The organism is Arthrospira sp. PCC 9901 (assembly GCF_059013425.1).
Genome location: NZ_CP102296.1, coordinates 3,537,784 through 3,594,432, shown reverse-complemented (window position 1 = coordinate 3,594,432; position 56,649 = coordinate 3,537,784). Strand labels below are relative to the sequence as shown.

General features: G+C 44.3%; 63 protein-coding genes and 1 pseudogene (2 of these 64 cut by a window edge). 37 read left to right on the top strand and 27 right to left on the bottom strand.

Annotated features, from left to right (window positions below; translation table 11 throughout):
• Both glgB and NLZ44_RS15780 read right to left on the bottom strand, forming a co-directional pair.
• A protein-coding gene (gene glgB / locus NLZ44_RS15785; RefSeq protein WP_493753011.1) for a 1,4-alpha-glucan branching enzyme crosses the window boundary here: on the bottom strand, positions 1–1,690 show its 5' portion. Its footprint begins 617 nt before the window's first position; only the first 1,690 of its 2,307 coding nucleotides appear in the window; the start codon lies at positions 1,688–1,690; the stop codon falls past the left edge of the window.
• 52 nt (positions 1,691–1,742) lie between these two features.
• Positions 1,743–2,139: pseudogene (locus NLZ44_RS15780) on the bottom strand (zinc ribbon domain-containing protein); the annotation flags it as partial.
• 654 nt (positions 2,140–2,793) lie between these two features.
• Between NLZ44_RS15780 and NLZ44_RS15775 the strand changes: the two are divergent.
• The 4 genes from NLZ44_RS15775 (at position 2,794) to nadB (ending at position 8,108) form a co-directional block, all read left to right on the top strand.
• Positions 2,794–3,372: a hypothetical protein gene (locus NLZ44_RS15775; protein WP_493750421.1), complete on the top strand. Its 579-nt coding sequence runs from the start codon at positions 2,794–2,796 to the stop codon at positions 3,370–3,372.
• 101 nt (positions 3,373–3,473) lie between these two features.
• Positions 3,474–5,411 carry a peptidoglycan D,D-transpeptidase FtsI family protein gene (locus NLZ44_RS15770; RefSeq protein WP_493750420.1) on the top strand — a complete coding sequence of 646 codons (1,938 nt, stop codon included), beginning with the start codon at positions 3,474–3,476 and terminating at the stop codon, positions 5,409–5,411.
• A 56-nt stretch (positions 5,412–5,467) separates the two neighbouring features.
• Positions 5,468–6,265 carry an MBL fold metallo-hydrolase gene (locus NLZ44_RS15765; RefSeq protein ID WP_493750419.1) on the top strand — a complete coding sequence of 266 codons (798 nt, stop codon included), beginning with the start codon at positions 5,468–5,470 and terminating at the stop codon, positions 6,263–6,265.
• A 67-nt stretch (positions 6,266–6,332) separates the two neighbouring features.
• Positions 6,333–8,108, top strand: a complete 1,776-nt coding sequence (nadB, locus tag NLZ44_RS15760; protein ID WP_493753010.1) for an L-aspartate oxidase — start codon at positions 6,333–6,335, stop codon at positions 8,106–8,108.
• 68 nt (positions 8,109–8,176) lie between these two features.
• On the opposite strand, the gene NLZ44_RS15755 is transcribed toward nadB, so the two are convergent.
• A complete protein-coding gene (locus NLZ44_RS15755; protein ID WP_493750418.1) occupies positions 8,177–8,446 on the bottom strand; it encodes an FmdB family zinc ribbon protein in 270 nt (89 codons plus the stop codon).
• Between the two features lie 209 nt (positions 8,447–8,655).
• Between NLZ44_RS15755 and NLZ44_RS15750 the strand changes: the two genes are divergently transcribed.
• Complete coding sequence (locus tag NLZ44_RS15750) at positions 8,656–9,267, top strand: hypothetical protein (RefSeq protein WP_493750417.1); 612 nt, start codon at positions 8,656–8,658, stop codon at positions 9,265–9,267.
• Between the two features lie 25 nt (positions 9,268–9,292).
• On the opposite strand, the gene NLZ44_RS15745 is transcribed toward NLZ44_RS15750, so the two are convergent.
• The gene (locus tag NLZ44_RS15745; RefSeq protein WP_111891707.1) at positions 9,293–9,754 is read right to left on the bottom strand and encodes a hypothetical protein; all 462 of its coding nucleotides are present in this window, start codon (positions 9,752–9,754) and stop codon (positions 9,293–9,295) included.
• Positions 9,755–9,895: 141 nt separating this feature from the next.
• On the opposite strand from NLZ44_RS15745, the gene NLZ44_RS15740 reads away from it, so the two are divergent.
• Together NLZ44_RS15740 and NLZ44_RS15735 are read left to right on the top strand one after the other, a co-directional pair.
• On the top strand, positions 9,896–10,486 hold the full coding sequence (locus tag NLZ44_RS15740; RefSeq protein ID WP_493750416.1) for an EndoU domain-containing protein: 591 nt from the start codon (positions 9,896–9,898) through the stop codon (positions 10,484–10,486).
• Positions 10,483–10,797 carry a hypothetical protein gene (locus tag NLZ44_RS15735; protein ID WP_493750415.1) on the top strand — a complete coding sequence of 105 codons (315 nt, stop codon included), beginning with the start codon at positions 10,483–10,485 and terminating at the stop codon, positions 10,795–10,797. Before NLZ44_RS15740 ends, NLZ44_RS15735 begins: the two co-directional genes overlap by 4 nt.
• Here the strand turns inward: NLZ44_RS15735 and NLZ44_RS15730 are convergent.
• The 6 genes from NLZ44_RS15730 to NLZ44_RS15705 form a co-directional block, all read right to left on the bottom strand.
• Positions 10,794–11,927 (bottom strand): glutathionylspermidine synthase family protein, encoded by a 1,134-nt coding sequence (locus NLZ44_RS15730; RefSeq protein WP_111891711.1) that lies wholly within the window; start codon positions 11,925–11,927, stop codon positions 10,794–10,796. The two genes, NLZ44_RS15735 and NLZ44_RS15730, sit on opposite strands and share 4 nt — an antisense overlap.
• Positions 11,928–12,026: 99 nt before the next feature.
• Positions 12,027–13,469: a hypothetical protein gene (locus NLZ44_RS15725; RefSeq protein ID WP_493750414.1), complete on the bottom strand. Its 1,443-nt coding sequence runs from the start codon at positions 13,467–13,469 to the stop codon at positions 12,027–12,029.
• A gap of 3 nt (positions 13,470–13,472) precedes the next feature.
• The gene (locus tag NLZ44_RS15720; protein ID WP_493750413.1) at positions 13,473–13,850 is read right to left on the bottom strand and encodes a hypothetical protein; all 378 of its coding nucleotides are present in this window, start codon (positions 13,848–13,850) and stop codon (positions 13,473–13,475) included.
• A gap of 96 nt (positions 13,851–13,946) precedes the next feature.
• Positions 13,947–15,788: a CHAT domain-containing protein gene (locus NLZ44_RS15715; protein WP_493750412.1), complete on the bottom strand. Its 1,842-nt coding sequence runs from the start codon at positions 15,786–15,788 to the stop codon at positions 13,947–13,949.
• Positions 15,789–15,947: 159 nt separating this feature from the next.
• A complete protein-coding gene (locus tag NLZ44_RS15710; RefSeq protein ID WP_493750411.1) occupies positions 15,948–16,199 on the bottom strand; it encodes a hypothetical protein in 252 nt (83 codons plus the stop codon).
• Positions 16,200–16,301: 102 nt separating this feature from the next.
• Positions 16,302–16,904, bottom strand: coding sequence for a CHAP domain-containing protein (locus tag NLZ44_RS15705; RefSeq protein WP_493750410.1), 603 nt, complete (start codon positions 16,902–16,904; stop codon positions 16,302–16,304).
• 390 nt (positions 16,905–17,294) lie between these two features.
• Here NLZ44_RS15705 and NLZ44_RS15700 point away from each other — a divergent pair, with 390 nt between their 5' ends.
• From NLZ44_RS15700 to NLZ44_RS15680, 5 genes are all read left to right on the top strand, one after another.
• The gene (locus NLZ44_RS15700) at positions 17,295–17,549 is read left to right on the top strand and encodes a pentapeptide repeat-containing protein (protein ID WP_111891445.1); all 255 of its coding nucleotides are present in this window, start codon (positions 17,295–17,297) and stop codon (positions 17,547–17,549) included.
• Between the two features lie 207 nt (positions 17,550–17,756).
• On the top strand, positions 17,757–18,956 hold the full coding sequence (corA, locus tag NLZ44_RS15695; RefSeq protein ID WP_493750409.1) for a magnesium/cobalt transporter CorA: 1,200 nt from the start codon (positions 17,757–17,759) through the stop codon (positions 18,954–18,956).
• 67 nt (positions 18,957–19,023) lie between these two features.
• Positions 19,024–20,793 (top strand): protein kinase domain-containing protein, encoded by a 1,770-nt coding sequence (locus NLZ44_RS15690; RefSeq protein ID WP_493750408.1) that lies wholly within the window; start codon positions 19,024–19,026, stop codon positions 20,791–20,793.
• 48 nt (positions 20,794–20,841) lie between these two features.
• A complete protein-coding gene (pgsA, locus tag NLZ44_RS15685; RefSeq protein WP_493750407.1) occupies positions 20,842–21,378 on the top strand; it encodes a CDP-diacylglycerol--glycerol-3-phosphate 3-phosphatidyltransferase in 537 nt (178 codons plus the stop codon).
• A 311-nt stretch (positions 21,379–21,689) separates the two neighbouring features.
• Positions 21,690–23,657 carry an ATP-binding protein gene (locus tag NLZ44_RS15680; RefSeq protein ID WP_493750406.1) on the top strand — a complete coding sequence of 656 codons (1,968 nt, stop codon included), beginning with the start codon at positions 21,690–21,692 and terminating at the stop codon, positions 23,655–23,657.
• Positions 23,658–23,669: 12 nt separating this feature from the next.
• Here NLZ44_RS15680 and NLZ44_RS15675 read toward each other — a convergent pair whose 3' ends face one another.
• Positions 23,670–23,792, bottom strand: a complete 123-nt coding sequence (locus NLZ44_RS15675; RefSeq protein WP_493750405.1) for a hypothetical protein — start codon at positions 23,790–23,792, stop codon at positions 23,670–23,672.
• Positions 23,793–23,837: 45 nt separating this feature from the next.
• Between NLZ44_RS15675 and NLZ44_RS15670 the strand changes: the two genes are divergently transcribed.
• From NLZ44_RS15670 to argJ, 6 genes are all read left to right on the top strand, one after another.
• Positions 23,838–25,430, top strand: coding sequence for a glycoside hydrolase family 57 protein (locus NLZ44_RS15670; protein ID WP_493750404.1), 1,593 nt, complete (start codon positions 23,838–23,840; stop codon positions 25,428–25,430).
• Positions 25,431–25,649: 219 nt separating this feature from the next.
• Positions 25,650–25,847 carry a glutamine synthetase inactivation factor IF7A gene (gene gifA, locus NLZ44_RS15665; RefSeq protein ID WP_493750403.1) on the top strand — a complete coding sequence of 66 codons (198 nt, stop codon included), beginning with the start codon at positions 25,650–25,652 and terminating at the stop codon, positions 25,845–25,847.
• Between the two features lie 54 nt (positions 25,848–25,901).
• The gene (gene gifA, locus NLZ44_RS15660; protein WP_493750402.1) at positions 25,902–26,099 is read left to right on the top strand and encodes a glutamine synthetase inactivation factor IF7A; all 198 of its coding nucleotides are present in this window, start codon (positions 25,902–25,904) and stop codon (positions 26,097–26,099) included.
• A gap of 73 nt (positions 26,100–26,172) precedes the next feature.
• Positions 26,173–26,370 (top strand): glutamine synthetase inactivation factor IF7A, encoded by a 198-nt coding sequence (gifA, locus tag NLZ44_RS15655; protein WP_493750401.1) that lies wholly within the window; start codon positions 26,173–26,175, stop codon positions 26,368–26,370.
• Positions 26,371–26,443: 73 nt separating this feature from the next.
• Positions 26,444–26,638, top strand: a complete 195-nt coding sequence (gene gifA, locus NLZ44_RS15650) for a glutamine synthetase inactivation factor IF7A (protein ID WP_493750400.1) — start codon at positions 26,444–26,446, stop codon at positions 26,636–26,638.
• A gap of 194 nt (positions 26,639–26,832) precedes the next feature.
• Entirely contained in the window at positions 26,833–28,074 is a 1,242-nt protein-coding gene (gene argJ / locus NLZ44_RS15645; RefSeq protein WP_493750399.1) for a bifunctional ornithine acetyltransferase/N-acetylglutamate synthase, read from the top strand.
• A 75-nt stretch (positions 28,075–28,149) separates the two neighbouring features.
• Here argJ and NLZ44_RS15640 read toward each other — a convergent pair whose 3' ends face one another.
• The 6 genes from NLZ44_RS15640 to NLZ44_RS15615 form a co-directional block, all read right to left on the bottom strand.
• Positions 28,150–28,872, bottom strand: coding sequence for a Uma2 family endonuclease (locus tag NLZ44_RS15640; RefSeq protein ID WP_493750398.1), 723 nt, complete (start codon positions 28,870–28,872; stop codon positions 28,150–28,152).
• A 118-nt stretch (positions 28,873–28,990) separates the two neighbouring features.
• The gene (locus NLZ44_RS15635; protein ID WP_493750397.1) at positions 28,991–29,629 is read right to left on the bottom strand and encodes a Uma2 family endonuclease; all 639 of its coding nucleotides are present in this window, start codon (positions 29,627–29,629) and stop codon (positions 28,991–28,993) included.
• Positions 29,630–29,747: 118 nt separating this feature from the next.
• Positions 29,748–30,428, bottom strand: a complete 681-nt coding sequence (locus tag NLZ44_RS15630) for a Uma2 family endonuclease (protein WP_493750396.1) — start codon at positions 30,426–30,428, stop codon at positions 29,748–29,750.
• A gap of 118 nt (positions 30,429–30,546) precedes the next feature.
• Complete coding sequence (locus NLZ44_RS15625; RefSeq protein ID WP_108615192.1) at positions 30,547–31,206, bottom strand: Uma2 family endonuclease; 660 nt, start codon at positions 31,204–31,206, stop codon at positions 30,547–30,549.
• A gap of 293 nt (positions 31,207–31,499) precedes the next feature.
• Complete coding sequence (locus NLZ44_RS15620; RefSeq protein WP_493750395.1) at positions 31,500–31,898, bottom strand: response regulator transcription factor; 399 nt, start codon at positions 31,896–31,898, stop codon at positions 31,500–31,502.
• Between the two features lie 64 nt (positions 31,899–31,962).
• Positions 31,963–32,088, bottom strand: coding sequence for a hypothetical protein (locus NLZ44_RS15615; protein ID WP_321201339.1), 126 nt, complete (start codon positions 32,086–32,088; stop codon positions 31,963–31,965).
• A 313-nt stretch (positions 32,089–32,401) separates the two neighbouring features.
• Between NLZ44_RS15615 and NLZ44_RS15610 the strand changes: the two genes are divergently transcribed.
• The 4 genes from NLZ44_RS15610 to NLZ44_RS15595 all read left to right on the top strand — a co-directional run bounded on the left by NLZ44_RS15610 (position 32,402) and on the right by NLZ44_RS15595 (position 36,553).
• Positions 32,402–33,076, top strand: a complete 675-nt coding sequence (locus NLZ44_RS15610; protein WP_008056100.1) for a lecithin retinol acyltransferase family protein — start codon at positions 32,402–32,404, stop codon at positions 33,074–33,076.
• A 22-nt stretch (positions 33,077–33,098) separates the two neighbouring features.
• The gene (locus NLZ44_RS15605) at positions 33,099–34,379 is read left to right on the top strand and encodes an ABC transporter substrate-binding protein (protein WP_006622847.1); all 1,281 of its coding nucleotides are present in this window, start codon (positions 33,099–33,101) and stop codon (positions 34,377–34,379) included.
• A gap of 81 nt (positions 34,380–34,460) precedes the next feature.
• Complete coding sequence (locus tag NLZ44_RS15600) at positions 34,461–36,179, top strand: GUN4 domain-containing protein (RefSeq protein ID WP_493750394.1); 1,719 nt, start codon at positions 34,461–34,463, stop codon at positions 36,177–36,179.
• 200 nt (positions 36,180–36,379) lie between these two features.
• Positions 36,380–36,553, top strand: a complete 174-nt coding sequence (locus NLZ44_RS15595) for a hypothetical protein (RefSeq protein WP_006622850.1) — start codon at positions 36,380–36,382, stop codon at positions 36,551–36,553.
• Between the two features lie 123 nt (positions 36,554–36,676).
• Here the strand turns inward: NLZ44_RS15595 and NLZ44_RS15590 are convergent, their stop codons facing one another.
• From NLZ44_RS15590 to NLZ44_RS15565, 6 genes are all read right to left on the bottom strand, one after another.
• Entirely contained in the window at positions 36,677–37,753 is a 1,077-nt protein-coding gene (locus NLZ44_RS15590; protein WP_493750393.1) for a D-alanine--D-alanine ligase family protein, read from the bottom strand.
• 193 nt (positions 37,754–37,946) lie between these two features.
• Positions 37,947–38,354 carry a DUF309 domain-containing protein gene (locus NLZ44_RS15585; protein WP_493750392.1) on the bottom strand — a complete coding sequence of 136 codons (408 nt, stop codon included), beginning with the start codon at positions 38,352–38,354 and terminating at the stop codon, positions 37,947–37,949.
• 139 nt (positions 38,355–38,493) lie between these two features.
• Positions 38,494–38,859 (bottom strand): ferredoxin thioredoxin reductase catalytic beta subunit, encoded by a 366-nt coding sequence (locus tag NLZ44_RS15580; protein ID WP_493750391.1) that lies wholly within the window; start codon positions 38,857–38,859, stop codon positions 38,494–38,496.
• Positions 38,860–38,973: 114 nt separating this feature from the next.
• Entirely contained in the window at positions 38,974–39,516 is a 543-nt protein-coding gene (locus NLZ44_RS15575) for a cyclic nucleotide-binding domain-containing protein (RefSeq protein WP_315638575.1), read from the bottom strand.
• A gap of 150 nt (positions 39,517–39,666) precedes the next feature.
• Positions 39,667–40,485 carry a tetratricopeptide repeat protein gene (locus NLZ44_RS15570; RefSeq protein WP_315638574.1) on the bottom strand — a complete coding sequence of 273 codons (819 nt, stop codon included), beginning with the start codon at positions 40,483–40,485 and terminating at the stop codon, positions 39,667–39,669.
• A gap of 53 nt (positions 40,486–40,538) precedes the next feature.
• Entirely contained in the window at positions 40,539–41,813 is a 1,275-nt protein-coding gene (locus NLZ44_RS15565; RefSeq protein ID WP_493750390.1) for a glycosyltransferase family protein, read from the bottom strand.
• 103 nt (positions 41,814–41,916) lie between these two features.
• Between NLZ44_RS15565 and NLZ44_RS15560 the strand changes: the two genes are divergently transcribed.
• From NLZ44_RS15560 to NLZ44_RS15535, 6 genes are all read left to right on the top strand, one after another.
• Entirely contained in the window at positions 41,917–43,152 is a 1,236-nt protein-coding gene (locus NLZ44_RS15560) for a DUF4336 domain-containing protein (protein ID WP_493750389.1), read from the top strand.
• 301 nt (positions 43,153–43,453) lie between these two features.
• Complete coding sequence (locus tag NLZ44_RS15555; protein WP_493750388.1) at positions 43,454–43,699, top strand: type II toxin-antitoxin system RelN family antitoxin; 246 nt, start codon at positions 43,454–43,456, stop codon at positions 43,697–43,699.
• A gap of 371 nt (positions 43,700–44,070) precedes the next feature.
• Entirely contained in the window at positions 44,071–44,517 is a 447-nt protein-coding gene (locus NLZ44_RS15550) for a PIN domain-containing protein (protein ID WP_493750387.1), read from the top strand.
• Positions 44,507–44,719 carry a hypothetical protein gene (locus tag NLZ44_RS15545; protein WP_493750386.1) on the top strand — a complete coding sequence of 71 codons (213 nt, stop codon included), beginning with the start codon at positions 44,507–44,509 and terminating at the stop codon, positions 44,717–44,719. Before NLZ44_RS15550 ends, NLZ44_RS15545 begins: the two co-directional genes overlap by 11 nt.
• Positions 44,720–45,014: 295 nt before the next feature.
• Positions 45,015–45,233 carry a DUF4926 domain-containing protein gene (locus NLZ44_RS15540; protein ID WP_493750385.1) on the top strand — a complete coding sequence of 73 codons (219 nt, stop codon included), beginning with the start codon at positions 45,015–45,017 and terminating at the stop codon, positions 45,231–45,233.
• Positions 45,234–45,463: 230 nt separating this feature from the next.
• Positions 45,464–45,634, top strand: coding sequence for a hypothetical protein (locus NLZ44_RS15535; protein ID WP_493750384.1), 171 nt, complete (start codon positions 45,464–45,466; stop codon positions 45,632–45,634).
• Here NLZ44_RS15535 and NLZ44_RS15530 read toward each other — a convergent pair.
• Complete coding sequence (locus tag NLZ44_RS15530) at positions 45,578–46,000, bottom strand: type II toxin-antitoxin system VapC family toxin (RefSeq protein ID WP_493750383.1); 423 nt, start codon at positions 45,998–46,000, stop codon at positions 45,578–45,580. The genes NLZ44_RS15535 and NLZ44_RS15530 overlap by 57 nt on opposite strands.
• Positions 45,990–46,238: a hypothetical protein gene (locus NLZ44_RS15525; RefSeq protein WP_493750382.1), complete on the bottom strand. Its 249-nt coding sequence runs from the start codon at positions 46,236–46,238 to the stop codon at positions 45,990–45,992. The genes NLZ44_RS15530 and NLZ44_RS15525 overlap by 11 nt, the downstream gene beginning before the upstream one ends.
• 90 nt (positions 46,239–46,328) lie before the next feature.
• Between NLZ44_RS15525 and NLZ44_RS15520 the strand changes: the two genes are divergently transcribed.
• The 4 genes from NLZ44_RS15520 (at position 46,329) to NLZ44_RS15505 (ending at position 47,651) form a co-directional block, all read left to right on the top strand.
• Positions 46,329–46,475: a hypothetical protein gene (locus NLZ44_RS15520; RefSeq protein ID WP_493750381.1), complete on the top strand. Its 147-nt coding sequence runs from the start codon at positions 46,329–46,331 to the stop codon at positions 46,473–46,475.
• 88 nt (positions 46,476–46,563) lie between these two features.
• Entirely contained in the window at positions 46,564–46,752 is a 189-nt protein-coding gene (locus tag NLZ44_RS15515) for a hypothetical protein (protein WP_493750380.1), read from the top strand.
• A gap of 289 nt (positions 46,753–47,041) precedes the next feature.
• Positions 47,042–47,335, top strand: coding sequence for a type II toxin-antitoxin system HigB family toxin (locus NLZ44_RS15510; protein ID WP_493750379.1), 294 nt, complete (start codon positions 47,042–47,044; stop codon positions 47,333–47,335).
• Between the two features lie 13 nt (positions 47,336–47,348).
• Entirely contained in the window at positions 47,349–47,651 is a 303-nt protein-coding gene (locus NLZ44_RS15505) for a helix-turn-helix domain-containing protein (RefSeq protein WP_493750378.1), read from the top strand.
• A gap of 113 nt (positions 47,652–47,764) precedes the next feature.
• Here NLZ44_RS15505 and NLZ44_RS15500 read toward each other — a convergent pair whose 3' ends face one another.
• Both NLZ44_RS15500 and NLZ44_RS15495 read right to left on the bottom strand, forming a co-directional pair.
• Positions 47,765–47,911 (bottom strand): hypothetical protein, encoded by a 147-nt coding sequence (locus tag NLZ44_RS15500; RefSeq protein ID WP_493750377.1) that lies wholly within the window; start codon positions 47,909–47,911, stop codon positions 47,765–47,767.
• On the bottom strand, positions 47,908–48,285 hold the full coding sequence (locus NLZ44_RS15495) for a hypothetical protein (protein WP_493750376.1): 378 nt from the start codon (positions 48,283–48,285) through the stop codon (positions 47,908–47,910). The genes NLZ44_RS15500 and NLZ44_RS15495 overlap by 4 nt, the downstream gene beginning before the upstream one ends.
• A gap of 69 nt (positions 48,286–48,354) precedes the next feature.
• On the opposite strand from NLZ44_RS15495, the gene NLZ44_RS15490 reads away from it, so the two are divergent.
• From NLZ44_RS15490 to NLZ44_RS15470, 5 genes are all read left to right on the top strand, one after another.
• On the top strand, positions 48,355–51,726 hold the full coding sequence (locus NLZ44_RS15490; protein ID WP_493750375.1) for a CHAT domain-containing protein: 3,372 nt from the start codon (positions 48,355–48,357) through the stop codon (positions 51,724–51,726).
• Positions 51,727–52,130: 404 nt separating this feature from the next.
• Positions 52,131–52,601 (top strand): J domain-containing protein, encoded by a 471-nt coding sequence (locus NLZ44_RS15485; RefSeq protein ID WP_493750374.1) that lies wholly within the window; start codon positions 52,131–52,133, stop codon positions 52,599–52,601.
• A 2-nt stretch (positions 52,602–52,603) separates the two neighbouring features.
• Entirely contained in the window at positions 52,604–53,689 is a 1,086-nt protein-coding gene (locus NLZ44_RS15480; protein WP_493750373.1) for a hypothetical protein, read from the top strand.
• Positions 53,690–54,691: 1,002 nt separating this feature from the next.
• Positions 54,692–55,138: a hypothetical protein gene (locus tag NLZ44_RS15475; protein WP_493750372.1), complete on the top strand. Its 447-nt coding sequence runs from the start codon at positions 54,692–54,694 to the stop codon at positions 55,136–55,138.
• Positions 55,135–56,649 carry the 5' portion of a hypothetical protein gene (locus tag NLZ44_RS15470; RefSeq protein ID WP_493750371.1) on the top strand. Its footprint extends 138 nt past the window's final position, so only the first 1,515 of its 1,653 coding nucleotides appear in the window; it begins with the start codon at positions 55,135–55,137; its stop codon lies off the right edge, out of view. The genes NLZ44_RS15475 and NLZ44_RS15470 overlap by 4 nt, the downstream gene beginning before the upstream one ends.

The following is a 56,649-nucleotide window of genomic DNA, read 5'->3' as shown; positions in this document are numbered from 1 at the left end:
TACCGAGAATATTGCTTTTACCATGTACGACCTCATCATGAGACAAAGCCAACATGAAATTCTCGCTGTGGTGATACCACATACTAAAGGTAATGTTATTTTGGTGGAACTGGCGGAACCAGGGGTCCATGTGGAAATAATCCAACATATCGTGCATCCAACCCATGTTCCACTTTAGGTTAAAGCCTAAACCACCGACATAGGTTGGCCAGGAAACCATTGGCCAGGAAGTGGATTCTTCAGCAATGGAGAGGATACCAGGGAAGTAGCTAAAAATGACATGGTTAGTCTGGCGAATGAAGTCAGCAGCTTCGATATTTTCACACCCGCCATAATCGTTAGCGACCCATTCCCCATCTTCCCGACAATAGTTGAGGTAAAGCATGGAAGCGACAGCATCAACCCGAATACCATCGATGTGATACTTCTCAAACCAAAACAGAGCATTAGCTACCAGGAAGTTACGGACTTCATTACGCGAGTAATTAAATACAAGGGTTCCCCATCCTTTGTGTTCACCTTTGCGGGGGTCTCCGTGTTCGTAAAGGTGGGTTCCGTCAAAGAATGCCAACCCGTGACCGTCTTTGGGGAAGTGACCAGGTACCCAGTCCACAATTATCCCAATACCGTTTTGGTGACACTTATCTACGAAGTACATAAAATCTTCGGGAGTGCCAAACCGGGAAGTGGGAGCATAGTAGCCTGTAACCTGATAACCCCAGGACCCATCAAAGGGGTGTTCGGCAACGGGTAGAATTTCGATATGGGTAAAACCTAGTTCTTTGACGTAGGGAATCATTTGATCGGCCATTTCCCGATAGGTAAAGAACCGACTACCGGGATCCAGTTCTACGGCCTGTACAGGAGGCTCAACGGTTCCATCGGGTAATGTGTGGGGTTCAGAAAAGGGAGCGCGATTCCAAGAACCTAGGTGACATTCATAAACAGAGACGGGGTGTTCGAGAGGGTCGGTATTCCGCCGCTTCTCCATCCATTCGTCATCGTTCCACTTGTAGTTATTTAACTCAGCTACAATTGAGGCGGTTTTGGGTCGGACTTCCTGTTGGAAACCGTAGGGGTCGGATTTTTCGTAAATGTGACCCTCGAAGTTTTTGATTTCGTATTTGTAGGCTTCTCCTACACCAATTTCAGGAATAAAGAGTTCCCAGACTCCGTTACCAAATTTCCGCATTTGGTGTTTGCGACCATCCCAGTGGTTAAAGTTCCCCAGAATTGAGACGTTGCGAGCGTTGGGAGCCCAAACGGCAAAGTAGACCCCATCCACGCCATTTAAGTTCATGGGGTGAGCGCCGAGTTTTTCGTAAATACGATGGTGATTACCTTCGGTGAATAGGTGAATATCAAAATCGGTTAATTTGGGGGAACGGAAAGCATAGGGGTCGTGGGTGACGCGCTCGTGTTCCCCTTCCTTGAAGCGCAGTTTATAGTTTTTCAGTTCGGGAATATCAATAACACACTCGAAGAAGTGGGGGTTATGAACGGAGTACATGGGGTACTCTTTCCGTTCTTCGGGTAGTACAACCCATGCTGCATCAGCGGTGGGGAGATAGGCTCGCACGGCCCATAGGCTTTTTCCATCTTTCTCAATTTGATGGGGGCCTAGGACTTCAAAGGGGTCGTGGTGATGGTTCCAAACAATCTTGTCAATCTGATCTAATGCTATGGTCATGGATATCAAACGCTCTACAACAAAAAGATTACTAGAGTTAACACTGATACATTTACGCGACATTTTTCCGGTTGTTCCCGGACAATGCGACGATAGCACTATTACCCGTTAAGATAACAGAGGCGGTATCCCGCAAAGCTTTTAGAAAGATTCCAAAAGCACCGTTTCAGTCCCGTGGTAGAGTGAACCCGCACTCAGGACATCGGAACACTTTTGAGCCATCTAGCTGGGAATGGACATGACCACAGTGAGTACAGGTTTTGCTGGTGTATTCTTCGGTCACATCTACAACTGTGGTTCCAGTTATTTCCGCGCTTATGTCTCAGGGTTAGTTTGAATCGATAATGCGCCCATGTCAGCATGGCGCGGGCAGTCTTAGACCTGATTAGACGCTTCACCTTGGCAACCATATTGGAAGTCTCGAAGGTGGGCCAAAAAATCCGGCTGTGTTATGGGATGGCCAGGGATGCGATCCAATCAACCAAGGGGTTGAAGTCCTCACAGGGTAGTCCCCACGCCCATTTCAGCTCTATTTCATACCCGAAGGTCTCGCACCATACTTGGTATTATACCGTATTGCCGTAAAATGTTAACCTAATTTGAGATTAAATCATGCTCCCACAAATTCAATTTAATGGGATTTCTTCGACTGCCAGCACAGAAACGCGGTTCTGAACCTACAGTCCCTAGATCGAAAAAGGCATTTAGGCTATGGGGTAGCCAGCCAGGTTTCGGTGTGTGTTCTGGAGGCAGCACACAACCACATTGGTCAACTGTCAGCTAGATCATCGGTTCCAATCAGCCTTAATTCCTCGATCGCCAATTGGCTAATTGCTCGGTGAATTTGAGCCGCGATCGGGTCCCAGGAGTTTCCCCCCAAGTATTGCCGTTACAAAATCGGGCATTTGGATTGGTGGCTAATTTAACACAAGTATACAAAGCTGGGTGAAACTTGGGACATTTAATTTATCAGCCAAAATCAATTAATTGTTCAAGATATACCAGAGCATATCATCTGTGGTACTATAACCGTAGGTTTTTGTGGTTGCCGGATCAGGTCTGGGCAAAACTAAGTAACTAAACATTGTGATCAGGTGTAAGTGATGGCTGTTGCGTTTAAACCCCGCCGCCCCAGTAAACGGGTCGAGGTGAACCCTTTTGTTGTGGTCCAAAATCCTCACAATGTGGTTTCTCTCGATCGCATTCGTCATAACCGGGTAAAACCGGCTCCCTACTCCCGCCAGGAACCTCCCATCAGCACCATAGAGGCTAAAACCACAGTGGTGGAAGTTCTACCGAGGGCGCAAGATCTACCCCTATGGTTAAAATCTCTAATTACTGTTAAACAACTGTCATCGATCGCAGCCTGTGTTTTGATGGGGGGTGCTATGACTTTCTATGGGCTGAAGGTTTATGGGGAGTCTCGCTGGACAGGACAATATCCGAGACTAGAACATCTGCGACAACAAGAGCAACAACTGCGCCTGGCTAAGGAAATACTCAAACATACTATTGTAGAATCGGCCGGTGACCCTGATGCGGGTTTGGAAATTCCTACCCCTGATCATATTATATATGTGCAACCAGCCCCTCCGCGTCCAGCTACGGGGCGAGAACTTTCCTCGATTGTCAATCCTCCCTGGTCTTCGCCTCCTCAAACAAATCGGCCTTTGGCTTATTAGCAGTCAGGTAATGCTTCTCGACCCATGATAGGAGTGCTTCTGGGACAATGGCGCGTAAAGATCGAACACAGTTGGTTAATACTAGCAGGGTGAAATAGCCAATGGCTTCTTCTGATTATTCTTCGGGTTCGAGTCGATCGCATGAATCTGGTTTTTCTTCCCGTGGTAATCGTCAACCATTACGGGGCAGAATCAAGAAGCGATACAGCCAAGGCGACACTATGCGATCGCCAGGTTCTGCTAGTGTTTACCATCCCCCAAAAAATCTAATCTCTAAACCCTCTAGCAGAGTCTCCCACAGGAGGCCAAAGCCGATTAAGTCCGCTAAATGCAGTCCGGTTCGCCTGTACTTGGTGTGGTTAATCCTACTGGCGGGAATTTTCGGGCTAGGTATTCGCGTATTTCATCTGCAAATCATCGAAGGTCCTTTTCTGCAAGAAAAAGCTCAATATCAGCAACAACAGCGTTCTCTACCGTTTATTCCCCGTCGTCCCATTAGCGATCGCAATGGTACAATTCTGGCTTTTGATCAGCAGGTATATACCCTGTATGCTCACCCAGTTTTGTTTAAAAGCCCGCCCGAGGAAATCGCCCAGCAACTAGCCGGAGTAGTGGTAAGGACTGATCTAAGCAGTCCCACCACTCAGGAACTGCTGAATTTATTTAATGTAGCCCAGAGTGGTCTAAAGGTGGCGGATGGGTTATCAGAACAGGTGAGGCGCAGGATTCTCCGATTACAGATTGATGGCTTAGAATTAATTCCTGAGCGGCGGCGACTTTATCCCCAACAAAATTTAGCTGCTGATGTTGTGGGTTATGTAGACAAAGAAGGCCGAGGTCAAGCGGGAGTTGAGTATAGTCAGGAAAACCTGCTTAAACGTAGTATGCCTTCCCTGCTGTTCCAACGGGCGGTAAATGGCGCATGGGTTCCCTCTCAACTGGCTGGGGGTTTTATCCAAATGGATGACCTAGAATTGCGGCTAACGATTGATTCTCGTATGCAGCGCATTGTCCGCAGCACCCTAGCGGAACAGGTGGAGGCTTTTAACGCCAAACGGGGAACTGTGATTGTTATGGATGCCGAAGATGGTTCTATACTTTCGTTGGTGAATGAACCCTCTTATGATCCTAATCAATACTATAAGTTTGACAAGGAACTATTTAAAAATTGGGCTTTGACGGATTTATATGAACCCGGTTCTACCTTTAAGCCGATAGCAGTGGCTTTAGCTTTAGAGGCTAAGGCGATCGCACCAGATAGTTACATTAATGATGAAGGTAGCATTCAGATCGGACCTTGGACTATCTCTAATGCTGATTATAGTTCCGCAGGTGCTAGGGGCAATGTGTCGATTACCGATATCGTCAAATATTCGAGTAATATCGGCGTGGTGCGGATTGTGCAACGCCTGGACCCAAAAGTTTATTATCAGGGTCTACAGCGTCTAGGTATGGGGAAAGTCGTTAATGTTGACTTACCCTTTGCGGCGACTGGTCTGCTGAAAAGTGCTGAAGACTTTGTGAATGTACCGATTGAGATTGCTACCAGTTCCTTTGGTCAGGGATTGTCGATTACTCCTCTGCAATTAGCCCAAATCAATGCTACTTTAGCCAATGGTGGTAAGTTGGTAACACCCCATGTCGTACAAGGGTTGTTTAATAGCCAGGGACAGTCCTACTTGCAAACTTCCATCCCACAACCGGAGCAGGTTTTTTCCGCAGAAACCGCCCAAACCGTTTTGGAGATGATGGAAACTGTAGTTACGGATGGGACTGGTAAAAATGCCCACATTCCCGGATATCGCATTGCTGGAAAAACCGGAACTGCTCAAAAAGCTAGTTCTACGGGTGGTTATTATCAGGGGGCTTATATTACCAGCTTTGTTGGTATTATCCCCGTGGACAACCCTCGCTATGTAGTTGTAGCGGTAGTGGATGAACCAGAAGGGGGAAGTGGTGGATTGGTGGCTGCTCCCATTGTTAGGTCAGTAATGGAGGGGCTGATTAAAGTTGAACAGATCCCCCCATCTAAGTTTTAGTGGGACTTCACCAGGCTATATGATTAAATTTGAACATCCATCGACCTGATCATGTCATGAAGCTAATATTTTTAGGTTCGGGTTCAGCCTTTACCGTGGGGGCTGATAACTTTCAATCTAATATGATGCTGGTAGCAGAAAATAATCGGAAACTGTTGATTGACTGTGGGAGTGATCTGCGACATTCTCTGTATCAGTTGGGATGGTCTTATCGAGATGTTACTGATATTTATATTAGCCATATCCATGCTGACCATACGGGAGGCTTGGAATATATGGGGTTTACGACTAAATTTGACCCTAATTGCTCACGCCCTAAACTTTACCTGAGCCAAGAACTTGCTGACCTGGTATGGAATAATTGTCTGGCGGGAAGTATGACTTCTATTGAGGATGATTTGGCTACATTAGAAACCTATTTTGATATTGAACCGATTTCTCCGGGGTCTGGTTTTACTTGGGAAGGGGTTGATTTTACTTTGGTTCCTACTATTCATATTCAAGACAAATATCAGGATGTTCCTAGTTATGGTCTGAGTTTCTCGGTGGGGGGAGTTGAGGTGTTTTTGACTACGGATACTAAGTATTGTCCGCAGCAATTGCAGGGTTTTTATGAAAGTGCTAATCTAATTTTTCATGATTGCAATACGGCTCCAGTTACTGGGGGTGTTCATGCTCACTATCAGGAACTGATCACCCTACCGGACAAGATTAAAAATAAAATTTGGCTGTATCACTACCCGCCCGGTTCGCTGCCTAATGCTGAACAGGATGGCTTTAAAGGGTTTATTAAACGGGGGCAAAGTTTTGTTTTTGAAGATGGTAAATTTTTGGTAGAAATGCCAACTAAATAATGGGGGGGAATGGGGAATGGGGACTGCTACCCATTCCGCCGCCCCTGGTCTGGGGTTGATGGTGGTCATGGCCCTAGGCTTTTTTCGGCAATTGCTGAAATTCCAGAAAAGAATCGATATACTCGTTGGAAGCGTCGAATTTAACAGCATGAAACATAACCCCAACCCCACTTCGGAGTTCTCGGAGTCGGCGGAGGAAATTCCTAATCAATTTGATATCATTGTGGTGGGAAGTGGTGCGGCTGGACTCTATGCCAGTCTTTGCCTTCCGCCTCATTTGCGCGTCGGTTTAGTTACTAAAGATAGCCTGGGAAGTGGCTCTAGTCCCTGGGCTCAGGGTGGCATTGCGGCGGCTATTTATCCCCCAGATACGCCAGAATTACACATGGAGGATACTTTACAGGCGGGGGCGGGATTATGCGATCGCCAAGCTGTACAGTTTTTGGTAGACCATGCGGCGGAGGCGATCGAGTTTTTGGTGAATTTGGGTGTGGACTTTGACCGCGCTGGAGAAAAATTAGCCACTACCCTAGAAGCCGCCCACTCTTATCCCAGGGTTCTCCACTCCCGCGACACTACGGGAAGGGCGATCGTTGATGTCCTCATGGCTACGGTATTGAAACGCCCTAATATTCAGGTGGTTTCTGGGGCGATCGCTTTAAGTATATGGCCAAATCCTCAAACTGGGCGTTGTCAGGGTGTTAGTGTCCTGTATCAAAGTCAAATTCGCTGGCTACAAGCTAAGGCTGTCGTATTAGCCACTGGTGGCGGCGGTCAAGTTTTCGCCAAAACTACTAACCCCGAAGTTAGCACCGGAGATGGCATTGCGATCGCATGGCGAGGGGGGGCTGCGGTCCGAGATTTAGAATTTTTCCAATTTCACCCCACAGCCTTAATGAAACCCGGCGCACCCCATTTTTTAATTAGTGAAGCTGTGCGAGGAGAAGGGGCTCATTTAATCGATCGCCAAGGGCGGCGTTTTGCCTTTGACTATCACCCAGCCGGGGAATTAGCCCCTAGAGATGTCGTGAGTCGCGCCATTTTTATGCACCTACAAAAAACCTCAGATCACCCCGCTGAGGATAATGTGTATTTGGATATGCGACCCATACCACCAGATAAAATTCGCCATCGTTTTCCGAATATTATTAACGTCTGTCAACATTGGGGCATTGATGTCTTTAATGAACCTATGCCTGTGGCTCCTGCTGCCCATTATTGGATGGGAGGTATTACCTGTGATTTAATGAATCGCACCTCTATGCCAGGGTTATATGCCATTGGAGAAACTGCCAGCACCGGAGTTCACGGCGCTAACCGTTTGGCTAGTAATTCCCTATTGGAGTGTTTGGTTTTTGCTTCTCAATTATCCAAAATTGAAATGGATTTGACTGACCATAAATATATCGATTATACACCTTCGATGATATTGGTGCAAGGTAAATCTGATTATACTCAAGAATTAGAGAAAATGGAGGAAATTCGCCACAGTTTGGCGGCTTTGATGTGGGAAAGTGCCGGAATTTGTCGGACCCAAACCGTCCTAGAAGCAGCTATCCCCATTGTTTTAAATTGGCGCAAGGAGTTGCAAAAATTACAAATCAGTAAATATTTGCTGACCATGAATCCTCGGCAAAATATGCAGTTATTATCTCCTGAATCGGGCAAAACTTTGAAAGCGTTGGCGGAAACTTTCAACCTGTTAGATATCGGATATTTGATTCTGCGAAGTGCCGCTTTTCGCAAGGAAAGCCGAGGGGGACATTACCGCCTAGATTACCCAGAAACTAGCCCAGATTGGCAAATTCATACTGTGAATCGGGTTAATCTACCGACGAAATGATTAACCAGGATTAGCCCTCCCATTAGTAGGAGAGGGTTAATCCATGGCGATACTCATTTAGGAGTCGATTAATCTTGGGCGGTCACATTCTCATAAACCCCCTGATCTCGCTTGACTAGCTTGGTAAACCCCGCATTTCTGTAATCAGCATTAGAAGTGGGAATAGACAGCATGGGTGAACTCAAGAGGCGACGGACGGGTGCATCTTCTGGGGTATCCCCCACTTCACAACCCGCTAACTGACAAACCTCGCCCCAGGTTTTCACCTCCCGATTGATACTGTGCATCACCTCAATCTTGCGGTTATTGCTAGGACACAAATAATCGTAGATTGGCATAGCAGTTTTCTCAAACAGATAAAGAAGCCCTATATTCATTTTTACCATAAAAACTTAAAATTTACATAAAATTTGAACGACACGGCCCTATTGATGATAATCTATGTCGTAGCGATGAAGCCCCACCGGGGTTAGGGATGATTTACGGACTCTGGTGGGTCTCAACCCTGGTCTGGTTGTCTGATATCTAGTTTTAAGGAGAAATTTAGATGAGTGATTTTAAGCCTACCCCTGAGACCGATTTAACCACTACCCAATTATTAGACCGATATAACATTAATGATACTAGCCTCCTCAAAAGCTGGGCAACACTGCACGGATTAAATGGCAATCGTAGCACCTATTCCCCTCAAGAAATCGATTTGCTGGATCATGTTCATCATCACCTTCATAATTTGGGGATGACTATTGATGAATATCAAAATCTACTTAACCGCCGTCCTTCTCGTACCAATTATCAGCCTCCACAACCTGTGAATAATTCCTCTCATTCCCCCAATTCATCGGCGGAAACTACCCCGAAATCTGATGAGGAAATGGTGGAGGGTGCGGCGGCTACGGTTGACCTGTTAATGGCTCAATATTCGGAGGCGATCGAATGTGTGGGAGAACGCATTGCCGAACACTTTATTGATGAATTAGATGCCTCGGTTATGCGACATTTGGCGAAAAAAGTCCAGGAACGTCAGGCGATTAAGTCTGGTCAACCCAATCGTTTTTTGCGGACTATTCAATCGGTTTTAAAGCCTAGCCAGAATCCGATGTTGACTGATGCTAAATCGGAACCCTGGGAGATGGAAAGCAATCATCGTTTGGGATAAGTTATGATTAATCAGGCTGATATCCCTAAAAACGTCGATGGGGAATTGGCACTGTAGACCATCGATTTGTCTGATTTTCTAAACGTGCTAATCTCCAGATTCTACCTTGGGCTTGTCTTTGTAGGTAAATCTGAAATCGGTTCTGCTGTTCCCGCCACCAGCGATCGCTAAATTTAACACTAAGGTTATAGGTTCCCTCAACTTTAAATCCTTGGAGGTTGTTAATCATTATTGGTTCCATATTCGAGATGGCTACCCGTGTGATTTTAAATGATTGGGGAGACCTGGCAAAATCTGATTGTAGCTTGAGTTGTTGATGGATTTCTTTAATCTGTATGGTTAGGGCTTGTTGAACTAAGGTGGGTGTTGGTGTTATTCCCACCGGAGAACATCCCCATAACGTCAATGCTAATAAAGGGATAATTACAGTGATTATAGGTAATTTCCTGGTAGGGGTAAATTTTCTAACCCACAGGCGATCGCTCATTTTAGCCCAAAATTTCTCAATACTGTTTACAGACTGGGATATGCTCCCATCATCTTACCCTGGAAAATTGCCTAAAATTATGTTATCATATAACGGTCATAATCACCATAGATACAATCCATAAAATTCACAGGAGAATTTATGACAACCACAACCCCTAGGCGGAAGGTCGCCAAATTCATCAATATCTTAGGGTTATTTATAGCAACAGTAGCTATATTTGTGTTTGCTGCTAGTGAACCCGGAAAAGCGAGTAACTGTTTAAATTCCAGCCATTGGGTAGCCGCTTATAATAACCGACAAGTTAATCATACACATATTTTTTGTGGAGAGTTGAATCGACGGGGGAGACTGGTAGGATTTCATTCGCGTCCTGGGGGAAGAAATCCCGCCACTGTTGCCAGATTTAACATTACCCAACCCGCCAATAGTCAGGGTATTTACGCAGGAGAATGGACTTATCAAGGGTCATCTCAAGCCACCAAATTTTCGACTATGTTTCCCGATCGCTGTACTCCCACACAGGTAATTAACTCCATTGCTCACGCCGCCGACAATAGGATATCATGTCCTTCTAACGCTCCTAATTGGGCTTGGTGTGGCTATAATACCCCTGGCGGCGGAGATAATCGGTTTTGTCAGGCTAATGATGGCAGCCAATACGTCGTGGCTGGGGCTACTAATTCAGATGGTAAAATTAACACAGGATTTCCTTTAAGGTTGTCAAGATGAGTATGGAAACTAATTGGGACTGGTCAGAGTGGAAACAACAAAGTAACGCCCACCGCCTGGTAGTGGAATTTTTAACTTTGGATGTTCAAGATAACTGCGAATATATTAGGCATATCTGCAATCAAATTGCGGCGTTAGAAAATGGCGAAATTGCTGATTGTATCTGTTCTGGTAATGCTTATTATGTGAGTTTGTCCCCCCAAAATGTGACCATTGAGAATTTGATTATAGATGATGAACCCATCGAAACTATCTCTCTCAATGAGTTTAAACAGGCTATTTTATGCTGGCAAGACAAACTTGAAAGTTAGATGAAATAATGGGGGATAAACTGGCTAGTATTCTGGGTGATGGGGGTACGATCTTCTCGAATACCAATCCCGGCTGCTTCCCCACCGATAACCCAAGAACCCAGCACGGGATAACAACCTTGAAATTCTGGGAGGGGAAAGTAGGCTTGATAAATCACGGGTACATCTTGATATATCCCTGGGGTTTGATAAGTGCGATCGCCATAATAAATGCTAATATTAGCACCCTCTCGGGAGAAAATAGGTTTACTGATGTAGGGATGTCGCAGGGGGCTAGAATCGAAATAAGCAGGTAATAAATTGGGGTGATCTGGAAATAATTCCCAGAGAATTGGTAAAATCGCCTTATTGCTGAGAATCATTTTCCAGGGTGGTTCTAGCAATTGCATCGGTTCATTCAGCAGAAACTGGCTAAATTCATCATCAACTATCCACTCCCAAGGGTAAAGTTTAAACATTAACTTAATTGGCTGATATTCCCAATCACAAAAACACATCCGATGAGAATCCCAACCCACTTCATCTATATATAGATGTTTGGTTTCAAAACCTGCTTGCATCGCCAAATCTCTTAAATATTCAACAGTCCCCAAATCTTCCTCTGTATCCCGTTCGCAGGTGAAATGTAGATACTTTCCTTGTGGGGGTGAATTTTGGTAAATTGTCTGGAATTGGGCTAGTAATTTTTCATGAATTGAGTTAAACTGATCAGCATCAGGAAAAACCTCTTCTAACCACATCCATTGTACCACACTGGCTTCTAACAAAGCCGTCGGAGTATCGGCATTATATTCCAGTAATTTGGGGGGGTTAACGCCATCATAAGCCAAGTCAAACCGACCATATAAACTCAGGTCTTCCCGCGTCCAAGACCGACAACATAGTTCAAAAAAATCTGGGTCGATTGACAGTTGCTGATAACGTTGTTCGGACACAATACAATCAACGGCTTCTAAGCAGAGTTCGTGTAGTTCCTGGGTAGCCGCTTCTATTTCGTCAATTTGTTCGCTGGTAAATTGATAACAAACCCTTTCGTTCCAATACAATCCATCTAGTTCGTAGAAATGAAATCCCACCTCGTCGCATTTGTCTTGCCAGTTAGGACGAGGTGTGATTGAAATACGCTGCATTTTTGAACTTACCATAGTCTGCCTACTAGAATATGCTATCAGGGGGGATTTGTCAAGGGAAAAATCTTAAAAAAACCTTAAATTCCTCAGCCTTGATGGTTATCGCTTTTTCAAGTAGTTATTATACCACTCAATTAACCCACCATTGATAGAACCGACGACACCACCGACTAACAGGAATACGAAAAGACTCCAAAATAAGGCATAAATTCCGGGATTTAAGATATATTGATTTTGGTCATCTTTCACCAGGAAACCTTGTTCAATATGACCTGAAACCGCCGAGGCGACAATACCTCCCGCACCGAGTCCAGCCCCGAGAATTTGGATGGTGTGTTCTAAGGAGCGATCGCATTCTGTTTGTTCAATTTCTACTAATCCGCGAATGGTATTAATTAGTTCTGAAAACAAGTCTTGTACGGGGATTAAATACTCTAAATCGACTTCTATTTGTTCGATAAATGTAGTTCTGGCTGTGGCTTGAAATTTCTGTAAAAAAGGTAAGTTATCTTCAGATAGGGCAATATTTTCCAGGTCTTTAACACAGGTTTGATAGTTTTTTAAGTTGGTTTCAATGGTGTTTAAGTGAATTTTTATCTGTTGAATATAGCTAAAATATTCAAAGGATAACCCCGGTAGTTTAGTTAATTCATCCTTTAAAATATCTAGTTTTTGCTGGGTGGGTTCTGGTAATCCTTGAATGATTTGGAGATGGGGGGACAATTGTTGATAGAGTTTTTTCGCCTGTTGATAACACCAACGGGACTGGTGATAAGCATAGAGGATTTTATGGCGACAACATAAGAGATTAATTAAGGGTTGATAATATTTCCCTTGGCTTTCTAACTGTTGAGTTTGGGGGGAATTATTCAACCAGATTAATAGATGAATTTTAGGGGTTTGATATTCAAAAATCGGACTTCCGAATAACTGACCCTCACCGGGTGGATGTTTTAATAAAAGTTCGGCTTCTGCGGGAGGAAATAATCCCCGAATACAAGCATTGATGAAATGGCGATCGCTTTTATTTTCTACCGCCATAGGTTCAGCAAAAAATAGCAAAGTTTGTCCCAAATCAGATTGGATAAAATCCGGCATTAAGCAATAGTTGGGATTGAGAAATTGGTGCAATTCCGAGACTTTAACAACGGCTTCTGGTCGATAAAAAGTAATATCAACGGCGTAGGTATCATGAATTTGCAGCGGATACACTCCCCCCTGAATTTGAGGATGATTAGCACCCGGTTTACCATAGAAATATAAAAAGGTATCTGGGTCAGGTTTCAACAGTGGTATATGGTCGCTATCTGGGTTATCATCCGTTGACGCAAAGCCGATTTTTCCGTTAGGTTTCTGGAGTTGTTTAATCAAGTCTTGTAACTGAGGAGAACCCAACTTAATTCCCAATTCCCGGCATTTTTCCCATAGATGGTCTGATGTTTTAATGGGTTCATCTCCCGACAGCAAAGTGTTTCGCAGTTGAAAGGCGATTAAGGTTAACTTGGGGTTTTTAACAGTCTCTAACTGAGTCTCAGTGACCATCTATTAATTATCAGTTGATGATGTCTTGGGGGGAGTTTGTTTAACTTGCTGACTCTGACTTTGCATAATGCTATTTTCTAATAACTTTTTAGCGCTTTCAGGTTGGCTAGAAGATGAGGAAAGGCTGTTAGTTCCCGGTAAACGATCGCTGGGTTTTGACTCTGGTTCAGAATCATATTTTTTCAATATTTCTAACTGACTATCAACAATATCATCATATTGTTCATACCACTCAGATATAGCAAGGGATAAGGTTTCAGTATCATCTGCTAAGGGTTCTATTAAATCAAGTAGTTCTTGATGTTTTGAGTCAGCAAATAATTGAGGCTGTTCCTGTAGCAGTTGGACAAAGGCGATTAAGTTTTGTTCCTCAAAAGTCATAGACTTATTTTTAAACACAGTATTACATCCATTATATCAAATTTCTGGTTTTTGTGCTAATTGAGAAACCCGGTTTCTGTGACTTGATGAAATGAGTTAAAATTTACCCACCGCGCAAAATGCACCCCAGTAGTAGGGAGAAGCAAAGGGTTTATCATCTTTAACTTTTTGCAAGGATATCCTTAACTTCATTAAGTTGGCTTTATCAATCCAATTTAATAACTCGGTTTTAGTGGCATTTCTTAACCAATTTTGGGCAGAAATTAAAGCGATCGCTATATTTTCACCTTCCCTTAATAATTGATAAAACCTAATCATTAATAACGCCGTGGAAATATCACTAACCGCCCAAAGAGAACTTATCACATTAGTAGAACCCGCCACCAAAAAGCCACTGGGTAAACCGATATATTCATCACTTTTCGCCCGGAAATCAATTAACCCCGTTTCACAGGCGGAAAGCGTCACCAACCGACAGGAACCCAAGTCTAAAGTAAACACATCCCCCAAGGTCAAACATTGACGTAAATCAACAACAGTTTTGTTATTATTAACAGGTAGGTGGCGACTGCGATCGATAGGCGAGGGAGGCGGTTCTAGGTAGCAGTTGGCTAGTAATAAAGCCGACAGTAGGGGATTGGTAAAATTAAAATAACCGTGACAGGAAAAATGGTGACAATGGGCCGTTTTTAGTTTGGTTTTTTGTTGAGAATTTAACTCAGTTTTCGTCGCCTGTTTCTTAACTAAAGTAGTCTGGGGTTGAAAATAGCTGGAAATGGTCTTAACTTCTAAGTTGGTAAACTCTAAATCTTCCGTGGGATTTTGGATGGCAAAAAGTTCGGAAAAATTCTGGCGATCGCGATTATTTGCCGTTTGCAGAAGTTGACAACTGGGCGCATAACTAACGCCGCCGGAAAATCGATCCATTAAATAGGTGATATTTCCCCCCGATAGGTCGAGGGGGATAGCGTGAAGGGGGAATAAATGCAGGAAACGGTTAGGAATTAAAACCAGGCGATCGCATTTGTTAGCCGTCTTCTGGATAGTGGCGAGCAGTTCATGAATATGGAGAATTTCCCCCAGTTTTTGCAGGCGGGAAATCAGGGTATTTTGCCAATCTTGACTGGTGCGGTTTTGATAAGCATTTAAGTAGTCATCAGCCCACTTGATTAATTGTTGATAATCTTCCGGGCTCGACTGCCAGAGTGTCACCCTTTCCCCGTCGGTTGCCGTGGGTTTTGTCGGGGGTGTGACGATAAACACCAAAAAGCGATCGCTCAAAATATACCATTCTAAAATCGCCGTATTTTCCCCTGTTAAGGCTTGAATTTCTGCAAAAGGCATAGGCTGAACCTTTTGGGTGCGGCGGAAGTCCCGGTCAATGGGGGTAATCTTACTGTCAATCAGGTTGTCGAGTTGTTCCTGAAGTTGGTTGAGGCGGCTGCGGTCTGGCGGTGAAGTTGGCGCGATGGTGATATTAGCGCTGCGTTCTCCGGTTGTTCCGCCGCCAAAGTTGTCGCGGTTGCGTTCTTCAATTTCCAGGCGACGTTGTTCGGTTTCGATATCTCGACGCAGGCGGGTGAGTTCATCGAGGACGGTTTGGGGAATATCGCCTTTCGGGTAAAGGTCACGGGTTGCCATGAGTTCAACCAGGTTACGAGCTTTACTGCGTTCCACATATTCAATGGCGGCGGTATAGTTTTTCAGTTCGATACAAACTTCCACCATTGCTTGATAAAGTTTCTGCCATTTTTCGGCGAATTTCTGTTTATCTGCATCTCCCCCTTTAACAATTTCTGCCCGGATATCTTCGAGGGTTTCAATGGCATTATAAAAGGTATCATAAGCGAGTTGCCATTGTTGAGATGCTTGATAAGCAAACCCTAAATTAAATGATGTTTCTACATAATTGTAAGGAAAAGCTTGGCGGGTTCTCACTTCTAAAGCGTCTTGATAGTAAGCGATCGCAATTTCCAGGTTCTAGGCGCGCTGACCTAACGGGAATTTTGCTATGAAATCGCCAAATATCACAATAATAATCCCACGCTTCCTGAATATGGGGATTATTTTCAAATCTAAGTATAGCATCATTATAGCTCAGTGCCAACCCCAGAGAAACCCGGTTTCTTCGAGAAACCGGGTTTCTTTATCCGCCATTAAATCATCAACATTCACTTGTTGAGTTTTGCCCTGTTTATATTCAGCATGAGCCTCAACAATACTCTCAGCAATTTCTTTCCGCCTTTTTTCGGATAATCGTTTTTGCAGAATTTCAATTAAAAAATCTTGCTCGGACTCCGACAGAGACTCTGCTAGTTCCAAAACTTGATGAAAATTAGCTGGTGGCATAATCCTCTGATGTGGTAAGTATTAACAGTTAGTGATTAGATACCAAGAAGAACTCATAAACCCAGTTTCTTTATTATTTAAGAAACCGGGTTTCTTAGACTACTAAGAAGAAGAATCACGCCGAGTCAAAGCATCTAAGAGGTTGCGGTGATATTCTGGGACTGTATCAGTTTGGGGTTGTTGACGGGTTTCAGGAGTCGGGGAAGTTTGAGTAGTGTTTTGGGTTGTAGATGCTGGTGTAGGCTGTTGTTTATAAGCCGGACGACCATAACCCATAATCCCCCCAGGACGACGTTGGCGACGCATGACTGCTCCGCCATTAGATTCATTACCAACCGCTGTGTTACCCTCAATACTGGTGACACTACCATCAGAATTAATACTTTCTACAATTCCCACATGATCAGAAATTCCGTCTCCCCGCCAACAGTAAAATACCACATCCCCAACCTGTGGCTGAGAAAACCATCGACCTTGTCTCTGAAACCAATGTACTCCATCTTGACAATAGGCAAATCCTTTGGAGGTGCGAATTGGTAGGGTCAGACCCGCGCGATCGAAGCAGTAGGAGACGAAAATCGCGCACCAAGGCACATGATTCATACCATACCACTGACCATATTTATTTTGATTACTGTTTGGGGGTGATTCAGTGTAGCCTATTTCCGCCGCCGCCACTCGCAGAACATCATTTGCTGTCGTCATGGTAGAATTTTCCTTTACTATTTATCTTAGTTATATCTTAATTATCAAATCATTAGTTTAGTTTTTGGTCTCCAATTAGCGCAGTTTCTCGACTGTCCTGATACCCAGAACCCCTGGCACTACTTCAAATCTCGGATGGCATCATGATTTGATAGCAGGATTGATCTAGATCACTGTTTCATTATACCTCAGTCACTCTCAATATTGACTAAGTTTACTAATCTCTAGGCTAAATATCACAGAAACTATTTGTTATCTGTGGCACAATGGAAGCCATAGCAGGGAATCGGGAATCAGGAGAACAATTCCCCTATCCATGGGGGGGTGGTCTGTTTAATAACTGTCCTGGTGACTGCTATATCAAAGCACAAAATCTAGGGAGACAGTATCATGCAGGCTAATTTTTCCAAAAAGTCGTTTTTTATTAATCTCAAAGGTGCGGATCTAACTAATGCTAATTTGGCGGGTATTAATTTGGGCAAGGCAGATTTAGAACACGCGATTTTTGAGGGTGCTAATCTCCAAGATGCTGATTTTACTCAGGCTCGCAATTTGCGGGTTTCCCAAATTAAACAAGCGGTAAATTGGCAATATGCTCGTTATCATCAATCTCTCCAACAGGAATTAGGTATCGCCAACTATTGAAAGAAGCAAATCGGGACGCAACGACTGAAATAGTGTTGCGTCCACAGTTAGTCTGAGATAAATTATGATTTAATGATATGGGATAGACTCAATCTGGCTAGTGAAATTAACTTGTTAACCAGATTTTAAACAATTGGTCATCCAGCAACTGCGATCGCCTATTTAAACTTAGAGGGAATTTCGATACAATAATCATCATAGTAATTTATGGCGATCGTATATTTTATGACCTCAAATGTCAAACCCCCATCTAGTCCCGACCCAGAATTAGAAATCACCGAAGAAGACGAAGAACAATCAGAGTTAGACTATTTTTTTGACGAACCCGGAACCCTCCCCGGAACCCTAGACCTGAAAATTGATGCAGCTCCCCCTCAACTGGTGGTAATTGAGTACAACCAGACTACTGCTATGCGTACTATCATCAACAGTCCCTCAGAATATACTCGTTATCATGATTCTGAATGTATATCCTGGTTAGATATACAAGGTTTAGGAAACTTAGAAACCTGGCGACAGATGGCAGAAATTTTTAACCTTCATCCCATTGCTTTAGAAGATGTGGTGAATGTTCCTCAGCGTCCGAAAGTTGTTTATTATGACAATCCCGATCATGTAGTAATTATCGCTTGGATGGTCATGTTAAGTCCCCGGTCTCAAAAACTACATAAAGAACAGGTTAGTATTATTTTAGGGGAACATTATGTAATCACAGTTCAAGAAAAGCCTAAATATGACTGCTTAGAACCTGTCAGAAATCGGATTCGCCAAAATCAAGGTAATATTACCAAATATGGCACGGACTATCTGGCTTATGCTATTTTAGACGCGATTATTGATGAATTTTTCCCGGTCTTAGAAGTCTATAGCGATATGCTAGAAGATTTAGAGGATGAGGTTTTGTTTCAGCCACAATCCAAAACCATGCAGAATATCTATAAAACGAAACGGGATCTGATTGTTTTACGTCGCGCGATCTGGTATCAGCGAGAATCCTTAAATATCCTGATTCGCGACAAAAATAAATTGGTCAGCAAGAAAGTGCGAGTTTATCTGAGAGACTGTTATGATAATACAGTCAATATTCGCGATATGCTGGAGACTTACCGGGAGTTAGCCTCAGATCTGATTAGTATTTACCTGTCGTCTATGGGAAACCGCATGAATGAAATCATGAAAGTTTTAACGGTCATCTCGACAATTTTTATTCCCCTAACCTTTATTGTCGGTATCTATGGAATGAACTTTGACCCGGAAATCTCCCCCTGGAATATGCCAGAATTAAAATGGTATTATGGTTATCCAATATCCCTAGCATTAATGGCAATTATGGCGGGTAGTTTAATTTACTTTTTTTGGAAACGAGGTTGGTTTAATGATTTCTCCCAATTTGACCGAGACCATTAATGAAAATCTGGGTAATCACGCAAATTTCTACCCTATTACTGTTGTTCACCTTCACAGCTAACTTACTATGAAAACTGAACAGATAATTGCTGGACGCTATCGAATCATCAAATGCTTAGGAGAAGGGGGATTTAGTACGACATACTTAGCGATAGATCAGCAAAATTCGGCTAATTCTCCCTGTGTGGTTAAACACTTCTCCCCCCAATGGAAAGGTCGGGAAAGTCTCGCCAAAGCCTCGGAACTATTTGAACTAGAAGCCACCCGTTTAGAAAATCTCGGTAAACATCCACAAATCGCCCAAATTTTTAATTACTTTAAAGTTGACAATAGCCAGTATTTGGTGCTAGAATATATTGAGGGTGATAATTTATCGGAAATCCTCGCCAAGAGGGGAGTATTTAACGAGTCTCAAATTCGCTACCTACTGGCTAACTTATTGCCAGTGCTAGAATTTGTACATTCTCAGAATATTATCCACCGAGACATCAAACCAGAGAATATTATCCGTTCTGCTAACGGACAATTGGTGCTGGTAGACTTTGGCGCGGCTAAAGAGGCGATCGGTAGTGCTTTACTACGCACAGGAACTATAATTGGCACACCGGAATATATTGCTCCGGAACAACTAAGAGGAAAAGCCTCGTTTGCTAGTGATTTATATAGTCTAGGTGTCACTTGTATACATCTACTCACGCAAATGTCACCGTTCGACTTATTTGATACTGGAGAATTTTGCTGGGTGTGGCATCATTATTTAGTGAATAATCCCATCAGTGATGAACTGACAAAAATTCTGAATCGGCTGATTGAAGATGCGACTAATAACCGCTATCAATCAGCGTCAGAAGTTCTGCAAGATCTAAATGCTCGTAGTAACCAACTTAGCGTAATTACGCAACCAGTTAGCTTCCCCTCGGCTAAAAATAGTGTGGGTTGGAAACGTCCCCAAACTTTGAGCGACTATTGGAGTTCTGTATCTTGTGTCGCCTTTAGTCCCGATGGTAATATTTTGGCGGGAGGTAGTTTCGATCGCACTATTCGACTATGGCGACCAGAGACGGGAGAATGGATTATATCTTTACTAGGTCCTTCTCAACCCATTCTGGCGATCGCCTTTAGTCCTGATGGAAAACTCTTAGCGGGGGGTAGTGGTGACGGTCAGATTCATCTATGGAACCTAGAAAGCAGCGAAGAAGTGATCGCCATTGCGGCTCATGAAACCGACCGAGTTTCCATGTCTATCACCTTCAGTCCCCAAGGCGATATTATTGCCAGTGGTAGTGACGATGGAACCGTGAAAATCTGGAAACTTTCCACCTGTCAACTATGCCACACTTTACAACATTTGCGGGGGATTAATGGCATTGCTATATCAGCCAATGGGGAACTGTTAGCAGCAGCAAGTAGCGATAATTCGATCCACCTGTGGGGGGTAAATAGTGCGGAACACTTAGGGCAACTTTTAGGACATGAGCGGGATATTAATGCGATCGCCTTTAGTCCCAATAGTCAAATCCTCGCCTCAGCCAGTAGTGACAACACCATCAAACTATGGGATCTGGAAACTCAGCAACTCCTAAAAACCTTAACCGGACACGAAGACTGGGTGAGAACTGTTGCATTTATTCGCTCTCCCGACCAAGACCGAAAATCACTGCTAGTCAGTGGTAGCGCCGATCGCACCATCAAAATTTGGGATCTCGACGAAGGAAGCGCCATTGATACCCTAGTAGGACACACCAAAGATATTAATGCGATCGCCATCAGTCCCAATCATCGCACCATCGCCAGTGGTAGTAGTGACAACACCATCAAAATTTGGCGACGGGAATAGTTTTTACAAACCCATTAAAACCCATTAAAACCCAGAGATATTGCCATCATGAATTTACCCACATTAATCACCACCTCGCGCCTCTTAGGGATTCCCTTTATCTTGTGGACTCTAGATCAACCCACCCCAGAAAATCGCTGGATCTGTCTAGGTATTTTGATCATAGTCGCCGCCACCGATTGGCTAGATGGCTACCTAGCCAGAAAACTGAACCAAGTCACAGACCTAGGAAAAATCCTCGATCCTCTCGTAGATAAATTGCTGGTATTAGCTCCCCTGTTAGCACTGGTAGAAATCGGCGAAATTCCCGCCTGGGGAGTGTTTCTGATTTTGGGGAGAGAATTAGCGATCGCTGGGTGGCGAGTTAATCAAACCCAAATTTCCGGAGCCAACCTTTTTGGCAAAATCAAGACGGTTGTGCAAATAGTCGCCATTGCTTTATTAATTGCTCCCCTTCCCCCCATTTGGGAAACAATTGCGATCGGCACATTTTGGTTCGCCGTAGCCATCACCTTAATTTCCGGTCTAATTTATATTTTACCCCCCACACCCAGCCAACAAACCCCCCCAAATCATTCTAGCTAATTTCAGCAAAACCGGAACTTTTCCCAGTGAACTTTCACCACCCGAACAGCCTAACAAATTCACAAGTTCTGTTAAAATACTTATAGACACCTGCTCTCAGGTGTGCATTCCCCTAGAAGCAGGGTGTAGGGTGTTAGGTATAGGGGGGTCAATACACCAATAATCACTTGATCTTAATAATTTTCTGCTTTTATCTTTAGGTGTTCTCGCGAGTTTCTCCATGATTTTGGTAAGTAATGGGTGTAAACCAATTGCTACGGTAATTACTGATGTCAATATTTTTATAACTAGGTTTATCATAGGTGATTTACATGGGAAAGTTTCAGGGTAAACGAGTTTCGCTAGTCAAAAAACTAACTATAGCCATGACCGGGTTAGTCATCATAGTAGTAACCAGCGTCACCTGGCTTTCCCTTGAGCTTCAGCAACAAAGTTTTAAACAAGAACTAGAACAACAGGCTAATATATTACTAGAAACTCTATCTATTGCTGCCGCTGAACCTTTGGAAGTTTCTGATGTTCAGTTTCTCACCCGACTAATGGAGCAACTAGGAACTGCTCAAATTTTAGTTTCCGGTCATATCTATCAAGCCGAAGGTAGGGTAATTGCAGATGTCTATAACTCCGAGATTTTTACCAATGATATCGACCTGACACCTTGGGTTGTGGAGTTACTGAACACCTCAGAAACCCTGTTTAATTGGCAGTATGACAATCAACAACTATTGGGAGGAAAAGCCGTTACCTTCAACGGTAAAATCGTGGGTGCTGTCAGTGTCGGACTCTCGACGCAACCCTTAGAAAATAAAATGGCAACCGTCCGCAATCAGGGTTTAATTATTGCTATGATTGCCGCCATTGCTGGAGCTTGTCTCGCCTCGATAATTAGCCGTTCAATTACTGAACCCCTTAAACAAATGACCGCCGCCACCAAAGAATTAGCCGCCGGAGATTTAGAGTTAAAAATCGACTTACAAAGCCAAGATGAACTTCAGGTTTTAGCGGATTCTTTTAACAAAATGACTAAACAATTGCGAGATTTAGTCGAAAGCAAGGAACAACTAATCACCAGCTTAGAACTACGAGCGGAAGCACTCCGAAAAAGTGAGGCTAAAAACAGAGCATTGCTTAATGCTATCCCCGATTTAATGCTAAGATTTAATCAAGAGGGTCTTGTTTTAGACTTTAAAGCATCTAGGGGCGGCGAATTAATTAAGTCAATTTTGGATTATCTACACCAGAGTATTTATGATTTATTGCCGAATAATTTGGCTAATCTTTATCTAAAAAATGTCAATAAAGCTCTAATTACTCAGGAAGTACAAGTATTTGAATATGAATGGTTTTTTGATGAAAAACGCCATCATTTTGAAGCCAGAATTGTCGTGAGTGGAGAAAGTGAAGTTTTGGCAATCATCCGTGATATTACCCAAAGTAAATTAGCTCAAATTGAATTACAACGAGCTAAAGATGCTGCCGAAAGTGCCAACCATGCGAAAAGTGAATTTCTAGCCAGTATGAGCCATGAACTGCGTACACCCTTAAACGCCATTATTGGTTATAGCGAACTATTGCGAGAAGATGCTGTGGATTTTGGCTATACAGATTTTATTCCCGACCTGGATCAAATTCGAGCATCAGGACTACATCTGTTAACTATTATTCAAGATATTTTAGATATTTCCAAATTAGAATCAGGGATGATGACGGTTTGCTTAGAAAACTTTAATATTGCCACCTTAATCAAAGAAATCGAAGCACTGGTGCAGCCATTATTCCAAAAAAATCATAACCAACTTAAAGTCAACTGTACCCCTGATGTTGAGGGAATGTATGCCGATCGCATCAAAGTCAAACAAGTATTGCTTAACCTTCTGAGTAACGCCGCCAAATTCACAGAAAATGGCTGGGTGAACTTAAATGTAATTTATATAGATCAGCTTCCATCCCACACCTTAGCCAATAGTAGCGAACATCTGTCATCATCAGTTTTAGTCAATGACGAACACGAATTACAAGGTTGGGTGGCTTTTGAAGTCATCGATACGGGAATTGGCTTGACAGCAGAACAGATGAGCAAAATCTTTGAACCCTTCGAGCGAGCGGATAACTCCACCACCCGCCGCTACGAAGGAACCGGGTTAGGACTATCAATCAGCAAAAGATTTTGTGAGTTAATGGGAGGAGCCATCACCGTGGCCAGTGAAATCGGCGAAGGGTCAACCTTTACGGCATATTTCCCCCTAGTTATGGGTGAAAACACATTTACGGGAATGTGACACCCCAAGAAATCAGGCGATCGCTTCCCAATCGCCAATTCCATCAAAGCGCCGCCCGACCAATTCCGGTAGAATTAACATTGTCCTGTGATTACCATAGTGATTTAAAATCTTAACATCATATTGTGAATCCACCGGGACCCTAACTCCCTATAAATCCTTAATTTGCCCTAAATCATTATGTCTATTGGCTATCTCGCCCTGGTACTCCATGCTCACCTACCCTTTGTCAGACACCCCGAAAGTGACTATGTATTAGAGGAAGAGTGGTTATTTGAAGCCATTACCGAAACCTATATTCCTCTGATCCAAATGTTTGAAGGGCTCAAACGTGATGGCATTGAATTCAAAATGACCATGAGCCTGACCCCCCCTCTGGTGTCCATGCTCCGCGATCCGCTTTTGCAAGAACGCTACGACCAACACTTAGCCAAACTACAGGAATTGGTCGAGAAAGAAGTTGACCACAACCAACATAACGACCATCTAGTTTATCTAGCGAAACATTATATTGAAGAATTTGCCGAAGCCCGTACCCTCTGGGAAAGATATAGCGGGGATTTAGTTACAGCCTTTAAGCAATTCCAAGACAGCAACAACCTAGAGATTATCACCTGTGGAGCCACCCACGGCTATCTACCCCTAATGAAAATGTACCCCCAAGCGGTACACGCCCAAATCCAAGTCGCCTGCGAACACTACGAAGAAAACTTTGGTCGCCCCCCCAGAGGCATCTGGCTGCCAGAATGCGCCTATTATAATGGTTTGGAAAGGATTGTAGCCGACTGTGGTTTACGCTACTTTCTCACCGATGGTCATGGGGTACTCTATGCCCAACCCCGTCCCCGATTTGGTACCTATGCCCCCATTTTTACGGAAACCGGAGTGGCGGTTTTTGCTCGCGACCATGAATCATCCCAGCAGGTGTGGTCTTCCCAGGTAGGATATCCCGGCTCCCCCGAATATAGAGAGTTTTATAAAGATTTAGGTTGGGAAGCTGAATACGAATATATTAAACCCTATATCATGCCCAACGGTCAACGAAAAAATACGGGCATCAAATATCACAAAATTACTGGGCGCGACTTAGGACTAGCAGATAAAGAACTCTATGACCCCTATTGGGCTAAACAAAAAGTCGCGGAACACGCTGCGAATTTTATGTTTAACCGAGAGCGCCAGGTTGAACACCTACAGGGGATTATGCAGCGCCCCCCCATTATTGTCTCTCCCTATGATGCGGAACTTTTCGGACACTGGTGGTATGAAGGACCTTGGTTCCTAGATCTTCTGTTCCGCAAGACTTGGTTTGATCAAGATGTTTACGCGATGACCCATCTAGCTGATTATTTACAGACTTACCCCACCCAGCAGGTCTGTCGTCCGGCTCAGTCGAGTTGGGGTTATAAGGGATTTCATGAATATTGGCTTAACCATACTAACTCCTGGATATATCCCCATTTACATAAAGCGGCAGAGCGCATGATTTCCCTCGCTTGTCGAGAAGCGCTTAATGAGTTGGAACTGCGGGCTCTCAATCAGGCGGCGCGGGAATTGCTGCTGGCTCAATCCTCTGACTGGGCTTTTATTATCAGTTCTGGGACTATGGTTCCCTATGCTGTGCGCCGCACTAAATCCCATCTCATGCGCTTTAACAAGATTTATGAGGATATCAAGATCGGTAAAATTGATGCGGGATGGCTCCAAAAGGTGGAAACTCTCGATAATATCTTCCCCAACATTAACTATCGGGTCTATCGACCTGTGATGTAGCCTCACCCCTACCCGCGATCTAACCCTCCTATCATCCGATCAACCCTAGCCACTAAGGGGGCTGGGGCTTTTTTGTCAGAATGCGATCGCCTTTTTGTTCTGAAACTAATGTTAAATTTTGTAAACTTCTGGCATTTTGTAAAATAGACTACAGAATTTTATAGTATAGTAGTAAGCGTGGGGGAAAAAACCCACTCAAATCACTAGGAGACAAAAAACATGGGTACTCAGGACCAAGCACGAGCTTTAATGATGGGTCATCACCAGAATATCAAGAACCGTCAGCAGTCGATGCTCAACCGTTCTGCTCAAGAAGTAGGTATGGAAGATGTAGGTGACTACTACAGCACGATTCAAGGTAAACCTAACTCAAATTCACGCATGAGTTACGATCGCAGTTCCTCGTCGATGAGTTAAAGCACTTCAACCCTTTTTCAATCAGTTAATTCCATATAGCAGGAGACAAAAACCATGGGTACTCAAGATCAAGCACGAGCTTTAATGATGGGTCATCACAAGAATATCAAGAACCGTCAGCAGTCGATGCTCAACCGTTCTGCTCAAGAAGTAGGTATCGATGATGTTGGGGATTATTATAGCACGATTCAAGGGAAACCTAACTCAAATTCACGCATGAGTTACGATCGCAGTTCCTCGTCGATGAGTTAAAGGACTGCAACCCCTTTTAAATTCCTCATTTCAATCGGACTTAATAAATATCAATTACCAGGAGACAAAAACCATGGGTACTCAGGACCAAGCACGAGCGTTAATGATGGGTCATCACAAGAATATCAAGAACCGTCAGCAGTCGATGCTCAACCGTTCGGCGCAGGAAGTAGGTATCGATGATGTTGGGGATTATTATAGCACGATTCAAGGCAAACCTAGCTCAAATTCAAGCATGAGTTACGATCGCAGTTCCTCGTCGATGAGTTAAAGGACTGCAACCCCTTTTAAATTCCTCATTTCAATCTGACTTAATAAATATCAATTAGCAGGAGACCAAAACCATGTGTACTCAAGATGAAGCCAGGGCGCTAATGATGCGTCATCATCAGAACATCAAGAACCGTCAGCAATCTATGCTCAACCGTTCGGCGCAGGAAGTAGGTATCGATGTTGGGGATTATTATAGCACGATTCAAGGCAAACCCCATTCCGACTCACGGGATAACTACGATCGCTCCTCCGCTTCGATGAGTTAAAATTTCTACACCACGAAAAATTGAAAAATCTTTGTCCCCACCCCCACCTAGCCGTCTTCAGGTGGGGGATAGTTGATTATCCATGAATTTGTTTGTGCAAATCCCCACTGTAGCAATCCCGCTGGGTGGGGATTTTCAATTAAAACTTGGTATAATGCCTTCTGCTCAAGAGTAGATGCTAGAAGGCGAAACCTATGTCAGAGTGGCAAAAGATTGATGGTGGCATCACCGCACCCAAGGGATATAAAGCCAGTGGAATCACCGCCGGGCTCAAACCTTCTGGAGCGCCAGACTTAGCGTTGATTATATCAGATGTAGAGGCGATCGCAGCGGGGGTATTTACGACATCCCAAGTGCGCGCGGCCTGTGTAGATTATTGTCGGCAAAAGTTAGAAGCGAAACCCAGTGCGCGGGCGATTTTATGTAATTCCGGTCAAGCCAACGCCGGGACTGGACAGCAGGGGTGGGAAGATGCCCAAGATAGTGCGAAAGCCTTGGCGGCGGCGTTAAATATTGATCCAGATTCGATTTTACTAGCTTCCACCGGAGTCATCGGTAAACGGATTAAAATGGAGGAACTCATAGCAGCCATTCCCCAATTAGTGTCTGAGGTTTCCGAAAACGGGGGGACAGCGGCAGCCGGGGCAATTATGACGACGGATTTGGTGATGAAATCCATTGCTTTAGAAACTCAATTTGGCGATCGTCCGGTGCGGATTGGTGGCATTGCCAAAGGTTCGGGGATGATTCATCCTAATATGGCAACGATGCTGGCTTTTGTCACCTGTGATGCTGCGGTTTCTCCTCCTCTGTGGCAAGAAATGCTGACTAGGGCTGCCAATCGTAGTTTTAATCAAATTACAGTTGATGGGGATACTAGCACCAACGACACGCTGATTGCTTTAGCTAATGGTCAGTCCCGCACCCCGGCAATTACTGGACCCGGACCTGATGCTGATAAATTAGAAGCGATGCTGACAGCAGTTTGTGAACATTTAGCTAAGGCGATCGCCAGAGATGGAGAAGGGGCTACCTGTTTAATTGAAGTGCAGGTAACTGGCGCACCCACAGAAGCAGCGGCGGCTATGGTTGCTAAAACTATTGTTGGGTCTTCTTTATTAAAGGCGGCGATTTTCGGTTGTGACCCTAATTGGGGAAGAATTGCGGCTGCAGCCGGACGGGCTGGGGTTCGTTTTGACCAGGATAAGTTAGAGATTTCCTTGGGTGAGTTTCAACTGATGAAAAATGGTCAGCCTTTAGCTTTTGATGAAGCTGCGGCCAGTAATTATTTAAAACGGGCTAAAACTGCGGCTTATCTTCAGGAAGATACAGTGTTAATCAAGGTTAAAATTGGTGATGAGCCAGGAAGTAGTAAGGCTTGGGGATGTGACCTTAGCTATGATTATGTGAAAATTAATGCCGAATACACGACTTAATTGGTCTTGACCTAATCAACCCGGTTTCTCACAGAAACCGGGTTGATTGTTCCGACAAATATCAACTATTCGCGCTCACAGGGTTTCTGGATCGATACCCAATTCCCGGAGTTTCGCAAAGGCGCGATCGCGTTGTTGTTGTGCCTCATTGCGTTCTTGTTGTGCGCGATCGCGTTCTTGTTTTGCCTCATTGCGTTCTTGTTGTGCGCGATCGCGTTCATCAAACAAATCCCCCGGTTCTTTGAACAATTCCCCATTAGGATGATACACAGCTAAACCATCATCAAACAGTTCAAAGCGAATGTTCAACAGTGGAGAAGTCCAGGGGAAATCTAGGGGGGTAATTAACACCAAGCTATCTTCGGGGGTAGCCCGTTGAAAACCCCAAAAATTATGGGATTGGGGATTATAAAAATACATCTCCAGCACGCCATACTGTTGATAAAATTGTTGTTTGGCGGCCATTTCGCTCATGGTGTTACTGGGAGAGAGGATCTCAAACACCACTTGCGGCGGAATGTTGTCTTCTTCCCACTGTTTATAACTACCGCGCGCGCCATCAGGACGACCTAACACCACCATCGCATCAGGGGCTTGTCTGGGGACGGGGGGACGTTCTACCTGGACGGGATACCAGAGTAAATCCCCCGCCACAAAAGCCACTTGTGACTTGAGAAGTTGTTTAAGGTTGCTGACTAGCCGCACAATCCAGCCATACTGGAGGGTATTTTCCGCCATCGGTTTACCATCAGAGTCGGGGTAGAGGATATGAGGGGGGATAGGAGTTTGAACCATCATTCAGTACCCGGATGAATCAATATTCACCTATTATATAGCGACCCTAGAACGGTTGTGGAATCAGCCCTCGCCCTCAATCTGAATCCCAGAGAGGGACAGGAACTTTTGCTCACAATTATCAGAGGGTTTCTGGATCGATACCCAATTCCCGGAGTTTCGCAAAGGCGCGATCGCGTTCATCAAACAAATCCCCCGGTTCTTTGAACAATTCCCCATTAGGGTGATACACTGCTAAACCATCATCAAACAGCTCAAAGCGAATGTTCAACAGTGGAGAAGTCCAGGGGAAATCTAGGGGGGTAATTAACACCAAGCTATCTTCGGGGGTAGCCCGTTGAAAACCCCAAAAATTATGGGATTGGGGATTATAAAAATACATCTCCAGCACGCCATACTGTTGATAAAATTGTTGTTTGGCGGCCATTTCGCTCATGGTGTTACTGGGAGAGAGGATCTCAAACACCACTTGCGGCGGAATGTTGTCTTCTTCCCACTGTTTATAACTACCGCGCGCGCCATCAGGACGACCTAACACCACCATCGCATCAGGGGCTTGTCTGGGGACGGGGGGACGTTCTACCTGGACGGGATACCAGAGTAAATCCCCCGCCACAAAAGCCACTTGTGACTTGAGAAGTTGTTTAAGGTTGCTGACTAGCCGCACAATCCAGCCATACTGGAGGGTATTTTCCGCCATCGGTTTACCATCAGAGTCGGGGTAGAGGATATGAGGGGGGATAGGAGTTTGAACCATCATTCAGTACCCGGATGAATCAATATTCACCTATTATATAGCGACCCTAGAACGGTTGTGGAATCAGCCCTCGCCCTCAATCTGAATCCCAGAGAGGGACAGGAACTTTTGCTCACAATTATCAGAGGGTTTCTGGATCGATACCCAATTCCCGGAGTTTCGCAAAGGCGCGATCGCGTTGTTGTTGTGCCTCATTGCGTTCTTGTTGTGCGCGATCGCGTTCATCAAACAAATCCCCCGGTTCTTTGAACAATTCCCCATTAGGATGATACACAGCTAAACCATCATCAAACAGTTCAAAGCGAATGTTCAACAGTGGGGAAGTCCAGGGGAAATCTAGGGGGGTAATTAACACCAAGCTATCTTCGGGGGTAGCCCGTTGAAAACCCCAAAAATTATGGGATTGGGGATTATAAAAATACATCTCCAGCACGCCATACTGTTGATAAAATTGTTGTTTGGCAGCCATTTCGCTCATGGTGTTACTGGGAGAGAGGATTTCAAACACCACTTGCGGCGGAATGTTGTCTTCTTCCCACTGTTTATAACTACCGCGCGCGCCATCAGGACGACCTAACACCACCATCGCATCAGGGGCTTGTCTGGGAACGGGGGGACGTTCTACCTGGACGGGATACCAGAGTAAATCCCCCGCCACAAAAGCCACTTGTGACTTGAGAAGTTGTTTAAGGTTGCTCACTAGCCGGACAATCCAGCCATACTGGAGGGTATTTTCCGCCATCGGTTTACCATCAGAGTCGGGGTAGAGGATATGAGGGGGGATAGGAGTTTGAACCATCATTCAGTACCCGGATGAATCAATATTCACCTATTATATAGCGACCCTAGAACGGTTGTGGAATCAGCCCTCGCCCTCAATCTGAATCCCAGAGAGGGAGAGGAACTTTTGCTCACAATTATCAGAGGGTTTCTGGATCGATACCCAATTCCCGGAGTTTCGCAAAGGCGCGATCGCGTTCTTGTTGTGCGCGATCGCGTTCATCAAACAAATCCCCCGGTTCTTTGAACAATTCCCCATTAGGGTGATACACTGCTAAACCATCATCAAACAGCTCAAAGCGAATGTTCAACAGTGGAGAAGTCCAGGGGAAATCTAGGGGGGTAATTAACACCAAGCTATCTTCGGGGGTAGCCCGTTGAAAACCCCAAAAATTATGGGATTGGGGATTATAAAAATACATCTCCAGCACGCCATACTGTTGATAAAATTGTTGTTTGGCAGCCATTTCGCTCATGGTGTTACTGGGAGAGAGGATCTCAAACACCACTTGCGGCGGAATGTTGTCTTCTTCCCACTGTTTATAACTACCGCGCGCGCCATCAGGACGACCTAACACCACCATCGCATCAGGGGCTTGTCTGGGAACGGGGGGACGTTCTACCTGGACGGGATACCAGAGTAAATCCCCCGCCACAAAAGCCACTTGTGACTTGAGAAGTTGTTTAAGGTTGCTCACTAGCCGGACAATCCAGCCATACTGGAGGGTATTTTCCGCCATCGGTTTACCATCAGAGTCGGGGTAGAGGATATGAGGGGGGATAGGAGTTTGAACCATCATTCAGTACCCGGATGAATCAATATTCACCTATTATATAGCGACCCTAGAACGGTTGTGGAATCAGCCCTCGCCCTCAATGTGAATCCCAGAGAGGGAGAGGAACTTTCGCTAACAATTATCACAGGGTTTCTGGATCGATACAATTCCCGGAGTTTGGCTCTGGATAATGATCTGATGGGGGGAGGCTAAAGCTGTTAATTGCATTGACCACCTACCATATTAATCAACCCGCCTTAACCCCATTTACTTGGTGATTTACTACTTAGTAGATATTGATAGCTATCTATATCTAACTACTGCATTTGTGCGGCCATAGTCAGAATTTTATGAACAGTTGTTTGTAGTTGGTCAGGGTCGAAAGGTTTAGTTAAATATTCAGTAGCGCCGGCTAAACGCCCTTCAATTTTATCGCAGACAGTATCCCTAGCAGTTAACATGATAATCGGTAACTTTTCTAAATGGGGAGTCCGCCTAATAATTCGGCATAATTCTAAGCCATCTACACCCGGCATAGCAATATCTAACAACATTAAATCAATCGAATCATGATGTAATTTGCCCAAGGCTTCTAAGGTATTACTCGCTACTAAAACTCGATAGTTTTCGCAGAGAGTTTGCCGAATCATTTTTTGGATAATCAGACTATCATCTACGGCGAGAATGGTGGCTTGGGAGGTCTCCTGAAAACACATAATTATTCTCCTTGATGCTTATTGAATATCTAAGTTTCATTCAATAATAGAATAGAGTGAGGGATTATCTTTGTGCAGTTGAATTATGGCGATCGCCTAGGTCTAAAGCAATGTAGACGGGGCGGAAATTCTCCGACTCGCTTACTTGATCAATGAATTGAGGGACTCGCGCCCTTTGATGGTCTGTCAAGGGGCGTATTCAGCCCTTGACCTGCTCAAAAGTTTAAGTATAATGTCAAAAGCCTTTGCTCCCATTATATAACAATGATTCCCCGTTAAAAATAAAGATTTATTTAATGGTATAATTTTGTCAACCCCATCTTTACGGTTAACCCGCGAATCCCAATCAACCCCCTGATAGTATATTGTTGAGGAAATCCCCCAGTAAATGAGGCGATCGCAGTTGACTGTTTTCACTGTTTGTGGTATAATCACCAATTCGCTGTCAACTCAACTAAATTATGTCAAACTATGAAGGATAATGGTTTGTTAGGTGGAGTCCTATGGCGCGAGGAGATCAGATTTATGTTTACCGGGAATTTCTGAATATGGATGGAGTCTACGAACATCACGGTATTGACTGTGGAGACGGGACAGTTATCCATTACCGCAAACCCAGCGAAACCATTGAACGAACATCCTTGAGAACTTTTAGCAAAGGTAAACCAGTTTATATTCGCAGTTATCCAGTCCGCTATATTCCCGAGACCACCATACAAAGGGGAGAAAGTAGGCTAGGGGAACGCAAATATAATCTACTATTTAATAACTGTGAACATTTTGCCACCTGGTGTGTAACCGGAGTGAGTGATAGCCGACAAATTCGTGATTTTATTCCAGTCATCAACCATATAAATGTTGACAGTTTAGAGGACCCGATCGCCAAAGCCTTACGAACAGCGCCCAACGATAATTTACCGCAGTTAATTAATAATGCCTTAACCGATATTAGAACCGCGTGGAATGATATTCAACCCCAATATCAAGAAGCCTTAGCCGAAATGAAATCCTGGCATCAAGTAGCAATTAACGCCATGAAGCAAAACCGGGAAGACCTAGCCAGGGAGGCACTAAAACGTAAACAAACCTATAAACAAAGGGCGCGGGAATTAGAAGCGGACTTAAAAAAACTAGCAACTCTGACTGAAGATTTAGTACAACAACAAACCCAACTGTAGCCCAAAAACGAGGCATAAAACCATGGCAAAATCTCCAGATAATCACCGTTCAAGTAGCCCGTTAAAATGGTGGAGTAAAATTGTCCTAATTTTAGGTTTATGTATATTAGTGGGTGGTTGTCAATTTCAACCCCCGACAACAGAGGGAGTGATTAACCTAACTTTGTGGCATGGAATTAATCCCCCACCCAACCGGGATGTTTTCCAAAAGTTAGTCGATCGCTTTAATCAAGACCATCCCCATATTCAGGTAGAAGCGCTTTATATAGGTCAACCTGATCAACAAATGCCGAAAATCTTAACCGCAGTAGTCGGAAATGCGCCGCCAGATATTTTATGGTATACACCAATTATTACAGGTCAACTGGTAGAACTAGATGCCATTAAACCGATTCAAGATTGGTTAAATAACTCCCCGGTAAAGGCAGAAATTGATCCGGCTTTATGGACAGGAATGGAATTAGAAAATCAGATTTGGTCTGTACCTATGGCAACTAATAATACAGCCATTTTTTATCGTCCGAGTTTATTTGCAGCCGCCGGAATTGAGACCATACCTTCCACTTGGTCAGAGTTCCGAGAAACCGCCGCCAAATTGACAGCAGCAGGGGAGAAGTATGGGATAGTATTACCCCTAGGTAAAGGGGAATGGACGGTATTTACCTGGCTACCATTTATGTATAGTGCGGGTGGAGAATTAGTCAGAAATGGTGAAGCCAATTTAGTTAATCCTGGGGCGATCGCCGCCTTAGAATTTTGGTCAAATTTGATAGAAGATGGTTCAGCAATTCTCTCCGCACCGGAAAGAGGTTATGAACAGGATAACTTTATTTCTGGTAGGGTAGCGATGCAAATTACCGGACCTTGGACTTTAGGTTATCTCGACCAAATTGGTATTGATTATGGAGTGTTTCCTATTCCGGCGGAAAATCAACAGGCGGCGGTAGTTGGGGGTGAAAATTTGTTTGTGATGAAAACCACCCCAGACCGAGAAAAAGCCGCCTTAGAGTTTCTCGAATATGTAGTCGGATCGGAATTTCAAACGGAGTGGAGTTTAGGAACCGGATATTTGCCGATTAATTTAACAACTCGCCTTGACCCCCGTTATCAAGAATATGTGGCTAAACAACCAGCTTTGAATGTCTTTTTACAGCAGATGAATTGGGCGGTATCTCGTCCGAATATTGCGGGATATAGTCGCATTTCCGAAAATTTGGGTAGAGCGATCGAGGCTACACTATTAGGACAATCGCCCCAGTCCGCCCTCAAAGCCTCTCAAAACCGCCTGAGACTAGCGTTATAACCGACAGCCGAAATTTTCCCGTCCCGCCGTAAATTTGGATAAATTGCCTGATTAGAAAATGCTGTTAACACCCACAAAAACATGAGTTATTGTATTAACCCAAAGTGTTTACAACCCCAAAATTCTGACCAGGAAAAATACTGTCAGAGTTGTGGATTTTCCCTATTGTTACACAACCGTTATCGCCCCCTACAGCCCATTGGACAAGGAGGATTTGGTCGGACTTTTTTGGCGAGAGATGAAAGCAGACCATCCCATCCTCATTGTGTAATTAAAGAGTTTGATTTTCCCGAAAAAAATGCCAGCTATAATCATGCTGTCAAGTTATTTAATCAAGAGGCGGTGCGCTTAGATTGTTTGGGGGAACATCCTCAAATTCCCCGGCTATTAGCTTATTTTGAAGAACATCAACTTTTGCTATTAGTTCAAGAGTATATTCCGGGGAAAACGTTATTACAAGAATTTGAACACGATGGATTATTTGATGAACCCAAAATTTGGCAGATATTACGAGATTTATTACCAGTGCTTAAATTTGTTCACGATCGCGATATTATTCACCGAGACATCAAGCCAGCCAACCTCATCCGTCGCCGTCTTAGACACCCTTTACCACCCTCTCCTATAGCTTTTAATAACCCAGATACCATAGGGGAAACTCGCACCAGTGCAGCGATAGGTAATTTATCCTCAAAGTCAATTCGCGATCGCCCTGTACCATTACCGCCGCCACCCCCTCGACCCTCGGGAAAATCGATAAATTCCGAATCTAAAATAATCGAAAATGGTCTGATAGTATTAATTGATTTTGGCGTGGCTAAGTTACTAACAGCCACCACCATTAGTCGCACAGGAACGATTATCGGTAGCCCCGAATTTATGGCACCAGAACAAACTCGCGGGCGAGTATTTCCAGCTAGTGATTTATATAGTTTAGGCGCAACTTGTTTATATTTACTTACCGGAGTTTCCCCCTGGGATTTATATGATACCGTCCTCGAAAAATGGGTTTGGCGCGATTTTTTATCTCCCGAACGTATGGTTAGCGATAAATTAGGAAAAGTCCTTGATAAATTAGTCAATAATCAAATCCTACAGCGCTATAATTCGGCGGCGGAAGTGTTAGCGGCTATCTCCACATCACCCCCCAAGACCTCCCCTCCCACCCAGAAAGTTCTCAAACCTCAGTCCCCACCTAAAACCGCCCATAAAGCCTCAAAAACTAGGAAGCATAAAACCTCCCCCCCATCATCGGAACCCGCGAATTTAACTGACAATTTAAAGGATAATTTTCAGGCAATGTTAGGGCGAATAATACCCGCATTAACTCAACCCCCAGATGATGAAGATTTGGCTTCCGAGAATGGTGTAGACTATGGAGAATTACAGCAATTATTAGCGACTCATAGATGGCGAGAAGCTGACCGAGAAACCTGGATTATGTTATGTCGCGCGTTAGGTAAAGGCGGACGACCCTACTTACATTATAGCGATTTGAATAAGTTACCTTGTGAAGATTTGACCATCTTAGATAACTTATGGGTTAAGTATAGTAATCATCGCTTTGGGTTTAGTATTCAAGCCCAAATTTATCTACAGGAAGGGTCAGACTATGGGAAATTTTGCGATCGCGTCGGTTGGCTAAAGTCTATCGGACACGACCCCTCACTCGGCTTTCGCTATAATTTGAATATTCCTACAGGACACCTTCCCACCCGCATTTGGGTAATGAATGGGGGTAAATGGTGGCTACATTTGGAAACCATCACCCAACGACTAAAAGACTGTGGTTTAATTTAATCGGCTGCGGTGGGGGTGTGGTTGGCTCCCGATTTTTGTTTGATCACCTGATGGGATATAGTTAAATCTAATCATCCTAATAATGACTATCTATTGATGGGTTATTCTATCCTCCCCCTCTATGTTTGTCTGTTCTCTGTCACCGAGACACAAATTATTATATTATAATTGAATGTGATGCTCTCAGGACTCAACATCTAATGACAGAAACCCCTCAACCAACTACAACCCCCAACTTACAAGAACCCAAATTTGGGTTTAACTCCTATTCGGAACGCCTCAATGGTCGCGCGGCGATGATTGGGTTTGTGATTACTTTGGCGATCGAATATTTCACCAAACAGGGACTACTAGCTTGGCTAGGGTTAAGCTAAATTGCGATTTTCCGCCCTGAATCCGGCGATTTAACGACCACTAACCCCCCCAGCTAAGGGGGGGGATGATTACCACCTTACCAGGTCTTTCAAGGCAGATTTATGGGGTATTTGGGCAGTGAATTAGCGGGCTTCAGCGGCTTGGGTATGCCTTTCTAGGGCTAATTCAATGAGTTGATTTACCAATTCTGGAAAGCTGATTCCTGTGGCTGACCACAGTTGCGGATACATACTTAAAGCGGTAAAACCGGGGAGGGTGTTGATTTCATTCAGCAAGACTTCTCCGGTTTTTTCGATATAGAAGAAATCTACCCGCGCTAGTCCAGCAGCATCGACGGCGAGGAAGGCTTCGATCGCCATATCTCGGACTTTAGAAGCGATCGCTGTATCAATAGGCGCTGGAATCATCAGATTAGCTTTGCCATCAGTATACTTAGTTTCGTAGTCGTAGAAATCGCCATTATAGCTAATTTCTCCCACCACGGACGCTTTCGGATAATCATTGCCTAAAACAGCACATTCTAGTTCTCTGGCTTCGACTCCTGCTTCCACAATAATTCGCCGATCATAGGTAGCCGCAGCATCTAAAGCCGCTTCGAGTTCCTGACGCGATCGCACTTTAGAAATGCCAACAGAAGACCCTAAATTAGCAGGTTTCACAAAGCAGGGATAACCCAAAGCCGCATCAAGGTCATCGCATAATTTCGGGAAAATACAGGGGTTAGACCATACTTGACTACGCCGCACTGCTTGATAACGCACTTGCGGAATTCCCGCCTGAGAAAAAGCCATTTTCATGGCGATTTTATCCATACCAACCGCAGAACCGAGAACCCCCGAACCTACATAAGGCACTTGCATTAAGGTTAACATACCCTGAACTGTGCCATCTTCCCCATTAGGACCGTGAAGAATGGGAAACCAAAGGTCTATATCCTTGACAGTGGCGGGGTCAGGAATGCGATCACTTGGTATCACTTCCCCTGTCACTGTTAGGGGTTGACCCGACTCTAAAACCGCTTCCGCCTCGGTCCCTCTATGCCACACCCCATTTTTTTCTATATATATGGGGACTACCTCATATTTACTGGGGTTTGGGTCTATAGAGAGTGCATTGGCGATCGCCTTAGCCGAGGTAATGGACACCTCATGCTCTCCCGAACATCCACCAAATAACAGTGCAACCCGGAGTTTTGTCATATTACCCTACAACCTAATTTCCCGATTCACTTTGACACAATCTCTGGAAAAATCCAAGCTAATGGCGGGATATTTTCTGATTTTACCGTGTATGGCAACCAGTATTACGTCAGTTTCTTTCTGATAGTCAACAGAATCTTCCTGAGAGCAGCTTGCTGTTGTCCAAGTGGTTTTTCAATCCATTACGCTCAACCTATAAAGACGTAGTATCTAAAATTTCAATGGTTGGCAAAATCCCAGTTTTATGGTTTTCCAAACCTTCTCTAAAATCCTGCACATTTTCCTTACCTGATTCTTGCAAAGCCTTTAATAGGGTCGCCGTTTCCGTCACTAATTTCTCGACATTAATATCAAAATAACTCGGCTGATAGTAACCCAGGCGAGAAATTCCTTCCCCCATCAAAATAACTGCTCCTTGCCAATTTTCATTACTGAGATGATACAGAGCAACAGCAATTTGTAAAATGCCTTGATAAAATCGCTTTTCGGGTTCTCCGGCTTCCATCCAGATAGCTTCTAAAGTATCATGGCAGGCGTAAAATTCCCTTTGATTAAACTCATTAATTCCTTGCCAAAACTCAGGAGGAATATCTTTAACCATTGTCTTATCCTTACCTATAGCACAACCCGCGACATTACATAAATAATATAATCCCCCTGTGAATAAGGGGGAGTTAGAGGGAGTTAGAGGGGGGTAAAATAACTTTTACCTGTTCCCTAGTTACTGGTGATATGGTAGCTCAAACCATGCTTTTTCTGGTTTCTTCTAACACTTCCATCTCAATGGTTTGCTGATCTCCGGCAAAATCATTATCTGGGGTTAAGAAAAGCATACAATGGCACTCTTTGCGTTCCCGCATGGGGATGCAAGGACAATTCCAGAAAGCATCTTTGACCTCTGCCTCTTTATCTTCATAGTGGCGGCAGGGACATAGGGGAGAACCTAAATCATCCTTATGTTTGGCAAGTCCTTCAATCACTACGGCTGTCACTGAAGGTTCCGCACAAAAATAGGTTCCAGTTCGTTTAGCATACTGTTCGGCGAATCGCTTCATCGCCTCTAGGCTTTTGGGAGTGGAGAGTTTTTCGTTGATCTGCTCTGTCATTATGGAAGCACTCTTGACTAAATCCGCTTTTAATATTTTAACCCAAAACCGGATCTTGTTCAAATTCTACCTAGGGCGATCGCCAAGTTTCTCCATGGATCTTAGGCATCCCGTTTAGGTTGGCACTACATATTCACCTCGCAGACGTTGTATAATTTCCCGAAACCGATATCCGTCCTCATCGAGAGATTGCTCAATTTCTGTGGTAGAACTATTAGTTTCAGAAGGTAATGGTTTTTGTTGACCAAACTGGGTCACAGTATTTCGGAGACGATAGGACAAAAACTTACTTACTGCTCGATAAAATCTCAGAGAAAACAAAGCATCCCACTCCAATTTTTCTGATAATTTTTGACGAGGAACCGATAAGACTAAACAAGGTTCTTTGGCGCTAACTGTTGCTGAAGGCATACGACCATCAACAAAAGACATTTCTCCGATAACTTCTCCTATACCGAGTGTAGCCACTTCTCGATTTCCCAAGGCGGCTACTGATGCCACCAATGTACCATCAAGAACGATATAAAGGGCTTCAATTAGCTGACCTTCTGTAATTAAAACCATGCCAGACTCAAGTTGCTGTTGCTGACCATTAGCAATAATCCAGTCCAGGTCACGATCGCTCAATTCTCCCAGAATAGCTAGTGTTTTATTCATAGATCATCACGAAGGTAATTATTAACAATTTAGGATAGCTGCCTAACCAGTTACCACCTCACCCGTGAATCAATTAATTACTACTCCTCACTATTTGGCTGTTTTTGGGCACCCTGACTGCTTTAACTGTTGATAGCCTATCCAGCACCATCAATACAATTGTAGCATAAGCTGCTTACGATACTGAGGGATAAGTGGATGATCTGGTCCGAGAAGGTCAAACACTGCGATCATAGCTTTTCTAGCGCCATCTTCGCGATATTTACGACTAATGCCGACAATCTTTAGAAATAATGAAAGACCCGCGTCATATTCCTCATTAATGATATGCTGGCAGGCTTGAGCATAAAGCTGTTCTATTTCGGTTTCTCCAGGGTTTTCAGCAGCGGCTCGAAATTCAATCAATTTTTCGACAGCACGCGCCTTAGCATGAAACTCTCGGTTATCGGGTCTAATAGTTGCCAACATTTTTTGGGCGGCTTCAATTTCATTAACGGAAATCAGAAACTGAGCAGCTTTAATAATTAGTTCGGGATGATTGGGATATTTCTCAAACAAAAAATCAAACAAATTTTTAGCTTGTTTGAGATTACCGGAATTAGTAGCATTATCAATAGCCGACAATCCATTTTCTAACTCTGATTTAAGGTTAAAACCCGCCAATAATTGCCGCAGTTGCGGTTCAGCGATCGCCCCCACAAAACCAGGTTTAACCTCTGCTTTGGTAACCATACGAACATCAGGAACCCCCTCAATACCATATTGACTAGCCAATTCAGGATTATGATCTACATCGACCTTGGCTAAGATAAAATCGTATTCGGTGGTCAGTCGCTCTAGTATGGGTTTCATGATTTGACAAGGGCCGCACCAGGTGGCAAAAAAATCGACCATCACCAATTTTTCCCAAGATTTATCAATAACTTCTGCCTGAAAATTATCCTGATTAACGTCAATGGCATATCCCATATTAACCTATCTCCTGTTGCTGATATAGATACTAATTTATCCCAATTTACCAACTATTGTGACAACATTTCAAGTACCATATTAGCCAATTTTTGAGAGGCTCCAGGTTGTCCCCGGACTTGTCGCAAGCGATCGCGAATAGTTTGGAGACGGTGGGGGTTTTGCAAATATTCCAAAATACGATCGCCAATAAATTCTGGTTGTAGCCTCCCCAAAAATTCCGGGACTATTTCGGCTCCGGCCCAAATATTCGGCCAAGCCAATAATTTACCAGTGCGTTGTATATACGATAGTGCTACGCTGTTAATTCCCTTAGCCAGGAAGCCACCAACACCAGGTAAATTGGCTAAAATCCCTGGGATACCATCCCACGCACGCATAGCATCAAGTTGATAACTAGGAAGCAAAACCACCATAGGTATAGCTAAAGCACCCAATTCCGCAGTATTAGCCCCCACGGTAGTGACAGCGAAACAGCAGCGGGAAAGTAGGGGATAAGCGGGGTTTTGAGTATACAGACTCACGTTTAAGCCAGTTTTGGTTTGTAGGATAAATTGATCACCTATCTGTTGAAGATCCGCCGCCACACCGGGGAAATAACTAAGGATGGGGTTATATTCAGGATTAGCCAGTTGTGCAATGGTAGAGACCTCGACGGTGGGAGCGACAGGAATGATAAATTGAGTTTGAGGGCGGCGCTGGTGGATATATTGAGCGATCGCCAAAGTCAAAGGCACACCCTGAACCAGTTTAGCCATTTTCGAGCCAGGAAGCAGAGCGATAAGTTCCGTCAGAGGTGGCTGTAGCAGCGAGTAAGGCTTGATTGGCTCCTGGGTTGGGGGGGAAGTCACATCAGCCATCAAGTCGCCTATAACAGTGCATTTTGAGGCGTATAAGTGAGGTATACGGCTAATGGTTTCGGGTTTCATGACGGCAAATTTGTCAATCCATCGCCACCAACGGATATCCCATTCTGCGTAAACTATACTTTGATATGCCAGGCGGCGGGCAATAATCGGGGTAAAGGCTTGGTCGCCGCCCAAAAATAAGACTAAACCCTTTTCTCGCCAATCCCAATTTTGGGCGGTTTTTCCTGAGAGTAAAAATTTCCAGAAGTGTTGGGAACCCTGAATGCGGTCAATGGCTAAAAGCGATCGCCCGATTTCTACTTCCTTACCGGTAGCGTTAGGACAAGGTGATAGAATCAGGGAGGTTCTCAGATCCAGATGGCTATTTTGAGATCTAATAGCTTCTAGGACTGGTCGCACCCAGGTAGTTAGTTCTCCCGGACCGTTGGAGAGGATAAGGATATCGGCGGCTGTGGACATTGGTAGGGCGATCGCTTAGTTATCATGATTGAGTATTATCTAATTTTCCCCTAGAAACCAGGTTTCTGATAACCTCTAATAAGTGCTATGAACCGTAATACCAGTGGAAAGTCAACCGGAACACCCTAACCCCCTCAGTCACTCTTCAGACTGGCGTTGGCCATGGTGGCCCTTAGTCCCCCTCTACCCATTTAGTCAGCGTCGGACTATTCGCCGGGAAGTAGTCAGCGATCGCATTTGGACTTTTGAACAGGTCCAAGGTATTCTGTATGTGGTGGTTCCCATTCGCATGACCGTCATTCGGTTGGATATGGGGGGATTATTAGTTTATGCTCCTGTGGCTCCTACTCCTGAATGTATTAGACTGGTGAATGAGTTAGTAGCTGAATATGGAGAGGTGCGCTATATTATCCTCCCCACCACCTCCGGTCTTGAGCATAAAGTGTTTGTCGGTCCCTTTGCGCGGAAGTTTCCGAAAGCTCAGGTTTTTGTGGCTCCAGATCAATGGAGTTATCCGTTCAAATTACCCTTGAGTTGGTTAGGTTTACCGCCGAAACGTACCCATATTTTACCAGCAGATTGTTCTGAAACTCCGTTTTACCGCGAGTTTAGTTATGCGATTTTAGGCCCGATTAATTTGGGATTAGGAACCTTTGAGGAAGTGGCATTTTTCCATTGGCGATCGCAAACTTTATTACTGACAGATACCATAATTTCTATTCCAGAACAACCCCCAGCCATAGTGGAAATAGATGCCTATCCTCTGTTATTCCACGCGCGAGATAATGCCTTTCAAACCGTGGCAGATCACCCGACCACCCGCGAAAAAGGATGGCAGCGAATCACCCTATTTTCCCTGTATTTCCAACCAGATACATTAGAGCCAGTGCCATTCAAACAAGCTCTCAGTGATGCTTTAAAAGCAAGCGATCGCTCTCGAAAAGCCTATTTTGGTTTATTTCCCTTCCAGTGGCGATCGGGCTGGGAAGAAGCCTTTAACACCCTCCGAAGAGACGGCAATATATTAGTGGCTCCCATTCTGCAAACCCTGATCTTGAATCGTTCGCCACAACTGACCCTCGCCTGGGCGGATCGTGTTGGCGAGTGGAATTTTAACCGGATTATTCCCTGCCATTTTGACGCACCGATAACAGCCACTCCCCCGGCTTTTCGGCAGGCTTTCAGCTTCCTAGAATCCCAGGAAGCGCCGCCCAATGGTTATTTAGGCAGTTCCAGTCATCCCCTCCCCGCCGGAGATTTTACCATCCTCCAAAATATAGATAAACGCCTAAACCAATGGGGAATTACTCCCCCACCAGCATCAGCCAAAATCCCTTAAATTTATCTAATAGCTAATCCTGATATTGGTCAAATCTCATCAGGATCTGAATGCCTAAGAATACCTATAACTCGGATGCGATCGCCACATCCCAGATTAATATATGACTGTGACATTCCCCCACCCCCAGAAACCCGGTTTCAGACTTGACTGAGTTTTGGGGAGGGTGGGGAGGGAAAAGGAGAGAACGGAACCGTATTTGTGAGTGATAAATGTGCTAAAATCAAATCATAACAGACATAAAAATGTTGGGTTACTTTTGCCCAGGTAGCATTGGTATGACATATTTTGAGGTAAGACAATGAAGGCATTTGAGGTATTGGGAAAAGTCAATCATCAGGGTCACATTTTGCTAGATGAACCTTTAGAAGTTAAACCTGATATTCGGGTCAAAGTTATCGTTTTGATATCTGATGAAGATGAATTGGATGCTGACGATACTCCGGTTGAGGAAATTCAAGCCAGTTTAATCCGAGCCTTGCAAGATGCTCAAGCCGGAAGAAGAATTCCCCTAGAAAAAATGTGGGAGGGAATTGATGCCGAATAATCCAATAAACCGGGTTAATAAAATCCCTTAAATTTATCTAATAGCTAACCCTGATATTGGTCAAATCTCATCAGGATCTGAATGCCTAAGAATACCTATAACTCGGATGCGATCGCCACATCCCAGATTAATATATGACTGTGACATTCCCCCACCCCCAGAAACCCGGTTTCTTTGGGGTAAAATGGTGATGGTATCCCCTACCCGGTGGGTGGCGATGGATGAACGGCGATCGCAGTCTTATCTCTCGCGGATTCAAGAACGCCTCAACGTTCAGGGCAGGGACTAAAATACTAGGGTGTGTAGGAACACTCAGTCGTCAGTAGAAACTGAGACTCTAAACTTGCCCACCAATCCTTGACTGGAGATAGATGTCTGGTATGCGTATTTACCTAGACACAAGCGTTTTAAATCGTCCCTTTGACGATCAATCACAGGTCAAAATCTTTTTAGAAACCCAGGCGTTTCTTCTAATTCTAACCCTGATTGAAAGTCAGAAAATTGCTCTGGTCAGTTCCAGTGTTTTAGACTATGAAAATAGTCGCAACTCTCGTCTTGACCGTGCCAATGCTGTCAAGATCTGGCTTAGTTTGTCCAAGACCTATCAGAAACTGACACCTGAGATTCGCCTTCGAGCAAAAGCACTGGAAGAGATGGGTGTTAAGTCTTTAGATGCTTTACATATTGCCAGCGCGGAAGCATCTGGGAGTGATTATTTTATCACCTGCGATAAACGTCTGATTAATCGCTGCCAAGCCCTAGATTTACCAGTTCTGAATCCCACCTATTTGATCACGGAGGTTGATTATGAAGGTTAATTTACCAAAAGAACGACAAGTTATCGAAGAGGCGCTAAAAATCCTATCCGCTCACATGGAACCTGTCAAATTTGCTAGATTTGTTGTGGCTTGTCAACTGGGGTCAGGCGATTATTTGTTGATTAAAGATGATACCTTTGCGGATGAAACAGTGGATAGTTTATATGACAAAATTCGGGATTTTGAGCAGGGAAAAACTTGAGGTGGCGTTTATAAATGGGTGTTAACGATCCGGTTTCTGGGACAAGTTTTGTGAAAAATGAGTCGGTGGAAGCAACCCGGTTTCTGGATTGTGGTGTAAAATGGTGATGGTATACCCTACCCCGTGTGTGGCTATGGATGAAAAGCGATCGCAGTCTTATCTCTCGCGGATTTCAAGAACTCGTTACCTAATTGCGAGGTCAAAATGGCATTAAACTGAAAATATTAACAATATGGATGGTCACTAATAATGAAACCCGATTTGTAACTCTAGTCCCTGACAAAGGAGAAAATAAATGAAACCTCAATATCCTCTATTTTATCAAGTGGCGCTGACTGAAGACTTGCCCCAATATCACCTAAAACGGGGCGATACTGCCACCATTGTTGAACATTATCATAACCCAGATTCCCAAGAAGATGGCTATAGTTTAGAAGGGTTTGATGTTCCTCAAATTACCATTGAAGTGACCGCATCACAGATTATGCTCCTAAGTGACTATTTGACAGAGTAAGCCATTTTAAGTAAATTTCGCAACCTGTCAGGACCCCGACAAAAACAACTATAAGAATACCTTGACTTTCTTTGGCAAAAAGACAAAACTACTCCGGTGAATTAATAAATTGAGGTTTGAGGGTCTGTGGGTGGGAAAAGAAACCGGGTTTCTAGCAGCATCTCGGTAGCTTCACAAATATTTAAGAAAGAAATCGGGTTTCTCAGTGGCGGGGATGGGGTAAAATGTTGATGGTATTCTCTACCCGGTGTGTGGCTATGGATGAAAAGCGATCGCAGTCTTATCTCTCGCGGATTCAAGAACTGCTCAACTGTCCGGGTGGGGAGGAAGTCGCTAATATAGCATCAGGAACTCAGGAGACGAATAAAACCAGCTTGCTCAAAATGATGATCGCTAGTTAGGGCGTTTGGGATTTTTAATTGATCCATAATGATAAACGAAGTGGCATCAACCAGTGACCAGTTTTTGTCTACCCGTTTTTTCAAAAGTTCCCAGGCTGCACTTTCAATCTGCTGATCAACCCGAATTATTTGCAGATAAGCAGCAGATTGAATGGCATCGATATATTGGAAAATTTGGGGGCGAGAAACTCTGAGAGGACTATTGAACAATGCCACAAGCTCAAGAACAATATAGTTGCTTGTAACCATCAAATAATCTTTTTCTCTGGCTTGAGTAAACCATTGTAATGCCTGGAGGTGGTAGGGTTCAGTCTTGATAAACAAGTTAGCCCAGCCAGAAGTATCAACAAATGTACTATTTCTCACTAGACAACTCCTGCGAAGCAATCCCCTCCCCAATATAGTCATCGTGGCGAGAGGCGATATCATCCCGTTCGTAGCTTAATGTACCTAGGAGTGGGGCAATTGGATCGTCAGGTTGTGTGGCTAAATCCTCTAATGATTTCAGGACCATTGCTTCCACAGAGAGATTGATAATTTTGGCTTTAGCTTCTAGGCGTTGGCTCAAATCATCGGGAATTTCGAGGCTGATTTTGCGAGTCATGATTCAGGTCGTAGGTTGAGAAGATGATTCACTTTCTCATTGTAGCAAGGGCTAGGCAGGAAAGTTGACGGCGGATCGGGTAAAATGGGGATGGTATTCTCTACCCCGTGTGTGGCGATGGATGAAAAGCGATCGCAGTCTTATCTCTCGCGGATTCAAGAACTCGTTACCTGTGCCAATAGGATGGACTTGTCTGGGAGGGGGGACTATCTCCGTCATGGTGTGAAACCCAAATAAAATCTCTATTGTGACCCAGAAAATCACCATGGATATTAGGCAATTGATTGATTTCGCTGACCGGGTTAATTTATGAGGAAAAATAGTCATGAAAGGAATTCAATTTGTGGTGAATGAAACCGGAGAAAAACAGGCGGTATTAATTGATTTGGCTGAGTGGGGTGAGTTATGGGAAGATTTCTATGATGTGTTGGTGGCTCATGCTCGTGAGCAGGAGGAGGAGGTGTCTTGGGAGGAGTTAAAACAAGACATCCAGGCAGAAGCGAATCGCAAATGAAGGGTATGCTGTCCGGTTTAAGAAGTCGGCGGCTGGGGTGGTTCGGATTGTGCGCGTGAGGCATCGTCGGGATGTCTATCGGAGTTGATTTAAGGATGCCGATTAGTCTCAAGTCACAAGGGGATGGCAGGCGGGAAAAGAAACCGGGTTTCTAGCAGCATCTCTGTTTCTTCACAAAAATTTAACAAAGAAACCCGGTTTCTCAGTCGCGGGGATGGTGTAAAATGGGGGTGCTATCCTGAGCTATTGCGTTGCAATTGATGATTAATGATTGAGGGAAAACGTTGTTGTGAGGATTATTGCTCGCAGTACATTACGAGAGTTTTGGCAGTTACACGCCGATGCTGAACAACCATTAAAGGCTTGGTTTCAGGATGTCCGTAGCATGAACTGGACAAGCCCAGCAGATATTAAAGCGATTTATGGTAATGCCAGTATTCTTCCCAATAATCGGGTGGTTTTTAATATAAGAGGGAATAATTACCGGATAATTGTTCATGTTCGTTATGATTTGGGGATTGTCTTTATTCGCTTTATTGGTACTCATAAGGACTATGATAATATTGATGCAACCACGATTTAAAGAGGTGAAACCCATGAAATTAAAACCCATTAAAACTGAGGCGGATTATCGTGAAGCTTTAGCAGAGGTTGAACGGTTATTTGATGCGCCTATAAATACGGATGATGGGGATAGGCTTGAGGTTCTGACAGCCCTAATCGAAGTCTATGAAGAACAACATCATCCGATTGAGTTACCATCACCTTATCAGGACATTTTATACCATCTGGAAAGTCGCCAGCCACCTGTTTTAAGTTTTATTGAGGGGTTGAAGCGGCGCGGGGTAAGTGAGCAGGTGATTCAAGAGGCTTTAAATGAATTGATAATTGATAATTGAGGGGAAAAATGAGCAGTCAAGGGTGAGGGCTATTTCATTCTCCCCGCCCAATTAATTTTGGGGTTATTCATAAGATTTACCTGGCCAGGGATACAGAAGTTATTTGCTAATTTTTAGCCTAACAGTAGGAAATAACTCCGAACAATACTTAGATGCAAAGTGTTGCTTTCATCCTCAATGGCTTGCCTTGCCGTTTGGCTAAGATTTGGGTTGCCGTCTATCCGCCAAATAAAGATAGGTGTGTCTAATAATAATTTCATTCCATATACTCAGCAAAATCATTGAGGGGTGCGCCAAAGTCTTCTGCAATCTTTATTTGGCCCCGCATACAACCAAATAATTTTTTACGGCTGATTTTTTTGTCTACAAATAGGTTCGGCTGTTGTTGCCACTGGGTAATTAAGTAGGAAACCAATTGCAACTGCTCTTGGCGATCGCGTTGGGTGACTTCTGCTAAGACTTTTTCTAGGAGGGGACTCATCAGTGACCTCAACTTGGGGATTTCTTTGATTGTACTACTTTGGTAGGGTAAGGGGGAAAAGGGAGGGGATGAACGTAACCGGGTTTCTGGGATGTGTGGGAAAAGAAACCGGGTTTCTAGCAGCATCTCTGTTTCTTCACCAAAATTTAACAAAGAAACCCGGTTTCTCAGTCGCGGGGATGGTGTAAAATCGGGGTGGTATCTCCTACCCGGTGTGTGGCTATGGATGAACAAAGAGTGCAGGCTTATCTATCCCTGATTAAACAACTCCTCGACTGTCCCAGTGGGCAAGAAGTGCAAATCCTCGACGATCATCTGGAGTTGGTGGATGAAGGGTTTGTGCGAGTGTGCGGGGTGCTGGCGGAACAGTTGCAGGAGGAGGGGGAGGAGAGTACGGCGGCATTTTTACGGGATGTGGTGCAAGAGGTGGAGGAATATCTCAATTCATATGAAGATGGGGATGAATTCATGGAAATCCGAAGTTCCCCCACGCCGGAAGACTATTTCAACTTTTTAATAGACGTATTGCAAGCTACTCAAGATAGTCAGGGCAATCCCACGGTGGTTTATCCGCTGCTGCAACATAACCTCGATAAATTGGATGGAAATCTGTATGATATTTTGCCAATATTGGCGAGTCAAGTTTTGAAAAAACATCAAAACAATCAAATGATTAAATTTGCCGCAATCATTGGTGAATTTGCTAATTTAATTCAGCAGTTTCCCTTGGGAAGTCGAGCGGATAATCTGGAAATTGGAATTATAGGCTATGAAATTAGCTTAACTGTTTTCACACAAGAGAGACACCAAGAAATATGGGCAATACTTCAAAACAATCTAGGGACTGCCTACTCCGACCGCATTAAAGGAGAGCGTGCGAACAATCTTGAACAGGCTATTGTGGCCTATAAAGCGGCATTAGTAGTCCATACTCGTGAATCATTTCCAAAAGATTGGGCATTGACTCAAAATAACTTGGGGAATGCCTATCGTGACCGGATCAGAGGAGAGCGAATAGACAACCTAGAACAGGCTATTATTGCTTATCATGCGGCATTAGAAATACTTACCCGTGAAGACTATTCAACCGATTGGGCGACGACCCAAAATAATCTGGGGCTTGCCTATAGAAACCGCATAAAAGGAGAAGGAGCGAATAACTTAGAATATGCTATTGCCGCCTTTCAATCTGCCTTAGATGTTTATAATTTTACTTCTTTTCCTGAAGATTGGGCAATGACTCAAAATAACTTGGGTAGTGCCTACTATTACCGGATTAAAGGAGAGCGATCAGATAACTTAGAATATGCTATTGCCGCTTTTCAATCCGCTTTAGAAATTTATACCCCTACTGCCCTTCCTGAAAAATGGGCAATTGCTCAAATTGGTTTGGGGGCAGCCTACTCCGACCGCATTAAAGGAGAGCGTGCGAACAATCTTGAGCAGGCTATTGTTGCCTATAAAGCAGCATTAGCAGTCCATACTCGTGAAGCCTTTCCCGAATATTGGGCATTGATTCAAAATAACTTGGGGCTTGCTTACAGTAACTTGATGGGCGAAGATCAAGCGGACAGCTTAGAACAGGCAATCGCTTTCTATACAGCGGCATTAGCAGTTCGTACCCGTACCTCCTTTCCTTACGAATGGGCACAAACTCAAAATAATTTAGGCAACGCCTATTGTGACCGCATTCAGGGAAAAAAGGTGAGTAATCTAGAACAGGCAATAGCTGCTTTTGAATCTGCATTAGACATCTATAACCATAAGGCATTTCCCTATGAATGGGCAACGACTCAAAATAACTTGGCCAATGCCTATGTGGAAATAGATAAAGTCGAAGCTGCTACGATCTGTTACCGAGCCGCCTTACAAATCTATACTCCTTCTTCCTTTCCGATCAACTGCCTTGGAACCGGACGCAACCTCGGCGACCTGAGTTATGATCTGCAAAACTGGGAAATCGCGATCGAAGGCTACAACCAAGCCATCCTAGCCATCGAACAAAGCCGCTACTGGGCGACCTCCGAAGCCACCAAACGGGAACTCATCGCCAACTCCCTCGATATCTATCAAAAAATGGTGCAAGCCTGCATCAACCACCAAGACTACGCCCAAGCCTTGCTCACCGTCGAACGCAGTAAATCCCGCACCCTGATCGAACTCCTCGACAGCGCCCACCTCTACCCCAAAAACGCCACGGACGCACAAAAACAACGCATCAGCGACCTGCGCCGTCAAATCGCCATCTACCAACAACAACTCGCCTTCACCCCCAGCGACACCCTCACCCCCGCTACGGAGAAGCACCCCAACCAACCCTCACCCGAAACCCTGATCCGCCAACAACTCCAAGCCGCTAACCAGCAATTCCAAGACCTGCTCACGGAACTCGACGACCCCAACTTTACCCTCACCCAACAAGTCCCCCCCCAACTCCCGGACTTGCGCCGCCTCCTCCAACCCCAAACCGCCCTGATCGAGTGGTATCTCCCCAGGGATGCCGACTCCGGGTTTTACCTCTTCCTCGTCACCCGTCGCCGAGACGAGCAAATCCAGATTACCCCCCACCACTTCAGCGCCGCACAGCGCCAACACCTCGACCAAGCCATCCTCGACTACCGCAGCGACTACGGAAAACCCACCTGGAATGACCAACTCCCCCAACGCCTGGAAACCCTCAGCAGTGCCCTCCAAGTCCCCCGCATTCTGGCTGAATTATCCGAGATTCAACACCTCATCCTGATTCCCCACCGGGAACTGCACCTCATCCCCCTCCACGCTCTCCCCGTCTCTCTCCCCTCGCTTTCTGGGAGTGAGGGAAAACCCCTGCAAGACTGGTTCCCGGTCCAATATGCCCCCAGTTGTCAAATTCTCAACAATCTCCAGCAGCGTCCCCCCCTCAACGGGGAAACGGTCCCCTTCTTCGCGATTCAAAACCCGACGGAAGACCTGGACTATGCGGAGTGGGGGGTGGAACTGTTGCGTCGCCAATTCAGCCCCCATCAAGTCTTGCGTCGCGACGAAGCTATCCTGGATAATTTAACCCAACCCCACACCCAAACCTTCCTTGAGCAGAGTCACGCGGTCCACTTTGGCTGTCACGGTGAGTTTGACCAGCGCAACCCCCTCAACGCCTATCTGAGACTGGCGAATGGGGACAAGCTGACGTTTCTGGATATTTTCAACGGTCTTAATATTCCCCTCTGTCGCCTGCTGGTGCTTTCGGCTTGCAAAACTGGGTTGGTGGAAACCTCCAGTACAGATGACTATGTGGGATTATCCAGTGCTTTTTTCTACGCCGGAGCTCGAACGGTGGTCGCCAGTCTCTGGAATGTGGATGAACTGGCGGCGACTCTGGTGACTCTGCGCCTCTATCAAATTTTACCAGACTATCCCTCGGTGGCTGTGGCGTTGCAAGCGGCTCAAACTTGGTTGCGGGGGGTATCTTGTGATGATGTTCTCCACTGGCTTGAACATGAGCAGAAGGCGACGGAGGAAGAAGTGGAAGCGGTGGAAGACCGTTTGAGTTTATTTGATGACCCTCCCTTTGCAGACGCTTGTTATTGGTCCGCGTTTACGGCAACGGGTTTATAATGGGGGACAATTTAGCCCTGATGAAGTTAGACCCTCCGTTGGTGCAGCAGGTGGGGCGGTTTTAGGGCAGGGGTAATGCAGCCATCCCACAGGGAGATAACACCCGCAGAATACGAACCCTTTTTGCCCGCAGAACTTCCCTTGACTTAGCATGAATGTCTTGGTATAATTAATAAAATAAAGTTGTTAAACTCTATAAAAACCCGCACCCTAAAGGGTGGGGCTACACAGACGAAGCCCGCCTGCGCGGGCTAATCCATAAAATCGACTTTTTCCAACCGGATTGGGTCTAATTCATAAGATAAAGTTGTGGTGGTACTCCCATGCCCCAGGTAGTTCTAGATCCAGAAGTAAAGACTGAGATAGATCGTCTTGCTCAAGTTAGGCAAGTTGACTCCAAACTTTTGGAACAGTTTGCCTATTTCGTTCTTGAGATATCAAAGCAAAAGTCAAGCAATAAAGCTCATTCGCTGAAAACTCATGATCTCAAACAAGCTATTTATGAGCGGTTTGGCGTGAAGGATACATCAGAGTTGAAAAAATCTGGTGCTTTCAGAATGGCGACTGATGGCATGGACTCATTAGACTTCCGCTTAAAACCAACCTGGGAAACCCTCTATCGAAAGTTTGTAGGTATTCTTCCCAATGAGCAAAGCCAGGAAGGATATGGTTGTATTAATGGAATTGATATCTTTAAATACTTTAAACCCTGGCAGGTATTTGGACTAGATCCCAAAACCGCTACCAAGAATGATGTCAAAATGGCCTATTATCAATTATCAAAAATTTATCACCCTGACAATTTGGTGACGGGCGATCGAGCAATTTTTGAGCAAGTGGAAAATATGTACAAAAGTATAATTGCTGGATTTTGAAAATGCCTTTTGATAAAGAAGTTTTCTATATTGAAGAAATCAAGCTGGCTGAGGCTTTAGAGCTAACCCAACAAGGTTTAGACGAAATAGTTGATTTTTTACAGGCATCGACCGATGAAAGTATTCGACTCAAAGAATGGTTACATTTTGTGGTCCAAAATTATGTAACTAAGCAACAACCGATTCGGATATTTTCTCGGGAAGGAGCTTTGGCTATTGCCAGCTATCTGGATTTAATAGGCGATGCCACTCAACTTTCCCTCAAAAGAGTTATTGCATTACTAGATAGATACAGCGTCAATCAAATAGATGCCAAGATTCGTAGGGCGCTGTATGAAAATAGTTCTTCTTTAGTTTCCAGAAATAAACGTCACTGGCTTAGTCGAGAAGATGTAGTGCGGATATTTATAACCACTTCCTCCCGGTTAGAGCAGGCGTTTAGAGATATTCAAAGGTCTGATTTTCCCATGAGAATGAATATAGACTTTGAAGATTATGACGGCATGAGATTCTTCTCTTTGTCTGGCTTAGAAAAACTTAGTATAGAATTGTCCTTAAAATTGCGCTCCGAAGAGAGGCGTGCTTATTGTAAACGGGTGAGTGAAGTGGCTCCTCCTGTATTAGAATTTCTGGCGATCGCACCTTCTCCAGAGCCAAAACAGATTGACCAAGCTATGAACTTTGCCAAAAATAGAGATAAAAAAACTTGTCAGGTGACGGGTGCTGTTAGAGATAAGTATAACCAACGAATTGAAGTGGTTGGTCATCATCTTTATGACAAAAATGCTTATCATTTTCTCAGCGCCGATCCAGATAACATTTTAACAATTGACAAAAGACTACATGAGGATTTTCATCAATGGAATGGAGGAACCCAAAAAACTTGTACAATCGATGACTTCATTGATTATGTGGAGTGGCGCTATCCAGAAAAGGTTATGGTCGAAAGGGAAGTCGCCTTCCCCAACTCCAATTCAAAACCGTGCTTGATACTTTCACATCACACGGCTCCTGATGTGGATACCCCTTTTGACATCGGGAACAGGGTAACGACTCCCTGCTTTTGTGATTTCAACTTTTGGAGCTAAATACAACATCGTAGTGTTTAAACTCGCTTTCGTCGTAAACACTCCTAATTGTCGCAGTCTCTATATCCACACCGTGACTAGTGGGCATATCCTAACCATTACAGTTAGGCATTGGCTTTCAGTCACATCCTTTCCCCTTAAAGGTATACGCTTACACTTTCACTACTCCGCAGGTACATCCTGCCACTTGAGAGCCTAAAAGGGGTTTAAACGTTCCGTTTATACGGGCATTCCATCTTTAGATTTGTCCTCTCCACCGGGGTACTTTTAAAAGTCTGTGTAGGTGATGTCATGATTACCCTACTTTTCCCCTTGCTCTTTTGAACGCAGCGTATCAACCTGTTTCGCTGCTAAATCATTACGATGGTTCAAGCCGGACATTCGGTTTCCCTAATCATGGATGGTTGGCAGTGGTCGCATTTGGTAGTAGGTTCTACTTCACGCCTTCCGTTCCCCGCTTCAATCCTGGGGTTATGATTCCCAAAACTGGGGGTGGCTATCGCCGTTACTCTCAACGCAATTGTTAAGGAATCATTAATATTTCCAGTTGGGCGTTTTGACCTTGAGTTCCCTGCCTTGTTTTGTATATTTCTATACCAAACGTTGGGACATATAAACAGTTATGGGATGGTCAGGGTACGAGTCCCTTATATTTCACCAAGGGGTGAAAGTCCCACTAGGAGGTTATTTCAGGCATTGCAGCCTTATTTGACTCCTAAACGTCTCGCACCATGAATTAATCTTAACCTTGCATAATAAGCAAAGAGTTCTCAGGTTAAAATTGGCTCAAGTCCAACGGACATTACCGGAAAGTAGAGATTAAGTTCTGGTGTTCTGGACTGGCTGAAATATGACCAGAAGGCGACGGAGGAAGGAATGGAAGCGGTGAAAGACCGTTTGCGCTTATTTGATGACCCCCTTTTCGGGGAAGCCGGTTATGGGTCAGATTTTACCGCGATCGCCTTATAATGGAGGAGAGTTAAGCCATGATGAGGTCGGACGATGCCCAATGCTGAAAATGAACGAATTGTGCGGGCTTTTTTACTGCTTCTCCATCGAGAAAGCCAAAAACCAGAGAGTGCGATTATTCCCCCCAAGGCTTGGGAAACTTTAGGCGAACTGAAAGCCAGCCTCGCTCAAGCTAATGATGATGTGAGAAGCATAGCCCGAGGGATTACGAACTGGTGTCAAAAACATCAATATAGTTCAATTTTACAGGCTCTCCGACCCGTCCAAAGTGATGCCATTGATGAGTACGAAGACCCGGATGAGGACAAAACCGGAACGCAAATCCCGAGAATGACTAACTTATCGATTAGATTTGTGGAGGAAGACCCGGATGAGGACGAAACCGAAATGCCAATCCTGAGAATGACTAACTTATCGATTAGATTTGTGGATAAAATTATTACCCAAGCTCAAGGGCAACATGAGCAGCAATCCTCATGAGAGACAAGGTTATTTATGCCCCAGAAGTTCGATTGTTTACCTATCATTTAAAACTCCTGAAAACCACAGGACTCAATGAACCGGATCGGGATATCAATTTAAGGTCAATGATTGCCTATTATTTGCAGTTTTTGGCGGATTATGGGCTGGTGGATTCGCTTATTAAGAACTTAAAGAAAGACATTTTATCCCCTTTGGCAATTTTGTCAATTCTTGAGAGTTGGCTTCCGGATATTGAGAAAATTCAGGTCTTTGTATGGTGGGGTCAACAGAGAATAACTCTTCTCAAAGTCATAATTAATTTAGACAATCATCTGAGCAGATTTACCCTAGAAGATGTCATCCATGACCATCTATTTCGGTCGGATTTTGAAAAATTAACGGCTGCCAATAGTCCATTTTTTCAAATCATCAAAAATCCGGGCAAAATTGGCATTCAACGAGTTGATTTACCGTCAAAATATCGCGGTTGCTTCTACCCTCAATATATCAATGATAGCTATAGTTTTTTATTGCATTTACTCCATCCCCAGAAACGGGGAAAAGATGGGGTGAGATTCTCAGATATTGTGGAATTAAGACCCCCTGAGTCATTTTTTACGGGAACCTCGGCAACCCTAGACAAACCCCTGCAAACCCATCTCAAGCAAGCATTTTGGGGGACAACGATTCTGTTTAGTGGTTTTATCGACTCTCCCCCAGCGACTCTGGAGAAGGGTAAACCCTTGGCAGATGAACTCTTACAAAAACTGTTAGGAATTGACTCTCTAGCAACAGCGCCGCCCTTCTTAGCTTGTCGAGAGTTTTTAGGGGGATTTCTGTATGAGTATCAGGATGTTTATAATCGCCATTCCTACGGACAGATTTTGATTTTGCTGATTTTTTCAGAAGAGAGTAAGGAGAAACTCAATGCGGTTCAGTGGTCTTTACCGGAGTTGTTTTGTTATGAACGCAAGATTTGCCAAAATTACTTAGATAGTCGGGGGGAACATACTAAGGCTAATCAGGATATTGAAACGATAGAGGAGACCATTCGGACATTTCCGCCTAATATTGCGACGAATGTTCCGCCGGATTTATCGGAGGAAGAGTTAAGGTCATTAAAGCAGGAAATTAAGAATTTGTTGGATTTATCGTTGCGCTATTCCCAACGAATGCGGAGTTTGGTAATGTTCGAGAATACGATTGAGATTAATCGGCAAAATTATCTGGATACTTTGAGGCGAATGGAGGTGAAAAGTCAAGGTGATTTAACGGGTTGGCGGAATCAGGCAAGTCATATTTTTGGGACGTTTCAGGGACAAATTCGAGCCGATTTGGTGTATCTTCAGCAAGGGGAACGGCTGTTAGATACGGCAATTAACACGATTCGCGGTTTGGTGGAAATTGACCAAGCGGAGCGCGATCGCCTTTTGGAACATCAAATCCAAATCGCTGGCTGGGGTATTGGGGTGGGGGCGATTGTAGCTTCGACTTCGGCGTTAATTTTTCAGGAGAAAATGACCTTTCCC

Bases quoted from the DNA above. Each gene is read 5' to 3' on its own strand.
- NLZ44_RS15610 (WP_008056100.1), top strand. From the start codon at position 32,402: ATGGCGCGAGGAGATCAGATTTATGTTTACCGGGAATTTCTGAATATG.
- NLZ44_RS15680 (WP_493750406.1), top strand. From the start codon at position 21,690: ATGGGAAAGTTTCAGGGTAAACGAGTTTCGCTAGTCAAAAAACTAACT.
- NLZ44_RS15690 (WP_493750408.1), top strand. From the start codon at position 19,024: ATGAAAACTGAACAGATAATTGCTGGACGCTATCGAATCATCAAATGC.
- NLZ44_RS15555 (WP_493750388.1), top strand. From the start codon at position 43,454: ATGAAGGCATTTGAGGTATTGGGAAAAGTCAATCATCAGGGTCACATT.
- gifA (WP_493750401.1), top strand. From the start codon at position 26,173: ATGGGTACTCAGGACCAAGCACGAGCGTTAATGATGGGTCATCACAAG.
- NLZ44_RS15570 (WP_315638574.1), bottom strand. From the start codon at position 40,485: ATGGGATATGCCATTGACGTTAATCAGGATAATTTTCAGGCAGAAGTT.
- NLZ44_RS15630 (WP_493750396.1), bottom strand. From the start codon at position 30,428: ATGATGGTTCAAACTCCTATCCCCCCTCATATCCTCTACCCCGACTCT.
- NLZ44_RS15600 (WP_493750394.1), top strand. From the start codon at position 34,461: ATGAGTTATTGTATTAACCCAAAGTGTTTACAACCCCAAAATTCTGAC.
- NLZ44_RS15480 (WP_493750373.1), top strand. From the start codon at position 52,604: ATGCCTTTTGATAAAGAAGTTTTCTATATTGAAGAAATCAAGCTGGCT.
- NLZ44_RS15525 (WP_493750382.1), bottom strand. From the start codon at position 46,238: ATGACTCGCAAAATCAGCCTCGAAATTCCCGATGATTTGAGCCAACGC.
- NLZ44_RS15550 (WP_493750387.1), top strand. From the start codon at position 44,071: ATGTCTGGTATGCGTATTTACCTAGACACAAGCGTTTTAAATCGTCCC.
- NLZ44_RS15710 (WP_493750411.1), bottom strand. From the start codon at position 16,199: ATGCCACCAGCTAATTTTCATCAAGTTTTGGAACTAGCAGAGTCTCTG.
- NLZ44_RS15595 (WP_006622850.1), top strand. From the start codon at position 36,380: ATGACAGAAACCCCTCAACCAACTACAACCCCCAACTTACAAGAACCC.
- gifA (WP_493750403.1), top strand. From the start codon at position 25,650: ATGGGTACTCAGGACCAAGCACGAGCTTTAATGATGGGTCATCACCAG.
- NLZ44_RS15515 (WP_493750380.1), top strand. From the start codon at position 46,564: ATGAAAGGAATTCAATTTGTGGTGAATGAAACCGGAGAAAAACAGGCG.
- NLZ44_RS15545 (WP_493750386.1), top strand. From the start codon at position 44,507: ATGAAGGTTAATTTACCAAAAGAACGACAAGTTATCGAAGAGGCGCTA.
- NLZ44_RS15720 (WP_493750413.1), bottom strand. From the start codon at position 13,850: ATGACTTTTGAGGAACAAAACTTAATCGCCTTTGTCCAACTGCTACAG.
- NLZ44_RS15635 (WP_493750397.1), bottom strand. From the start codon at position 29,629: ATGATGGTTCAAACTCCTATCCCCCCTCATATCCTCTACCCCGACTCT.
- NLZ44_RS15765 (WP_493750419.1), top strand. From the start codon at position 5,468: ATGAAGCTAATATTTTTAGGTTCGGGTTCAGCCTTTACCGTGGGGGCT.
- NLZ44_RS15575 (WP_315638575.1), bottom strand. From the start codon at position 39,516: ATGAATAAAACACTAGCTATTCTGGGAGAATTGAGCGATCGTGACCTG.
- pgsA (WP_493750407.1), top strand. From the start codon at position 20,842: ATGAATTTACCCACATTAATCACCACCTCGCGCCTCTTAGGGATTCCC.
- NLZ44_RS15775 (WP_493750421.1), top strand. From the start codon at position 2,794: ATGGCTGTTGCGTTTAAACCCCGCCGCCCCAGTAAACGGGTCGAGGTG.
- NLZ44_RS15540 (WP_493750385.1), top strand. From the start codon at position 45,015: ATGAAACCTCAATATCCTCTATTTTATCAAGTGGCGCTGACTGAAGAC.
- NLZ44_RS15580 (WP_493750391.1), bottom strand. From the start codon at position 38,859: ATGACAGAGCAGATCAACGAAAAACTCTCCACTCCCAAAAGCCTAGAG.
- nadB (WP_493753010.1), top strand. From the start codon at position 6,333: ATGGCCCTAGGCTTTTTTCGGCAATTGCTGAAATTCCAGAAAAGAATC.
- corA (WP_493750409.1), top strand. From the start codon at position 17,757: ATGGCGATCGTATATTTTATGACCTCAAATGTCAAACCCCCATCTAGT.
- NLZ44_RS15500 (WP_493750377.1), bottom strand. From the start codon at position 47,911: ATGAAATTATTATTAGACACACCTATCTTTATTTGGCGGATAGACGGC.
- NLZ44_RS15605 (WP_006622847.1), top strand. From the start codon at position 33,099: ATGGCAAAATCTCCAGATAATCACCGTTCAAGTAGCCCGTTAAAATGG.
- NLZ44_RS15505 (WP_493750378.1), top strand. From the start codon at position 47,349: ATGAAATTAAAACCCATTAAAACTGAGGCGGATTATCGTGAAGCTTTA.
- NLZ44_RS15740 (WP_493750416.1), top strand. From the start codon at position 9,896: ATGACAACCACAACCCCTAGGCGGAAGGTCGCCAAATTCATCAATATC.
- NLZ44_RS15520 (WP_493750381.1), top strand. From the start codon at position 46,329: ATGGTATTCTCTACCCCGTGTGTGGCGATGGATGAAAAGCGATCGCAG.
- NLZ44_RS15705 (WP_493750410.1), bottom strand. From the start codon at position 16,904: ATGACGACAGCAAATGATGTTCTGCGAGTGGCGGCGGCGGAAATAGGC.
- NLZ44_RS15750 (WP_493750417.1), top strand. From the start codon at position 8,656: ATGAGTGATTTTAAGCCTACCCCTGAGACCGATTTAACCACTACCCAA.
- NLZ44_RS15535 (WP_493750384.1), top strand. From the start codon at position 45,464: ATGGTATTCTCTACCCGGTGTGTGGCTATGGATGAAAAGCGATCGCAG.
- gifA (WP_493750400.1), top strand. From the start codon at position 26,444: ATGTGTACTCAAGATGAAGCCAGGGCGCTAATGATGCGTCATCATCAG.
- NLZ44_RS15725 (WP_493750414.1), bottom strand. From the start codon at position 13,469: ATGGTCACTGAGACTCAGTTAGAGACTGTTAAAAACCCCAAGTTAACC.
- NLZ44_RS15770 (WP_493750420.1), top strand. From the start codon at position 3,474: ATGGCTTCTTCTGATTATTCTTCGGGTTCGAGTCGATCGCATGAATCT.
- NLZ44_RS15755 (WP_493750418.1), bottom strand. From the start codon at position 8,446: ATGCCAATCTACGATTATTTGTGTCCTAGCAATAACCGCAAGATTGAG.
- NLZ44_RS15625 (WP_108615192.1), bottom strand. From the start codon at position 31,206: ATGATGGTTCAAACTCCTATCCCCCCTCATATCCTCTACCCCGACTCT.
- NLZ44_RS15670 (WP_493750404.1), top strand. From the start codon at position 23,838: ATGTCTATTGGCTATCTCGCCCTGGTACTCCATGCTCACCTACCCTTT.
- NLZ44_RS15640 (WP_493750398.1), bottom strand. From the start codon at position 28,872: ATGATGGTTCAAACTCCTATCCCCCCTCATATCCTCTACCCCGACTCT.
- NLZ44_RS15565 (WP_493750390.1), bottom strand. From the start codon at position 41,813: ATGTCCACAGCCGCCGATATCCTTATCCTCTCCAACGGTCCGGGAGAA.
- NLZ44_RS15735 (WP_493750415.1), top strand. From the start codon at position 10,483: ATGAGTATGGAAACTAATTGGGACTGGTCAGAGTGGAAACAACAAAGT.
- NLZ44_RS15700 (WP_111891445.1), top strand. From the start codon at position 17,295: ATGCAGGCTAATTTTTCCAAAAAGTCGTTTTTTATTAATCTCAAAGGT.
- NLZ44_RS15585 (WP_493750392.1), bottom strand. From the start codon at position 38,354: ATGGTTAAAGATATTCCTCCTGAGTTTTGGCAAGGAATTAATGAGTTT.
- gifA (WP_493750402.1), top strand. From the start codon at position 25,902: ATGGGTACTCAAGATCAAGCACGAGCTTTAATGATGGGTCATCACAAG.
- NLZ44_RS15620 (WP_493750395.1), bottom strand. From the start codon at position 31,898: ATGTGTTTTCAGGAGACCTCCCAAGCCACCATTCTCGCCGTAGATGAT.
- NLZ44_RS15590 (WP_493750393.1), bottom strand. From the start codon at position 37,753: ATGACAAAACTCCGGGTTGCACTGTTATTTGGTGGATGTTCGGGAGAG.
- NLZ44_RS15475 (WP_493750372.1), top strand. From the start codon at position 54,692: ATGCCCAATGCTGAAAATGAACGAATTGTGCGGGCTTTTTTACTGCTT.
- NLZ44_RS15490 (WP_493750375.1), top strand. From the start codon at position 48,355: ATGGATGAACAAAGAGTGCAGGCTTATCTATCCCTGATTAAACAACTC.
- argJ (WP_493750399.1), top strand. From the start codon at position 26,833: ATGTCAGAGTGGCAAAAGATTGATGGTGGCATCACCGCACCCAAGGGA.
- NLZ44_RS15745 (WP_111891707.1), bottom strand. From the start codon at position 9,754: ATGAGCGATCGCCTGTGGGTTAGAAAATTTACCCCTACCAGGAAATTA.
- NLZ44_RS15730 (WP_111891711.1), bottom strand. From the start codon at position 11,927: ATGCAGCGTATTTCAATCACACCTCGTCCTAACTGGCAAGACAAATGC.